Genomic DNA, 57,229 nt, shown 5'->3' with positions numbered 1-57,229 from the left:
GCACCTCTCTTCGTTCTTCAGCGGCAAGACGGCCGAAGACTTGTCCCTGGTCGAAGAAGGCTTCTTCGAACGGAGCGGCATTACCCTGCACCTTGGCGATAAGGCCGCACACATCGACCGCGCCGCCAAAACGGTCACTTCCGCGAAAGGCGTCGTCATTGCCTACGATAAGCTGGTCCTGGCGACTGGCTCCTATCCGTTCGTGCCGCCGGTGCCGGGGCATGAGCGTCCTCATTGTTTCGTTTACCGCACGATCGAGGACCTGGAAGCGATCACCGCTTCCGCGCAGGACGGCAAGGTCGGGGTAGTGATCGGCGGCGGCCTGTTAGGGCTTGAGGCGGCCAAGGCGCTGACCGACCTGGGTCTCGAAACGCATGTGGTCGAATTCGCGCCGCGGCTGATGGCGGTGCAGCTGGACGAGGCCGGCGGCGCGATGCTGCGGCAAAAGATCGAGGCGCTCGGCGTGGCCGTGCACATCGGCAAGAACACCAGCGTGATCAAGGAGGGAGACCACTGCCGGCATAAGATGTGTTTTGCGGACGGCACCGAGCTCGAAACCGACCTGATCCTGTTTTCGGCCGGCATCCGCCCGCGCGACGAACTGGCGCGCGCCTCGGGGCTGGAGATGGGGCCGCGCGGCGGCATCGTGATCGACAATCAGTGCAAGACCTCCGATCCCGACATTTACGCGATCGGCGAATGCGCGCTCTGGAACGGGATGATCTACGGCCTGGTCGCGCCCGGCTATGCGATGGCAAGGACAGTCGTCGCCGACCTGACCGCCGGCGAAGGCAGCTTTACCGGCGCCGACATGAGCACCAAACTGAAGCTGATGGGCGTCGACGTGGCCAGCATCGGCGATGCCCATGCGAAGACGCCGGGCGCGATGGTTTATACCTATCAAAACGGCGCCGCCGAAGTTTATAAACGCTTGGTCGTCAGCCGGGACAAGAAAAAATTGCTCGGCGCGGTGCTGGTCGGCGATGCGTCCGGCTACGGCACCCTGCTGCAATATTGCCTGAACGGGATCGATCTGCCCGAAAATCCGGACGCACTGATTCTGCCGAGCCGCTCCGACGAATCGGTCGGCCTGGGGCCGGACGCATTGCCGATGTCCGCGACGATCTGCTCCTGCTATAACGTGACCAAAGGCGACATCTGCAAAGTGATCGACGGCGGCTGCACCACGATCGCCGGCCTGAAAGCCGAAACGAAAGCCTCGACCGGCTGCGGCGGCTGCGCGGCGCTGTTGAAGTCGGTGTTGAATTCCGAGCTTTCGAAACACGGCTACGAAGTCAATACCGACCTCTGCGAGCACTTTCCCTATACCCGCCAGGATCTGTACAACCTGGTCATGGTCAAGCAGATCCGGACTTTCGACGAACTGCTCGAAAAATACGGCAAGGGCCGGGGCTGCGACATCTGCAAGCCGGCGGTCGGGTCGATCCTGGCCTCTTACTGGAACGACTACATCCTGAAAAATGAGCATGTCGGCCTCCAGGACACCAATGACACCTTCCTCGCGAACATGCAAAAGGACGGCACCTATTCGGTCGTGCCGCGCATCACCGGCGGCGAGGTCAAGCCGGACATGTTGATCGCGCTCGGCGAAGTCGCGAAAAAATACCAGCTCTACACCAAGATCACCGGCGGCCAGCGCGTCGATCTGTTCGGCGCGCGCGTCGATCAATTGCCGCCGATCTGGAAGGACCTGATCGACGCCGGTTTCGAATCCGGCCATGCCTACGGCAAGTCGCTGCGCACGGTCAAATCCTGTGTCGGCAGTACTTGGTGCCGTTACGGGATCGACGACAGCGTCGGCCTCGCGATCGAGCTCGAAAACCGCTACAAAGGTCTGCGTTCGCCGCACAAACTGAAGTTCGCGGTGTCCGGCTGCACCCGTGAATGCGCCGAAGCGCAAGGCAAGGACGTCGGCGTGATCGCGACCGAAACCGGCTGGAATCTGTACGTTTGCGGCAACGGCGGCATGAAGCCGCGCCATGCCGACCTGTTCGCGACCGGGCTGGACAAGGAAACCCTAATCCAACTGATCGACCGCTTCCTGATTTTTTACGTGCGCACCGCCGACCGCCTGCAGCGGACCTCGGTCTGGATGGAAAACATGGAGGGCGGCCTCGACTATCTGAAGTCGGTGATCATCGACGACCGGCTCGGCATTTGCGAACAGCTCGAACAGCAGATGAAGCACGTGATCGACACTTACCAATGCGAATGGAAAACCACGATCAACGACGAAACGCGCCTGAAACGCTTCCGCCATTTCATCAACAGCGATGCGCAGGACGACAATGTGCTGTTCGTGGAAGAGCGCGGCCAGTTCCGGCCGGCGCTCGCGGACGAACGCAGGCATTTCAAATTGAGGGTTGAAACCGAAACAGAAACCGTAACGGGAGAGGTGGAATGACCGATTGGATCGATATATGCGGCGCGGACGATCTGCAGCCCGACTCGGGCATCTGCGCAAGGGTGGAAGGACGGCAGGTGGCGATTTTTTACCTGCCGAAAGAAAAGACGCTGTTTGCTGTCGGCAACTACGATCCGATCGGCCGGGCGAATGTGCTGTCGCGCGGAATGATCGGCGATCTCGGCGGCCAGCCGGTGGTCGCCTCGCCCTTGTATAAACAGCATTTCAACCTGGAGACCGGTGTTTGCGTGGAAGACGCGGCGGTATCGGTGCCCGTTTATCCGGTCCGGATCGAAAACGGCCGGGTCGAAGTCGGCGTCGGAGGCTAAGGCATGAATTATCAATATTATATTACCGACGTCTTTACCCGCGAGGTTTTCAACGGTGCGCAAATTGCGGTGTTCCCGCACGCGGACGGGCTCGACGACCGGACGATGCAGAAAATCGCGAACGAGCTGAATCTGTGGGAAACCGCATTCGTGTTCCATCCCGGCGGCGACCTGCGCCGATTGAGGATGTTTTCGCCGAAGGCCGAGGTCGACTTCGCCGGCCATCCGATCATTGCGGCCGCCTACGTGCTGGGCCTGTGCGGCGACATCAGGCTGGACGCACCGGTCACGCCGGTCGTGTTCGAACAGAATGCGGGGCCGGTCGAGGTGAACATTACGGCCGAAAACGGTAAGCCGGCGTTCGTGCAGTTTACGAACAAGGTCTCTTCGATTGTCGACCGCTTTGCGCCGAACGACGAGGAACTGGCGTCCGTGCTGTCGATTCCGCAGGCCGATCTCGACCACATCAAATATTCGGCGCGATTGGTCGCCTGCGGGATGCCGTACCTGATCGTGCCGGTCTGGAAGTACGAAACGGTGCGCAAGGCGCGCTTCGATTACGCGGCCTGGAGCCGGTCCGCGGCGCCCCAGACCGCGGCGCAGGAAATCCTGCTGTTCGCGCCGAAAACGCCGTATTCCGATTCGGATTTCAACCTGCGCCTGCTCGGGCCGCATATCGGCCACGACGACGACCCGCCGGTCGGCGCGGCGGTGCCGGCCTTCGCCTCCTATCTGTGCTCGTTCGAACATACGCGCAAGGGCACCCACACTTTCGCGGTGGACCGCGGCGACGCGGGCTCGCGCCGCAGCCTACTGAACATCGAAATGGATCACAAGAGCAAGGCGCAATTGACCCTCCGGGTCGGCGGCAGCGCGGTAATTTTTGCCCAAGGCTCCATATTCCTGCCGGATTGAATATGATGTAGGGCGGAACGCGCCAGCGGTTCCGCCGGAGGATGGTCTGATTGGTGCCCTCCCTCACCTCGATCACTATACGATACGGTTATGCACGATGGGTTTCGCTTCGCTCTACCCATCCTACACAGGATTGATTGTATTTGAAGTGCGCAACGACGAACCCCAATACGCTTTCCGAACAGCGGAAACGGACCGGAGAAGAACCTTTACGGCGCGGGAAAACCGTTTCACTCCGAGTCTGCCATATCCAGCGCGACTTTCGCGGCTTCGCTGATGTCTTCGTTTTTATCGTTGCTCAATTCCTTGATTTTTTGAGCCAAGGCCGGGTCGTCGATCTCGGCGACCGATTCCAGCGCCAGAACGACGATTTCGGGATGATCGTTCTGCAGGGCCGTCAACAGCATCTGCTGGCGTTCTTTTTCGTCTTCCCAATTGCCGATCTGGCTGACCGCCTGCTCCCGCACGGCGTTTTCCGGATCGTTCAGCGCATAAAGAATCGCTTCCTTGGCCTTAGGGTCGGGGTATTCGCCCAGGATCATCAGGGCCGATTCCCGGTCCTGCTCGTCCTCGGAGGAATAAAAGTCGTTCAGGGCCTCTTCCATGGTTTCCAAGTCTTCCAAGTCTTCAGGGTCTTTGCTATCCGTTTCGAGCGGAGGCGGATTCATCGCTTCCAGGGCTTTTTGTTGCAGCAGCTGTTTTATCTGGTCCGGGGTTTGGGATGAGTTGGCATCGTTCTGGATTTCTTTGGGCGGTTCGGATGATGCCTCGTTACCGATTAACGAGGCGAATATGTCGTTTGCCAAGGCGGAAAGGCGCTCGTGGTTAAGCGCCGCCATGGCCGTAATCAGTGTGCAAACGGAGATTAAAAAGTAGCCGGTTTTAGAAAATTTCACGTTCTGGAGCCGATTGAAAAAATTGAGAGAATAGTTATTTCGTTAGGCGATTGAAGCCTACAATCCCGTGAATTATAATGCAACCGCTTGTAAAATAAGAATACAAATACAAGCCAATGGTTCAGTTTAGCGCTGTATTTGAGAGAATACGCGCGGATCGAACTGAATCTGTTGCCACAATAAACAATGAGCGAGGATGTTATGGAATTGAAAAAAATGGTATCCGGGGCGTTTTTGGCTCTGGCTTCGACGGCAGTCTTGGCCGGCCCGCCCAAGGATTGCCCGGTGAGCTATGAACAACTGAAAACGGCTTTGGACGCAGCTCAGGCCGCAAGCAACGGCGGGTTGGGTTTCGATATGTGGGGCACGGTCGTCAATAAGGACGGCAGAGTCTGCGCGGTAGCGAGAACCGGCGACAAACTGAACGACCAATGGCTGGCCAGCCGGGTGATATCGGCTCAGAAGGCTTATACGGCTGCAACATTGAGCAACAACAAGGGATCGAGCCAGAGTACCGTGGGCGCCTTCGGTTTTTCGACGGCGAGCTTATACGGAACCGTTCTGGAAGGCGGGCCTTTGTACGGCTTACAGCACAGTAATCCCGTGGATGCCCAAACCGCTTACGCCGGCAACAGCAGCAAGTTCGGCACTAAGAGCGATCCTTTGGTAGGACGTAGAATCGGCGGCATCAATGTTTTCGGCGGCGGCTTGCTGCTCGTCGATGCGAACGATCAGGTCGTCGGCGCCGTCGGCGTCAGCGGCGACACTTCGTGCGCCGACCACAACATTGCGAGACGCGTCAGGAATCATTTCGCGGTAAACCATATCGCCCAGGGGCCGACAAACGAATGGGATATCGATTATGCGGGTACCGTCAACGGAGCCGGCCCTTATCCCGACTGTGCGGGTAGCGGCGGATCCAAGACTTTTTACGAGGCTACTATCGTCGGTCTGACGCAACGTTTCCAGCCGTAACTTGAGAATGCCTCTACGGGCTTATTCGCTGGAATATACCCGTATGGCAATACCGTTGGGTTGCCGTTCGGCAACCCAACAGCCGGCTCGGCCTATCCTGTTTGATTAAGCGCCGACCTGCGCAATCCAGTCGTTCAGGTTGTAGTAATTGGTAATCCGGGCGACCTTGTTGTCGCGAATTTCGAAGAAGGCGCCGGCCGGCAGGCGGTATTTTTGGCCGTTTGCGGGAGGCAGGCCTTCATCGGTTTGCAGGTATTCGCCGAGCACCACGAATTCGGCCGCGGCGCGTTTGCCGTCTTCGGTCGCCATGATCACCATATCGGCCAGTTGCTCCTTGTAATTGCGGTTCATACCGCCCATGAACTGCCCGAACGCATCCTTGCCGATTTCGCGTTTGCCCTGGTTGATGTCGTGAATCACGTCGTCGGTCAACAGGTTCAAAAAAGTATCCATATCGCCGGCGTTGAAGGCGTCATAATAGTTTTGAATCAGCTCGATGCTCTCTTGGTTCATAAAGATTCTCTGGTGAAAAAAAGGAAAGCTTGCTATTTTATCGCGAATCGGCCGTCGTACCTTATAAATTTGACGGTTTCCGGACGGCGGGGCAAAGGGTTATTTCGACGGAGATTCAGGATGTGCGGACGCTTCAACATGCTGGCGACGCCCGAACAATTGGCCGAAGCGTTCGGTCTGGCCGAAGTGCCGGGCTATAAAACCAGTTACAACATCGCGCCCGGCCAAAAGATCCTCGGGATCGTGCAGACGGAGCCGAACGATTTCAGGGCGGTCGGCCTCGACTGGGGGCTGGTGCCTTCGTGGGCGAGGGACAGTAAAATCGGCCATTCGTTGATCAACGCCCGAGCCGAAACGCTCGGCGATAAACCGTCGTTCAAGGCCGCTTACCGGAAACGGCGCTGCCTGATTCCGGCAACCGGATTTTACGAGTGGCAGAAGCGCGAGGGCGGCAAACAGGCGTATCATGTCTGCCGCGAAGACCGCGGCGTGTTCGCCTTTGCCGGGGTATGGGAGCACTGGGCGCAGGGTGCGGAAAGACTGTATTCCTGCGCCATCATCACGGCCCCGGCAAATGCGCTGATGGAACCGATCCATGATCGTATGCCGGTGATTATCGGCGCGGAACATTACCGAATCTGGCTGGATCCCCGGCAGACGCGGCAAAGTCTGGATGCGCTGCTGGCGGCTCCCGATTATGAAGGAATGGCGCGGTATCCGGTCAGCGACCGGGTCAACAATCCGCGCCATGACGACCGCTATTGCCTGGCCTGAAGCCGGGTAAGGCGTTTTACGGCGGGCAGGACGACGCCGGCCGCGAGGGACGTCGTTTGAGAGGTTAGCATGCATCACGACCATCGAATCGGAATCCTGGCGGGCATTACCCTGGTGGCTGTCATCGCGGTTTTCAATTTCGCACCGATCCCCCAAGATTCCGCCTATCACCGGTTTGCCGACCAGCGTACGATGGCCGGCCTGCCGAATTTCCGGAATGTGATCTCGAATTTTCCGTTTCTGGTCGTCGGCCTGACCGGCATGCGCCGGGTGCTCGGCGAACCGCCGACAGGCGGCTTGGCCGAGCTGCGTTGGATGTATTTCGCTTTTTTTGCCGGGGTTTTTCTGACCGGTATCGGCTCGTCATATTACCATCTGCATCCGGATAACCGGACACTGGTTTGGGACCGGCTGCCGATCACGATCGGCTTCATGGCGCTGTTCGGCTCGATCGTCGGCGAATATGTCTCGATCCGGGCGGCGCGCACGCTCTTCGTGCCGTTATTATTCGTCGGGCTGGCATCGGTGCTTTACTGGCATGTCACCGAACTGAACGGTCAGGGAGATTTGCGTCCCTACGTGCTGGTGCAGCTTCTGCCGATGATGCTGATACCGGTCATCCTCTGGCTCTTCAAGTCGGAATTGCAGGGAGACGCTTTCTACTGGGGGATGATTGCGGCTTATGCGCTGGCGAAAGCGGCGGAATTTTTCGATGCGGGGCTTTACGAATTACTGGGCGGAGTCAGCGGCCATACGCTGAAACATTTGATCGCGGCCGCCGCGCCCTTTATTTTTTACCGGGCGCTGCGGCACAGGGAACGGATTATTCGAGCGGCTTGAAGAAGCTTTTCGGCGCGCCGCAGATCGGGCATTCCCAATCGTCCGGGATGTCTTCCCAGCGGGTGCCGGGCGCGATGCCGCTGTCCGGGTCGCCTTTGGCTTCGTCGTAAATGTGCTCGCATTCCATGCAGTGGTATTTCTTGTAATCTGTCATGTTTTTGCCTGCTTATCTGTCGTTGGAATTTATTATCCGGATCAAGCCAGTCTGATCAGTCTGCCTTCGGCGGCGGACTGCATCGCGGCTTCGAGAATCCGGCAGTTGTTCTTCGCGTCCTCCAGCGATAGCGCAGGTGCTTTGCCGGCGAGTACGCAAGCGCTGAAATGTTCGATTTCCAGACGGAAGTGATTGGCCGGCGGCAGTCTTTCCTCGCATTGGCGGCCGTCTTCTGTCCACCAGGAAATGACCGGGACGTCGCCGGGCAGTTGCCAGACCGTATGGCATTTGATGCCGCCTTTGGTGCCGATCACTTCGTATTCGGAGCGGCGCGCGCGTTCGAAGCTGAAGTCGAACTGCGCGAAGCGGCCGCGGCCGAAGTCGATCACGCCGCTGCTCGAAATATCGGCGCCGCTGCCGACATAGCTCGACAGGGCCGATACCGAAACCGGCGCATCCTCGAAAAACATCCGCGCCGAATGCACCGCATAACAGCCGATGTCCCACAGCGCGCCGCCGCCGCGTTCGACCGGCTGTTCGAGCCGGTACCTCCGCGCGGGGCGCATCATGAACGAATAAGTCGCGCGTACCGAGCGGACTTCGCCGAACAGGCCCGAATCGAGCAATTCCCGCACCCGGACATGCTGCGGATGGAACCGGTACATGAACCCTTCCATCACGTTGACCTGGTAACGCTGCGCGGCGGTTTCGATCGCCAGGATGTCGTCGACCGATAAGGCCATCGGTTTCTCGCAGAGCACGTGCTTGCCGCGCTCGATCGCGCGCAGGGTCCATAAGGCATGCTCGTGATTGGCCAGCGGCAGGTACACCGCATCGACGCCATCGTCGTTCAGCAGGGTTTCGGGATCGTCATAGAGGCGCACCTCGGTCTGGTCCGGGGCGTATTTGACCAGGGTTTTCGCTGCGGCTCCGGGTCTGCGGCTGGCGATCGCGACGAGCTCGGCGTTTTCCGCTTCGACGATCGCGGGCAAAAGGCGCTCGTTCACGCGCGCCGCACCGAGGATTCCCCAGCGTAAGAGGGTCTTATTGGTCATCGTTGCTCTCTGAATTGTTGTTATTAGCGATTTTTTTAAGCGGGTTCGAACCGTTTCCCCGAAAAAGGCGGGAAGCGAGGAGGAAGGGGCATTTGGCCCCTTCCTTGGGCAACAGGCCGCAGTCGGCCCGAAGTGCTTATTCGAGGTTCGCGTGCCGGTACCGCATCACTTCTTCGGCGATGCCTTTTTCATGGATCAGGTGCGATACCAGCGCTTCCAGGAAGGACAGCGTCGACAGTTCGAAGACGGTGCCCATCGGCATCCCGACCACTTTGCTGTATTGGTCCGGCCTGCCGATCAAAATGACTTCGTCGGCCATGTCGCCGATCGTCGAACCGCTCTTCGCCGTGATCAGGCAGATTTGGGCGCCGACTTCGCGGGCTTTTTTCGTAAACGCGATCAACTGCTCGGTTTCGCCGGAGCCGGAGATCACGACCAGGAGGTCGCCTTTCTTGATGCTGGGGGTCACGATTTCGCCGACGACGCTGACATCGTAGCCGCTGTGCATCAGCCGCATCGCGAAGAAACGGCCGACCAGGCCCGAACGTCCGGCGCCGGAGATATAGACCCGTTTGGCGTTGTCGAGCATGTGGGTCAGTTTGACCGGCAAATCGTCGCCGGTCGCTTCCAGAATCGAATGGATTTTATTGATGATCAGCGTCTGGTGCGGAGTGCCGATGATGTTGGCATCGGTGCTGCTGTCCGGTGCCGGGGCTTTGCCGTCGACGAGGTCGCGGATTTCTTTCGCGGCGGTTGCAGGACAAGGCGCGCCGTAGATGGCTGCGCCGACCACGATGATGTCCGCGCCGGCCTTGACCACCTGGTCAATGGTGGCAGGCTTGATGCCGCCCGCGACCGAAATTCTGACGTCCAGGCCCAGATCCGCGATCGCCTGCAGGTCGGCGAAAGGCGTCTGGCCGGCGGCTTGCGCGTCAAGGCCGGTGTGTACGCCGATGATTTGCGCGCCGAGTTCCGCCGCGGCGCGCGCGCAGGCGACTTTGTCTTCCACGTTGATCAGGTCGATCTGCGCTTCGCCGCCGTGCGCCTGCGCCGCCTTGATCACGCCGCTGATCGTCGGCAGTCCCGATACGCCGAGCACGGTGCAGATGTCTGCGCCGGCCGCATAGAAAGGCGCCGCTTCGTATTCGCCGGCGTCCATCGTCTTCAGGTCGACCAGAATCAGTTTATCGGGGAATTTTTCCCGCAATGTTTTGACCAGTTCGATGCCGTTGTGTTTGATGCAAGGGGTACCGATCTCGAAGATATCGACGTAAGGCGCCGTTTTCTCGGCGAGACTGACGGTTTGGTCGAAATCCAGGGAATCCAGTGCCAATTGTATTAATGGTTTTGCCATTGTGCGCTCCAACTACTTAATAGTTATTGTTATGTATCAGCGGGAAACTCTAAATCAGGAAGGGACGCGATGTCAATTGCGTATTGGCGGCGGCAGTAAGAGGTACAAGCCGCTGTAGGGTACGCTGTGCGTACCATGAGGATTGAAAAGGTACGCTCTCGGCAATTGCTCCTGCATTGCTCTCGATCGCTTGTTCCCGACGCGATCTACCTCCCCCATCCCTGGGGTCGTACCTCCTGCATCCCTGCAGTCGAGCGTACCCTACAGATGAAAAGAGAAGCGTTCCGAGGGGACTGTCCGATCAATGACGGAAGAAGGACTTTGCCGGCGCCAAGGGATCGGCAGGCGGGAGGAGTTCCCGTTCTTTTGTCGAAGAAGCCTTGGCCGCCGGCTTAATTGAAAATCGTTTCGAACGAATAACCGTTCGTATGCAGAATTTCTTTCAGCCGCTTCAAGCCGTCCATCTGAATCTGCCGCACCCGCTCGCGGGTTACGTTCAATTCGAGCGCGACCTGTTCGAGCGTTTCGGATTCGTAACCGCAAAGCCCATAGCGGCGGCAGATCACTTCACGCTGTTTTTCTGGCAATTGAAAGACCCAGCCGGAAATGCTTTGCCGGATGCCGTCTTCCTGAATCTGGTCGGCGGCCGATGGGCTCTCGTCGTCGGAAATCGTTTCGACCATCGGTTTGTCGATATCCTTGCTGCACGGCACGTCGATTGAGGTGACCCGCTCGTTCAGTTTGAGCATTTTTTCGACCTTGTAGACCGGTTTGTCCATGAATTGCGCGATTTCTTCGGCGCTCGGATCGTGGTCGAGCGACTGCTGCAGATGGCGCTGGGCCTTCAGATAAGAATTCATCTCCTTGACGATATGGATCGGCAGGCGGATCGTTCGGGTCTGGTTCATGATGGCGCGCTCGATCGTTTGCCGTATCCACCAGGTTGCGTAAGTCGAAAAGCGGAAGCCGCGGTCCGGATCGAATTTCTCGACGGCGCGGATCAGCCCCAGATTGCCTTCTTCGATCAGGTCTAGGAGCGGCAGTCCGCGGTTCAGGTAGCGGCGGGAAATTTTAACGACCAGGCGCAGATTGCTTTCGATCATCACCTTGCGGGATTCGGAATCTCCCCGCAGTGCCCGGCCGCCGTAATATTTTTCCTGTTCGGCCGACAGCAGTTTCGAACGGCCGAGATCGTTCAAATAGACCCGCGTCGCATCGAAACCGTCATCGCGGACTTTCAGGGCCTGGACTTCATTTTCGACATCCAGGTCGCCGAGAGAACCCTCTATATCCTCGAACTCTTTCTCGAAAAAAAGCCCCTCGTCGTCGTCTCCAAAATGCAGGCCGATTTCCTCATCAGCGGGCTCTATTATTTCTTCTTTCATCTTATTCCCCCCTGACTTTTCGCTTGGGTGCTCAACGGCATCTTTATAACTTCGGTAATAATGTCAACGGATTGACCGATTTGCCTTGTTTGCGGATTTCAAAATGCAGCATGGCCTTGCGGGAAGCGCCGACACCTACTGTAGCGATCTCCTGGCCTTTTTTGACGGCGTCTCCCTCTTTGGCCAACAAGGCATTGTTATTCGCGTAAGCGGTCAAATATTGGTCGTTATGCTTTATGATAAGCAGATTACCATATCCGATCAATCCTTGACCGCTATAGACCACTTTTCCGCGCTCGGCGGCCCTGACCGCCTGGTCTTTTTTGCCGGCGATCTTGATGCCCTTTTTGCCGGTCTGGGCGTAATTCTTCAAAAGCTTGCCCGCTAACGGCCAATCGAAGTGTAATTGGGCATTGTCTTTTTCCGTACCGGTGGAGACGGCGGTACTTTTTTTAGCCGCGGGCTTTTGGCGGGCCGGCTTGGCGGGTTCGGATTCCGGCTTTTTCTTTTCGGGAACCGGCTGCGCCGAAGCCATCATGACCGGCTTGATCTTGTTTTCGTTCTTTGCCGTCCGGACGGCGCTGCGGGGACGGGCGACCGGGGCGGGCGCCTGCGGCTGCGCCGAATGGGGTTTTGTCTGTGCCGGGGCCGCATAGCGGTTGGCGGGAACGGGAGGAAGCGTTTGCTGGAGGGGCGCCGGAGTCGCAGGTCCTGCCGCGACGGAAAGCGCGGAAGGTTTCTGCGGAAGCACTTCATTCAAATTCTGATAGCCGGACCATACCGGCGCCAGATCCGTGCGTTCGGTGCAGCCGAACATCAGGGCAGTCAGAATCGTGGTCAGCATCACTGCAACAGTCCGGGAAATGGGGTGCATCGGTATTTATCTTTTCAGCAGCGTTTTCTTGGCCAGGTTGATCTTCGCGGCCAGATAATCGGAGCCGCCCCGGTCCGGGTGGATTTTCTGCATCAGCCGGCGATGCGCTTCGATGATTTCCTGGTCGGAAGCGCCCATTTTCAGCCCCAGCACTTCGTAAGCTTCCGCGGCGGTCATTTTACCGGAAGCCGGGCGATCGTGCCGCTCCTGCCGGGGACCGGCCTGTCCCTGTTTCGCGCGTTGCCACGCGACCCAGATTTGATGCAGATAAGGCGCATTGCGCAGCAGGGACGGCAATAACCGGAGCAAAAACGCCGCCGCGAGCCCGAGCAGGGCAAACAGTCCGCCGAGCCAGCCGGCTTTTGCCATGTAAATCAGCGCCGCCAGACCGCCGGCGATCAGTGCGTAACGAAGCACACGCGCCTTCACGTCGGCGGGGGCTGTCCGCAATTTGCGCAGTGCAAGAAAAACCAGCCAAATCAGCAGTAAAACGAACGCAATGCGAATCAATGTCGGCTCCGGGGAAAACTCGGGTTCTGCCTTAAAATCTCAACGGCGCGGGACGGCGGGAGAGAATAACGGCCGTGCCGCCGTTATCGTAGTGCCGGGCTTAATAATGCCTTAGAATATCGCGATTATCGATTCTAATTCAATGATTCAATCCCCATGCAGAATGCACGAAAGCCGATCCTCGGTTTTGCCGCCGCCAGCGGCACCGGCAAGACCACGCTCCTGACGCAACTGATTCCGCTGCTGAAACAGCAGGGCCTCCGGGTCGGTTTGATCAAGCACAGCCATCACAGCTTCGATATCGACCATCCCGGCAAGGACAGTTACCGGCTGCGCATGGCCGGCGCCTCTCCGGTCATGCTGGTTTCCCGATACCGCTATGCGATCATCAACGAGTTCGAAACGCCCGGCGAGCCGAGCCTGGGTGAGCAGCTCAAGGTGTTGGACCAGTCGGGCCTGGACCTGATCCTGGTCGAGGGCTTCAAGGCTGAAAAATTCCCCAAAATCGAACTGCACCGGCCGTCGCTGCAAAGGCCGCTCTTGTTTCCACAGGATCCGGACATCATCGCGATTGCGAGCGACGCGCCGGTCGAGGCGCCGGACCGGCTGGTCAGGCTGGACCTGAACCGGCCCGACCTGATCGCGCGCTACCTTCTGGACCACTACCGGGAATTCAGATAATGGCCGATCCGTGCAGCCTCGAACCGATGCTGTCCGCCGAGGCCGCGCTGGACAGGATCGTGTCCGCGGTACAGCCGGTTTCCGGCGCGGAAAGAGCGACGCTGAAACAGGCGCTGGGCCGGGTGGCGGCCGAACCGGTGCGCGCGCCGCTCCCTATTCCGCATTACCGGAACGCGGCAGTCGACGGCTATGCCTTCCGCAGCGCCGATCTCGACGGCCTGCGACCGGTCCGTCTGCGGGTGGCCGGTGCTTCCTGGGCCGGGAAGCCTTTTCAAGGCCGGCTGAACCGGGGCGAATGCATCCGGATTTTCACCGGCGCGGTTGTGCCGGATCAGGCTGATTCGGTCGTCATGCAGGAGTTCGCGGCGGCAGACGGCGACGCGATCGTGCTGCCGGCCGATGTGGAATTGCGCCGCTTCGTGCGCGAAATCGGCGAAGATCTTCGGCAGGGCGATCTGCTGTGCGGGGAGGGCAAAAGGCTGACCGCGGCCGACCTTGGCTTGCTGGCCTCGGCAGGCGTTTATGACATGGCGGTTAAAAGGCCGGTCAATATCGCTTTTTTTTCGACCGGGGATGAGCTGACCGGGATCGGCCAGGCCTTGTCGGCCGGCGGGATCTACGACAGCAATCGCTACCTGCTCGGCGGTTTGTTGACCGATCCCTGTTACCGTGCCGCCGATCTGGGGGTGATCGGCGATAACCGCGCGCAGTTGGAGGCCGCGCTGAGCCGGGCGGCCCCGGATCACGACGTGATCATTACGACCGGCGGCGCCTCGGTCGGCGAGGCCGATTTCATCGCCGAGGTTCTCGGACGGCTCGGCGAAATTCATCTCTGGAAGATTGCGATGAAGCCCGGAAAGCCTCTGGCTTTCGGCAAAATCGGCAAGGCGTTTTTCTTCGGCCTGCCCGGCAATCCGGTGGCGGTGGCCGTTACGTTTCGGCAGATGGTCGAGCCGGCGCTGAAGCGGCTGGCGGGGCAGGGGTCCGCCCATCCGCTGCGCATCCGGGCCATCTGTACGGTTCCTCTCAAAAAAGAGCCCGGCCGCCTCGAATTTCAACGCGGCGTTCTGACCCAAAATGCGCAGGGCGAATTCTTCGTTGCCGCAGGAGGCGACCAGGAATCGCACCTCTTGGGCGCGATGGCGCGGAGTAACTGTTACATCGTTCTACCGGCCGATTGCGGCGGCGTTCGGGCAAACGAAGCCGTCTGGGTGGAACCTTTCGGGGTATCGTTATGAAATCGAAAAGACGCGGCGGAAGTCTGGATCGTCTTATCCACAATTTCTGTGGATAACTTTGTGGAAAGACTCTCGATAACCGCTTGGGGACCCGATAGCGCCTGCCTTGCGGTTAAATTGTAAAAATTTTATACGAAACAGAATAGTTATTTGATATCAATAATTTATTAGGATTGATCGGGTTTTGCCAGAGTTTGGGCTGCGAAAATTTCCGCGTTCCGGACATTCGGAGCAATGTGCATAACATGAAGCGCGACACCCGTTAAATTCGATGGGAACCCTCTTGAAACACCTCTAACGGAAAGATGCATGTTTGTTTTCATTCTGCTCAGCCTTGCTCTCGGCTATTTCGTCCAGACTTCCAATCCGCTGCTCAGCCAGCTGGTATCGCCGTTGGCACTCTATCTCGGCATCGGCGGCGCCTTGCTGGCGGTCTCCGGCATGCTGTTCAGGAAGAGGCATTTTACGGTCTGGTACGACCTGTTTGCATCGAGTGTCTTGCTGGCCTGGTTCGCCTACTGGAAAACCCAATTCCAGGACGATTCGCCGATGTTCTTTTTCTTTCCGGTCTATTTCGCGGCGATGACGGCGTTTATCTCGCTCGCCTTTATCGGCCCCTGCGAGCGCCTCGATAATGAAACCGTCGGCTACATGCGCCGGCTTGTCGGGCACAAAGCCCTGCAGCCCTGGGCGATCATGTTGGGAACGCTCGGGAGCCTGGAATTGTTGGACCATTACCTGGTCTTTCCGATAGCGGTCACGTTATTGCTGCTGCGGTTTGCGCTGGACTGCTGCGTCGAGCGGAATAGCCGGAAGGGCGGCAAAAGCTGATCGATATTTTCCTGTTTCGGTAAGTAAAAAACCGCCCAGGCGATGGCCGAAAGGCGGTTTACCTCGGGCGGATCGGCAGGACGCGATATGCCTTCCCTGGCGTTTGGGCCGCTTAGGATTTGGTCGATAATAACTTCCCCTCTCGTTCCCTTGCCGAGGGCTTACCGTGATACCCCCTTTGCCAGCTTGGGTTAAATCCTAAAAGGCACAAACCGCCGTAGGGTACGCTGTGCGTACCTTTTCATCCCCAATAGTACGCACAGCGTACCCTACAACTGGCATTCGGGCCGCTTAGGTTAGTGGATATGCACTTCCCGCGACTTGTACGTATCGCTTCTTTGCAGCTCGTAATCCTCCATCTTGATCCCATCTTCGTTGAGCTGGATCAGCGTGCCTTCGTCTTCGATGTGGTAGCGGCGCGTTTTCGTTCCTCCCTTGGTCGGCGTCAAAACCACGGTGCGGGTTTCTTCATTCCAGTCATATTTGCCTCTTTCAAAATACTCCCGTGAGGATTGTTTAGCCGGCTGAATTACGATCAGATAGTTGTTCTTCTGCTGTAAGGACAGCGTCGTTTTGACCCCGTCGCAATCGCTGCAGGGAAGATAGCCGTAAAAAACGCCGTGAAACTCCTGGCTCTTGTCGGCAGGGTTCTGATGTGCCGAGTGATCCATTCCCGGATGAAGGCTTTTCGACCGTGCCCTGGCGAAGCCTTCTTGCGCTTCGAGATCGGATGCCGCCATTGCCGGCATCGCGGCAAGCAGGCTGCTGAAAAGGAACAAGGCCAGATTGTGCTGTAATGGTTTTGTTAATGCTTGCATGATGACTTTCCACAAAAGTAACGCGGGTTGTGCGGATGAACGGAGCGGGAAATTTACCAGATTTACCGAAAAAGAGCTCCTCTAATTTCTAACTTACTACCGTTCGCCGCAATGCGCAATGCCTTGGCGGACCCATCCCCGGCCGCCGCGCCGTACGTGCGGGAGCGCACCGACCTTTTGCAGCGGAAGGGCTTATATAGACGGCATCGGATGATCGTGTCACGCGCTCATTTCCCTTGATACCCGTTTCCGGAGGAGTTCCAACATGCGTAATTTGATAGCGGGATTTATTCTGATCGTGATCCTGCCCGCGGTCGGCGCGGCCCAGGCGCCTAGCGGGGTTGAACGTCCGCGGAACGTGCTGGAGCCTTCTCCTGAAACGGTGCCTGCCGGCTCCGATTCTCCTTCCGCTTCGGAAGGAAAGGCTACCGGTTCCGCCGGCTCGCAAGGCGAGGCATACGCCATCTGTTTGCGCGCGACTCGGCGCTTCGACGAACAGGAGAAAGTCAAAGGCAACGAGAAAACCGAGATCACGCCGCTGTCGACGGCGTGCCAGGAAGAGCTGAAACCGGCCGCGTATTGGCTGTGCATGGATAAAAAAGCGGTCGAACAAGTCGATTTCAACAGTGCGGACTGGCAGTGCGAAAGGCAGACCGGGATATTGGAATAATGCCCTGCTTTGGCCTTTATTGTCCGGTTTTTGCGGAAGAAGGGACGAGCCGGCGAAAGGAGACGCCGGTTTGACAAGTCGAGTTTTGCCATTACGAAGAAACCGTCTCGAAGCGTTTTTCTGATCGTGGATCGCGGTGAGGGATCGGTTCGGCTGTGCCGCAACAGACCCGAAGTCTCTGTAGTATTCTGGCCTGTAAGGCTGTCGGCCTGGATAAATGGAAAGGTCCGGAGTGTAATGGCGATGACTAAAGCGCCGTTGTTGGACGGCTCTAAAAAGGGCATCATCGACTAGGAAAAAGAGGAAAACAAATTCTCCTAGATCTTTAAATTGAACGGAGGGAAATTATGAATACGGAAGCATCTACCCCGGCTACTCTCTACCTGCTCAACAGCATCCTGCTGCTGACCGCGCTGAACGGATGTCCCGCCTGGGCCGCTAAGCTTAGGGTCAATACGTTAAGCGACACCCTCAAGGCTGCGGACGGTCTTTGCACGCTACGCGAGGCGATTGCCAACGCCAATGAGGACATCGACACCACTCTCGGTGATTGCGCGGCCGGCTCCGAGGTCGATACTATCACCTTCAGAGTCAGCGGCACGATCATGCTGGCCAGCACTCTTGATATTACTACCGGATCCTCGATTATTCTCAACGGAGACGGGCGGAACATCATCGTCAGCGGCGGCGGTACCGTACGGGTGATGCGTGTGAACGGCGGGGCCCAGCTCCACCTCAAAAGACTTACCATTACCAAAGGCTTTAGCTTCTCCTCCAACGACTATGTGGGCGGTGACGGCATCCTCAATTACGGCACCCTCACCGTCAGCAACAGCACCTTCACCGGCAATGGCCATGGCCCTTCAAGCCCGAGCATAGGCGCTGGCATTTATAACGCGGGTATCCTCACCGTCAGCAACAGCACCTTCTCCGACAACTTCGCGGCAGTTGGTGGCGGCATCGCCAACGAGGGCACCCTCACTGTCAGCAACAGCACCTTCTCCGGCAACGACTCAATCTTCAGTGGCGGCGGCATCCGCAACATTGCCGGCACCGCCACCGTTACCGGCAGCACCTTCTCCGGCAATAGTACTGACAGCACGGGCGGCGGGGTCGCCAATAACGATACCTTCACCATCGGAAACAGCACCTTCTCCGGCAACCGCGCGGCCGACGGCGCCGGCATCTCAAACTTTGGCACCCTCACCGTTATTCATAGCACCTTATCCTTCAACTTGGGAGGGCCATATGTCGGTGGCATCAGAAACTTCTCGGGCACTCTCAACCTGGCCAATACGATCGTTGCTAACAACGATCGTGTTGATTGCGAAAACGCTGGTACTCTAAATATATCCGGTGTTAGTCTGATAGGAGACGGTTCCTGCGACGCGAGTTCTGATCCGGCGCATTTCATTATTGGCAGTCCGGATCTCGGACCACTGGCCGACAACGGCGGCCCTACCCAGACCCATGCCCTATCGGCCGGCAGCCTCGCCATCGATCAGGCGGATAACACGATCTGCGCCGCTGCCCCGGTCAATAATTTAGATCAGCGCAATCAGTTTCGCCCGGTGGACGGGGATGGCGATGGCACTGCGGTCTGCGACATCGGCGCCTATGAGTTTGTCCCTCCTTATCCTTTCTCCGGCTTCATTCCCCCGCTGGTCAACCCGCCTATGGCGAATACCGTCAAGGCAGGGAGAGCGGTCCCGATCAAATTAAGCCTTGGCGGCGATTACGGGTTGAACATCGTTTCCGCGCTATACCCTAAATCGCAGCCAGTTGCCTGTGAGAGCGGCGCCCCCCTGGGTGACCTCGAGAAAACGATGACCCAAGGTAAAAACGGCCTGCGCTACAACCCGATCACGAATGCCTACATTTATGTATGGAAGACTAAAAGGGCGTGGGCAGGCACTTGCCGGAAATTCATCATGAAACTCATCGACAACACCGAACATGTCGCTTTGTTCAGCTTCAGGTAGACGGGCGGCATCAGATGCACATGCTTTATAACTTGGCAGGCGATGGAGAAGCGGCCTGTCACCCTGATTGTCCGCTTTCATTTTACATAAATGCCATCCATGTAAATTTTTGAAAGACAGGTAATGGCCGATTGCATCCACGTCATTCCAAAAGCCGATATCGACCGCAAAAGTAGTTTTATCGGAATAGAAGACTGGGTTGATTTGGATTTCATATTCTTCAGGTTTTAAGGTCGAAGTGTAGAACGAACTAAGCTTGGTTCAAAGAACCTCAACAGGCGGGTATTTTTCTTGTATTCCCGATGGAGTGGCGCTCCGGACTTTCATGCACTACAAATGCCCTAACCCAAGAACGCTGACCGCGATCAGGCCGCCGCCGATCCACCGCTTGAAAAGCCTGTCGTTGCGCATGATCGCGTCATGCGCTTTGAGGCCCAGCAGATGCCCGATGGCGGCTACCGGCAGCAGCGTCAGCGCTTCGGTCAAATGCAGATCCACGGACAGGGCCACAAACGTAGTCATCTTGATGCCGACCAGAATAAACCATAAGACGAACAACGTGTCGCGCAATTGGCGTTTGCCGACGTTATTCATGAAAACGGCCACCATTAACGGCGCCCCGGACAGGGATATCCCTGCAACATAGCCTCCCAAAACGAGCAGCCCTCTGTCCGCCCAGGGATGGCGGCTTTCGATGCCCCGGTTGAAGAGCCAAATGAAACCGTAAAACAAGGTAATCGAATAAACGAAGATGTTCAGCCATAACACCGGCAGGTTGACCAGCCCGAAAACGCCGACGATGGCGGGCGGAATGATGTAAAGCGAAGAGCGCAGCAGATAGCGCCAGTCGACGTTATGCAGGCGGTTCAGCAGCGTCAGGCCGGAAAAAAACAGCAGATGCGCCCCGATGATAGGCAGCCAGAACAGCGGCGTATCGCGGATGAACAGCATCAGCGGCAAGCCCAGCGCGGCGCCGCCGAAACCCAGCCCTGTCCGGACGAAGCCGGTCCAGACGAAAACCAGCGCAATGCACAAAGTCTGGTAAAGAGAAAAATCGGTCAACATGTTTTTATTGAGTCAGCATTCGGAGTATTGGAGGCTGTAGGGCGCAATAATACATACCGCAGCTAATAAAACTTCGTCATACGCCTTTGCAGACCATCTCTACCTGGATTTGTAATCGATAGACGTGTTTTTCATCGCTGCGGTATCTATAACATTCTACGCTGGCTGTGTTGCCTCCGGACGAAGAGGTCGCCGAGGGCTGTCGGATCGGGCAGGAAGACGGATTTTCTTAAAATGGAATCCTGCCGGTCAACATGTCCCACCACATTCGCCAGTCGCACAGAAAGCTAAACCAGGGATACCTGAAGGTGGCAGGCCGGTTGTGCTCGAAGAAAAAATGTCCGGTCCAGGCCAGGGCATAGCCTTGCACCAGCACAACCGCCGCCAGCCACACCGCCGGCGCCGCGAAAGCGGCGACCAGCAGCGCCAAGGCGATCGAGGTACCGGCGAAATGCAGCCGGCGCGAGACGCGGTTGGCGTGCTCGCTGAGGTAGAATGGATAAAACTCGTTGAGCGTGCGGTAATGCGGGATCTCATTCACGGCAATCGTCTCGGTTAAGCGCGGATTCCTTTTTCAACCTGAGTTCGGGATAATAAAAAGCTAGGCGAACGCCCCCTTTTTTTCGCGTAAGATTCTGTTTCCATAAACAAATCTGACCATGATCGGAAGGCGCTCATGAACAGTTTAACCGAATTGCATTGCCTGATCGACGATTTTTGTCGTGTTTTCGAGCCTGTGTGGGAACGACACTTGCCAGAGCGGATGCCGCCAGGCGAAAATCAGACCTACGAGGTTTTTAAAACCTTTTAGTTGTAGGGCGTTTTCGCGATAGCAAAACGCCAACCGCCTTTAAAGCGCGGCGGATTGCCTAGCGGCGAATCCGCCCTAGTCGCGCACCAAACTTGCTTTGATAAATACTAAACAACCACCGGCTAAAAGCCGGTGGGTTTGGGCTACGGACTGAAAGTCCGGGATACGCGTCGGCTTAACGACGCGTCTACGGTTCAACTTTAAATTCGGTAGCTGGATCCGACTCAAAATGATGCTCTAGATATTCTTTGATCATCTCTTCGGTCATCTCTCCCACCGTGGCACAAAAATACCCCCGCGCCCAGAAATGCCGACCCCAGCCGCGTAGTCGGGCACGCGCTTTTTGTGCCCGACATTTCCAATGTCTTGAAAGGTGACAGGATTTCAGACCCGCGCAACATTCCGAAGCAGGATCGCCACATGATCGTCGGGCAACGATAAAGCGGTTGCCCGACCTACACGGCTGGTCAGGTACCGCCGGAGTTTCTGAATGTACTGACTTAAATCGAGAACCTGTCAACTGTCGAACTCGATAAAGTCTTCAACGGCACGCCGAAGCCAGTCATAGAAACTGGCAAATTGAGCGCGTTGTTCCCATCCGGGTGAGGCGAAGTCATGAATGACAAATACTTCGTCTTCTTTGCCGACGTCCCAGCATGCAATATCATCATTATCTTGCCGGCGAGCGAAAGGAACGAGCTGTCGTGCAGGATATCTTTCGGTAAGTCCAGCCATTGCTTCTCTCAGGGGCTGCCCCGCCAGAAAGTACCAGGGCTCAAGTTCTATTAACCTCAATTCAACGACCCGGTTGAACTGTCGCGGATAACGAAAACCATGAGGCCACTCTTTTTCCGTAAGTAATCCCAGAGTCTTCATTGCGAAGACCCCGTAAACGGTGAGCCGCTTGGATACGTGTTTCGGAATACGCCATTTTGCTGCTGGATACGTGCCTGAACCGCTTCCTCCCAAGCCGCGTAGGTCGGGCACAAAAAGCGCGTGCCCGACCTATGCGGCTCCACATACGCATCCATGGCCCGGACCGGGTTATCCGCGCCCACCCAGTCGTCCAGCCGTGGCGGTAGACGGAGAACTTCTTGGCGGTTTTGTCCTTCTTTGTACGGACGGGGCATCGGCGCTAACGGGGCGGTGGCGGGCTCCGTTATTTTAGCAAGGGCGAGGAATACTTTCACAGCCTCAAATATCCCGCCCGGCATCTGTATCTTACGGGTTCAGCCCCCGTAGGGTACGCTGTGCGTACCTTTCGACATCGAGGGTACGCACAGCGTACCCTACAGGGCTGGGCTTAACGGCAGGGCACCCTTCAGAAGGTGAGGACTTCCCTGCACACGGTATGAAAATGCTCTAGACGGTCGAGTTTGGGTATAATTCGGGTCACTTTTCCTCGCACTACCGGAGAGACGACCGATGAATCCGCCCGATTCGACCGGGGAGCCGCCCCAATTCGTCACGTTGCGCCAAGCCTCCGGCTATTGGCTCAAACTCGGGTTTATCAGTTTTGGAGGGCCGGCCGGGCAGATTGCGATCATGCCTACGATCTGGTCGAAAAGCAACGCTGGATTTCCGCGCGGCGTTATTTGCATGTCTTGAACTACTGCATGCTGCTGCCCGGTCCCCGAGGCGCAGCAGTTGGCGACTTATATCGGCTGGCTGATGCACCGGACCTTAGGCGGGGTGATCGCCGGCGTGCTGTACGGAATTAAACCGGCGGTGACCGCGATCGTGCTGTTCGCGGCTTACCGGATCGGGGCGCGGGCGCTGAAAAATGCGCAGCTTCGGGCGATCGCGGCGCTGGCGTTTCTGGCGATCTTCCTGCTCCATATGCCGATTCCGCTGATCGTCCTGAGTGCGGCGTTGCTCGGAGCGATCGGCGGCAAACGGGCTCCGCACTATTTTTACTTTTCTGCCGAGTTTTCTGTTTATTCTGGCCGGCGGTCCGCTGATCGAATCGACGCACGGCAATCTCAAATTTACCGCCCCGTTGACCGGCATCACCGCGGCGGTGGTCGGCGTGATCCTGAACCTTGCCGCGTTCTTCGCCTTTCATGTGTTCTGGCCGAACGGTTTCTCCGGACGTTTCGATTATGTCTCGGCGCTGATCGGCGCGGGGGCTGGTTTTTAACCTTGCCACTGCCGGGCCGGTCTGACGGATTCGGCGCCGCCGCTTAAGAGAGGGGACTGGTCTGGGGCAGCGAAAGTTGACCGTGCTGCCGGCGATTTTCCGGCTCCGCAACTTCCCAGCCGCCGCCCAGCGCCTTATACAATGCCACCCGTTGGCCGGCGAGCCGGGCCTGGCTTTCGATCAGAGCCTGACGCCGGGTCAGCAACGACCGTTCCGCGGTCAGCACGTCCAGAAAACCGGTCAATCCCTTCAAATAGCGTTCGCGGGCGAGGTCCAGCGCCAGTTTTTCGGCGGCTTCGGCTTGCCGCAGCTGCGCCTGGCGCCGCCGCTCCTGTTCGATCGAAGCCAGCGCATCCTCGACTTCCTTGAAAGCATTCAGGACGGCGGCTCGATAGGCGTATACCAATTCCTGATGACGGGCTTTCCTGCCTTCGATATTGGCCTGGATACTGCCCCAGTTGAAAATCGGAAACGCCAGAGTCGAAGCGGCCGACCACGATTTACCGAGCATCGTGAAATCGGTGATGTCGGTATTCTGGAGGCCGATGAAGGCTGCCAGATTGATGCGCGGATACTGGGCGGCGACCGCGGCGCCGATATCCGCATTGGCGGCTTTCAGCCTTCGTTCGGCGCTCAGGATGTCGGGCCGGCGGCGCAGCAGTTCCGAGGGCAGTTCGGCGGAAGCCGGCTCGGCCGGCTGCGGAATCGGCGCGGGCCGCTGCAGGCGTTGGGTCAGTTCGCCCGGCGTTCTGTCCAGGAGCACGCTCAGCGCGTGCAGGGCCAGTTTGATCTGGTTTTCGTAAACAGGTTGCTCCGCCGCGGTCGCCTCGACCTGCGCGTGGGCCTGCGCCACGTCCAGATAGGAGGCGAGGCCGGCTTTTTGACGTTCCCGGGTCAGATGCAGGGTGTCCTGCTGGGTAGCCAGATTATCGCGAATCACCGCCAGCAGCTGCTGATTGGCGCGCAGCATCACGTATTGACCGGCCACTTCGCCGAGCAGGCTGACCGTCAGGGCGCGGCGGTTTTCGATTTCGGCTTCGATAGTCGCTTCCGCTGCCTCGACGGTCCGGCGAATGCCTCCGAACAGGTCGAGCTCCCATTGCGCGTCGAAGCCCGCCTGGAAGATATCGATCAGATTGTTGCCGATCCCGAACGCGCCGCCGGCGCCGGATGCCGTGCCGCCGACCGCGGTTGTCGTTCCGGCTGAAGAAGTGAAGCTGTTCAGGCGGCGGGAAGCGCTGCCGTGCGCGGAAAGCGTCGGCAGGCCGGCGGCAACGGCCTGCGTCCTTTGGGTGCGGGCGATCCGGATGCGCTGGAATGCCTGTTTCAGATCCGGATTGGTCGCGGCCGCTTCATCGATCAACCGGTTCAAAACCGGGTCGCCGAACGTTTTCCACCAGGCCCGATCGCTTTGCGGCGTATCCGGGGAAGAGGAGCTTTCGCTCCATTGGGCGGGCGCGGGCATTCGGGGGCGGACATAATCCGGGCCGACCGTGCAGCCGGCCATCGTTCCGGCGAAAATCAGCAAGAGCGCTTTGTTCATGCCGGCGGCGTGGGGGGAGGAGAGGTGCGGATCGGTGTGGTTTCGCGGCCGACATCGGGCGCCTCGATGAAAACGTCCATCTGCTGCCCGACAAAGACCGGCATTTTATTGCGATCGAAGCTGTACAGCACTTGTAAAACCCGGGTATCGACGCGTTCGGTACTGTCGCCGGTCAGCGATCTTTTGGGCACGACGAAGGGTTCCACCCAGGCCAGCGCCAGATCGGTCCGAAACCGGCGGTTGCCGCGCAAATAGGCGACCGCTTTGCTTTCCCGGCGGAAGCGCCAGGCATCGTTTTCATCGATATCGACGCGGACATGCAGGTCTTCCAGATTGCCGACCAGCATCAGCGGGGTGGCAAGCGGACCCGCCTGGGCGAATTCTCCCGGCCGCACGTTCACTTGCAGCACTTCGGCATCGATCGGGGCTTCGACCTGCAATAAATCCAGCGTGGTCCGGCTTTCTTTGACCACCGCTTCGGCCTGCAGTACCTGCGCCTCGGCGCTGTCGAGCCTGCGTTGTGCAATCAGCGTGGCGTTCCGGCGCCGGTCGAGTTCTTCGGTGCTGATCGCGCGGCGGTCTTCGATGCTTTCGGCCAGGCGCTGCAGTACTGCGGCATCTCTGACGCCGGCTTTCGCTTCGCCGACCGCGGCCTTCGCCCGCGCCAGATCGGCTTCCCGCACGCTCAGGTCGGCCAGTGCCGCACGGTCGTCGATTGAAAACAGAATATCGCCGCGTTTGACCCGGTCGCCGACTTTGACGTTGACCGACTTGACGATACCTGCCAGGTGGGTGCCGATCGCAATATTCTCGCTTTTCGCCTCGATGATGCCGGCGCCGGCGATGAACGAGGCATAAGGCGAGGTGGCCGGTTCGGTCGCGGCCTGGGCGATCGGCGTCGGCTTGTTGCTGGTGAACACCTCGAATACGCCGAACAGAAAGCCGGCGGTAGCCAGCACGGGTAGAGTATATTTGGGTAGCATCCTTAATTCCGTGAAGAGTTAAACTCGGCGTTGCTCATCATCAGTCCGGGATTGCTGCACTTTGACGATTTTTCCGTCGTCCATTTGCGCGATCCGGTCCGCAAAATCGAAAATGCGGGCGTCGTGGGTCACGATCACCAGCACCCTGGAACTGTCGACCGCGACCGACTTCAGCAGTTCGAGCACATGCCGCCCCGTTTCGTGGTCCAGCGCGCTGGTCGGCTCGTCGCAGACGATCAGCCGCGGGTCATGGACCAGCGCGCGCGCAATCGCCACGCGCTGCTGCTGGCCGCCGGACAGTTGGGAAGGCAGGGCGTCCACGCGATTTCCGAGGCCGACCTGTTCCAGGACGCCGTTCGCCTTGCGTACCGCCTCGTGGCGGTCCATGCCGTTGATGATCAGCGGAATCGAGACATTTTCGGCCGCGCTCAGCGTCGGCAGCAAATTATAAGCCTGAAAGACGAAGCCGATATTTTCAGCACGAAACTTCAGTTTCTCCCGGCTGCTCAATTTCAGCAGGTCCTGGCCGAATACGCTGCACAGGCCCGAATCCTGGTCCAGAATCCCGGCGATGACCGAGATCAAGGTCGTCTTGCCGCAGCCGGACGGCCCGACCAGCATCATCAGTTCGCCGACGCGGACTTCGAGGTCGATGCCCTGCAGGGCGGTGATTTTTTGCGAGCCGGCAGCATAGGTTTTGACGACATTTCGGCACAATACGGCCAATCCATTGCCATTCATGCTCATCCTTTGAACACGACCGCCGGTTCCAGCTTGATCACTTTGCGGATACTCAGCAAGGCGGCGAACATGCAGATCAAAGTTATGCCCGCGCCGCTGAACATGAGCAATTGCCAGGGAAACTTGAATGCCAGAATCGTATTGCGCATCGTAAAGCCGAACAGGGCGGTCAGGCCGACGCCCAGCCCATAGCCGATGCTGCCGACCAGCAGCGCCTGCAGCAGAATCATCCTGAGCAGCACGCCGTTGCTCGCGCCCATCGCTTTCAGCACGCCGAACTGCCGGAGGTTTTCCAGCGTGAAGTTATAAAAGGTCTGGCCCGCGATCGCCGCGCCGACGATGAAGCCGAGCGCGACCGAAATGCCGAAGTTGATCGGGATCCCGGTGTTTTTCATGAAATAATCGTAGGTGAGCGTCTGGAACTCCTTTTGGGTATAGGCGGCCAGGCCGGTCGATTCGCGGATGCGGCGGGTGAGTTCGCCGATGTTCTGGCCGGGTTTGGCCTTGACCAGCACGAACGACAGCAGTTTGCGCTCTCGCGGCGCATACTGCAGCGCGCGGTTGTAGGTCGTATAGAGGACCGGCTGGGACTGGAAAGTGCGCGTCGTTTTGGCGATCCCGACCACGATCGCGCGCCGGTCGTTCAGTTCGAGCGTGTCGCCGATCGCCAGCGGCACGGGTTTTCCGTCTTGCGCCGGCGCCTTGGCCAGTTTGGTGGTCGCGCCCTCAATGTCGACGATGATGCCGTCGCTGCGGCGCAGGTCTTCCAGTCTTCCTGCCAGCATCTCCGGCGGACCGCCGATCAGGGTAGCATCGTCCAGGCCGATCATATTGCAAGTTTGAAACGTGCCGTCGTAAAGGCGCGCCTTGATCAGCCCCTTGTACAAAGGCACCGCCCAGGCGACGCCGGACACGCCGCGCACCCGGTACAGTTCGGTGTCCTGCATCGGCTTGATGTCGTCGATGAACTGCACCTTCGGGTCCATCACCCAGATGTCGGGCAGGCCGACGTCCGATATGAAGCTGTACGACCGTGTCATCAGGCCGAGAAAAATGGCGGGCTGCTGGGTCATGATCAGCGAGGCGAAGGTCAGGCCCATCACGATGCCGAGATACTTTCCGCGGTCGCCCATCAGCATGGTTAGCGCAATGTAATTCATTTTTTTAGGGGCGGGAATTCGAAGGGTTCGGTCATGGCCTGATCCGTGTAGTTTAGCTCTTCATTGACGAGCGGTTTTTTAATCAGGATAAATGCTTTAGTAGAGAGGATGATTTAATGCTAAGTTCAGCTCTTGTAGGGCGGATTCGCCGCCAGGCAATCCGCCATTGCTTTGAGGCCTGCTGGCGTTTTGCTATCGCGAAAACGCCCTACAATGCTGCTCTTCATAACGCTTGACGTGGATAACAGCTTTTGTAGGGCGGATTCGCCGCCAGGCAATCCGCCATCGCTTCGATGCCTAGTGGCGTTTTGCTATCGCGAAAACGCCCTACAGTGCTGCTCTTTATAACGCTTGATGTGGATAACAGCTTTTGTAGGGCGGATTCGCCGCCAGGCAATCCGCCATTGCTTTGAGGCCTGGTGGCGTTTTGCTATCGCAAAAACGCCCTACAGCGCTGCCCTTCATAACGTTTGATGTGGATAACAGCTTTTGTAGGACGTTTTCGCCGCCAGGCAATCCGCCATTGCTTTGAGGCCTGCTGGCGTTTTGCTATCGCGAAAACGCCCTACAACGCTGCTCTTCATAACGCTTGACGTGGATAACAGTATCTACGGCCCTTAATCCTGGTGTCGGCAAGCATCGGCCGGCAGTTTGGCGAAAACGGGGTGATTGGCGAGCCGGTAGCATTCGGGGTAAAACACGCCGCCCAGGTACAGGCCGTGAGGCGGGGCGGTGATGCCGGCGAGCGCGCGCTTTTTGACCGCCAGCAGTTTCCGAATCCAGTCGGCCGGCTGTTTGCCCGCGCCGACCGCGATCAGGCTGCCGGCGATATTGCGGACCATGTGGTGCAGGAACGCGTTGGCGGCGATATCCATGATCACTTTATCGCCTTCGCGGGTCACGTCGACGAAATGGACCTGCCGGAACGGGCTTTTGGACTGGCAGCCCTGCGCCCGGAACGAGGAAAAGTCGTGGTGGCCGATCAGGCATTGGGCGGCCCGGTGCATCCGGTCCGCATCGAGCGGCGTATAGCACCAGGTCGTTTGCGTGGGCAGAAGGGCCGATTTGACCGGCCGGTTCAGGATGATGTAGCGGTAAAAGCGCGCGATCGCGCTGTAGCGCGCGTGAAAGTCGCCGACCGCGGGCTTGGCCCAGAGGATGCGTACGTCGTCGGGCAAGTGGGTATTGCCGCCCATCACCCAGGAGTAGGGCGCCCGCTCGGCTTTCGTGTCGAAATGCACGACCTGTTCGAGCGCATGCACGCCGGCGTCGGTGCGTCCGGCGCAGATCACAGTGACGGGATGATTCGCGACTTTTGCCAGCGCCCGTTCGAGTGCGGCCTGGATGCTGCGCCGTTCGGCCTGGAATTGCCAGCCGGAAAAGGCGCTGCCGTCGTATTCGATGCCGAGGACGATGCGGGTCATAGGGCGGACGTCAAGGCATAGGGTACGCTGCGCGTACCGAATCCGGTAGTATCGGTTCGGGCCTTGGGAGAAAAGGTACGCGCAGCGTACCCTACGCGGATTGCCGGAAAGGCCATTCTAATCTTCATGAATGTAAATCCTGACGCCGGCTTCGAGGTGGTCGAACAATTCCAGCACATCGGCGTTGAACATCCGGATGCAGCCGTGCGATGCGGGCGGGCTCTGCATCCCTTCGTCCGGCGTGCCGTGGATGTAAATGTAGCGCCAGGTGCTGTCGACATTGCCATAGCGGTTAAAGCCAGGTTCCAGACCGCCGAGCCACAGGATTCGGGTCAGGATCCAGTCACGCTCCGGATACAGGCGGCCGAGTTCCGGGTTGTAGATTTCGCCGGTCGGGCGGCGGCTCTTGAAGACGGTGAAGACCGGCTGGCCCCCGCCGATTTTTGCGCGCACCCGATGCCAGCCGCGCGGCGTGCATTCGCTGCCTTGCCGTTCGCCGGGGCCGTTTTTCGCGGTCGAAACCGGATAGGTTTTGACGGTTTGCCCGTTTTCGATCAATGCCAGACGCTGGTTGGCGATTGAAACGTCGAGGTAGGTGTCGGCCATGATTCGACAGCCTTTATTTGACGAACAGCGCCATCGATTCGACATGCCCGGTCTGCGGGAACATGTCCATCACCCCGGCTTTGGCCAGCTTGTAGCCGAGCTCGTTGACCAGGATGCCCGCATCGCGCGCCAGGGTGGAAGGATTGCAGGAGACGTAGACGATCCGCTCCGGTTGCCATTTCTTGAAATATTTCAGCACTTCCGACGCGCCGGCCCGCGACGGGTCGAGCATGATCTTGTTGTATTTACGATTGAACCAGGGCTGGTCAGAGACATCCTTGCTGAGGTCAGCCGCGTAGAATTCGACATTCTCGATCTTGTTGTGCCTGGCGTTCTCTTTCGCATGGTCCACCAGCGGCTGGTCGCCTTCGACGCCGACCACGCGGCCGGCGTAACGCGCCATCGGCAGCGTAAAGTTGCCGAGGCCGCAGAATAGGTCCAGCACCGTATCGTATTCGTTCAGTTCCAGCGTTTCGAGCACCCGGTTGATCATCTGCCGGTTGATCTCGTAGTTGACCTGGGTGAACATCGCCGGCCGGAATTTGAATTCGATCGCCTGCTCGGGCAGGGCGTAGGTCGGAATCACTTCCGGCTCGCCGTCCAGCGGCACGATCGAATCGGGGCCTTTCGGCTGCAGGCAGATCGACACGCCGTGTTCGTGCGCGAAGACGCGCATCTTTTCTTTGTCGGTCTCGGTCGGCGGTTCCATTACACGCACGGCGAGCACGCATTGCTCGTCGCCGATCGCGACTTCGATCTGCGGAATTTTTTCGCGGATGCTGAGGCCCGAGATCAGCTCGGACAGATCGATCAGTTTCTCGCCGACAACCGGGTGCATCACCCGGCAGCTGTCGATTTCGGCCAGGTAAGGATGGCGGCGTTCGCGGAAGCCGACCAGCGTCCGGCTTTTCTTCGCGACATATTTGACGCCCATGCGCGCCTTGCGCCGGTAGCCCCAGTGCGGGCCGGTCAACGGCGGCCAGAGTTCGGGGGCGGCGACCTTGCCGATGCGTTTGAACTGCTCTTTCAGCAAATCCTCTTTGATGTGGATCTGTTCGGCCGCTTCGACATGCTGAAAGCTGCAGCCGCCGCAGACCCCGTAATGCGGGCAGAGCGCCTCGCTGCGCGCCCGATTGCGGGTGATCAGATTCACGACCCTGCCTTCGGCGAAATCGCGGCGCATTTCGGTGTAGACGAATTCGACTTCCTCGCCGGGCAGGGCCTCGTCGATGAACACGGCCTTGCCGTCCACATGCGAAACGCCGCGCCCGTCATGGGCGAGCGATTCGATCGTGGTTCTAACCGGCGTTTCCGGCAGGGTTTTCTTTCTCGCTCTGTTTCCCGCCATCTGTTATTTCTGTTTCCAGCTTCCGTTCGAGGACTGAACCCACCAGCCGGACTGGGCGTTGCCGATCCAGCGCGCGGCGAAGGTCGCCTTGATCTGGTCCAGCCATTCGGGATGGCCGTTCGCGTTCGCGATTGCTTGGTACAGGCGCTGCCGGTCCTGGTTTTCGGCCGCGACCAGTTTGGTGACCTGATTGCGGTCTTTTAACGGGATATTGGCGCCTTCCCGGACCGTCAAAGAGCCGTCCGCCTTGATGCCGATGTAGCCGGCCGCATAGTTCGGCTGCAGCGAGGCGAAGCGCTTTTCCATCGACGCGCGCAGCTTCCGGATGTCGGGGCTGTCGATCGAAAGATCGGCCTCGGCCGCCTTGGCGGAAGTTATGACTGTGCCGATGGCCCTGTCGATCCAGCGGAAGAGAGCCGCGTGTTCGTCATCTTGGCCGGATCTCGATTGCGGCTTCGGCGGCACCGCGTTCTGAATGTCCTGGATGATTTCATCGGCCGCTTTTTCGGCGGCCGCGGCCGGAAAATAAATGTTGATCGTGACGCAGGCGGAAAGCAGCAGCGCGCTCAGAAGGGAAAGTTTTCTCATCGATTTCACCTGAATTATTTGATAATGACTTCGTCCGATGCGGTGATGCGTTGCAGGCGCTCCATCAACACGGTCCAGTCAACCCGTGGATTATACCCGATCACGTCGATTCTCGGCAGGCCGCCGCCCTTGATGATCCGGTAGCCGTCGTTTTCGGCGGCCTCGATGCCCATCATCTGGCAGACGCCGGCGTGCAGGTAGCAGCCGAGGCCGATCTTGTCGTAGCCGAAGGTATCGAAAAAGCGCAGGAAACTGCGCGACAGCAGGTCGGCCGCGCCGCCTCCGCCGATGTTCGCGATATTCCGGACCGCTTTCTGGCTGATCCGGTGCGTTGAGTCGTCGTCTTCCGGCGTGCCGAACCAGGCATAAAAGCCGACCGGCCGCCAGTTTTCGAGCTGCAGATTCTTGACGAATCCGGACAATCTGCCGGTTATCCCGCCGAACTCGAATTTGCGGGTGATCCGGTCGAGGTCCAGGCGGTCCAGTTCGATCTCGGCGGAGAGCCTCGGGAAGTCGCTGAACAGTCCGGAAGAAGCCAGATTGGCGATTCTGATGTTGCCGTCGAAGACTTTGACGTTCAGTTCGCCTTTCAGTTTCAGCGTCTTGTCCCGGTATTCGACGCCGGGTATCCTGCCGCTGACCGTGCCCGACAGCGGCGTCCAATGCAAGGCGCCGGTCAGTTGTTCGAGCGAGATATCGTTCAGGCGCCCTTCGAAATAGACGTCGGGTTCCTGTTCGGGGCGGCTTTGCAAAGTGAACCGGTTCAGCGCGATGGTGCCGCCGAGAAAGGGCAGGCGGGTTTTTTTCAGCAGTTCGATCCGGTCGGCGCGCGCCGAGAAGGGCAGCCGGGCAGGACCGATCGGAAGCGAATACAGCGACAGTTTTTGCCAGCTCAGCGCCGACGGGACGGCCGCGTCGGGAGCTTTCGACCAGTAAATCGAGCCTGCTCCGCCTTCGGCGGCGACCCGGCCGCTTTCGTCGTGTACCGCAAGCCTGGCGAAGTTTAACGCCAGATGCGTCAGGGCTTGTTCGGCCAAGGTCAGTTCCGCTTTCGCCCGGCCTTCCAGCGAGAGGCTCTCGAAAGCGGTCTGTTCGGCGAAAGGTTTCAGATAGACCGCCGAGAAGCGCGCCAAATCCTCCGATTGTACGGTTAAGGCGGCACGGGCCAGTTTCACCGGGGCGCCGGTTTCGATCGAGGCGTTGCCGCTTACGGCCGCGGTTCCGGTATGTTCGAAAACGAACGAGGCGATGTCGACGCATCGCCGGGCGGGGTCCCAACTTCCTTGTCCGGTGAATTTGATCGCTTCCTTGCCTGCTTCGAGATAGACGGGTTCCAGGTACAGCGCGCCGCCGGTGAGCTGCGGGGAGATTTGCCAGTGCCAGCGCTCTCCTTCGTGGCTGGCATGGATTTTCGCGTTTGCGGACAGTGCTTCGGTCGCGGCTTTGCCGTCCGGGGTTTGCAGGGAAAGGTCATGAAGCCGGACGCTCAGGGCGATGTCGCCGATTTTGCCTTTGATTCCGGAGGCCAGAAGCTCGAAATCCAACTCGCCGTTTTTGATCTCGACCGGGCTGAAGCCGAACAGCTTCCGCAGCAGCTCACCGTCGAGTTTTTCGCCGGCCAGCCTGACCTGCCAACGCATCGCCCGTTCGGTCATTTCGGCGTTAAGGATGCCGCCGGATAGCCGGAGGCCGGTCACGGCCGCGCTACTCGATTTCTCGCCGAGCCGGAACGAAAACGCAGCCTTCGGTGAACGCCAGCGCTTCGAGCCGATCCTGGCGCGGCCCTGTTCGCAGACGGTTTGACGGTCGTTCCATTTGAACGCGGTGCAGCGGATGTCGGCCAGTTGCAGGTCGTCGAACGGTTTCGGCAGGGCCAGCTTTCCGATCGTTAGGGCCAACTGCTGGCGAGAGTTCGGGATGCCTTCGAGGGCAAGTCGGACGTTTTCGAGTTTCCAGCCCTGTGCGCTCAGCGAGCCGATGTCCAGCGCGACCTCCTCGATCGCTGCGGCGGGGAAGGCGAATGGCAGCAGACCGGAGAGCAGGAGTAACTTGCTACGGTCAAGTTTGCGGAAATGAGGCATCGAACGTAGGGTAGGTAACGGCACGCTTGGGAACAGTCCCGATGTATTTTTGTAGGTCTGGAAAACTCCCTCTCCCGTGGGAGAGGTCCTTGGAGAGGGAAAAAATCGATGAGAGATTTCCTCATACTGCCTTCTCGTGGCATAGCTATCTACACAACTTCCCGTCTTGTCAAGCATCGAGGTCGCAGGATGAGCAGAGCGTAGCGAAACCCATCGCCGGAGACTCCGATGTGGGACCGGATCTGATTAGGTTCGGAGCTCAGACCGTCGAGGCGCTCGTTCGCAAGCGGACGAGGGCTTGATGGGTTTCGCTGGCGCTCTACCCATCCTACGCCAGGCACGTTCAACACCGGGTGGAGGTGCCTGTGCCCGGAGGCAGAGGTACTTATTCAGAACTCCTTTCAATATAACCAATTCTCAAACGCCAACGGCAGTTTATTCAAAAGATCCCGCCTTTCCCGCCAATTGGGCATGAGTTTGTCCATGTGCGCCCGAAAACGTTCGTTGTGATTGCGTTCGAGCAAGTGAACCAGTTCATGAACCAGAATATACTCCACGCACTCGGGCGGTTTTTTGGCTAACTCCAGATTCAACCAGATGCGTTTAGCCCGCGTATTACAGCTACCCCATTTGGTTTTCATCTTCTTAATGTTCCAATCGGCCGCTTCGACACCGATGCGGCATTGCCAATCGGTGACGAGTTTTTCAATATGGGCTTTGAGTTGAGTTCGATAAAATTCCGTCAGCACAAGGGCTCTGTTTTCAACCGAGGTGCCCGGATTAACGAACAGGTGAATTCTGCCGCCCGCTACCTTGACCTCATGGCGGCCGGCCCGTTCCGTGACATTCAAACGGTAACGCTTGCCCCGGAAGTAATGACACTCGCCGCTGACCAAAGCCCGTTCGGATTGTCTGGGTTGACTGGCAAACTCGCGCTGTTGCTTTCTAATCCAAGGGATACGGCTCACCACGGCCATGCGAATCGCCGTATCGGTCATGTGTTCCGGCGCGGACACCCGCACGCGGCCATCGGGCGGCAATACGCTGATATGCAGGTTCTTAATCGCCTTGCGATTCAGTTGCAGCGATAACTCGCCAATCCGGATCAACGGCATCAGTGATAGTCCTTCTGTGCCTTGGCCAGTTCCATCACTTTCTGAACATCCACGTCGTAACCGGCGGTTTCCTGCCGTACTGCATTGGCGATTTCCCGCTCCTTGAAGCGGTCGCCCACCCAGTCGGCTTTTTTTGTATAACGAATGGCGTTGTCGATTTTGGTCGTCAGCATCTCGTCGTTGCCAAAGTTGTCGTAAAAAGCGCGCTTGGCTTTTGTATCCATCGAAGCCGGATAATTTGAGCTCGTTTGTTCGGGACGAATCATTTTTCGGGATAACTCACGAATGCGCTCAAGGTATTCCTGATACTCGATCGCCTTTTGCCGGCGCAACGCGATCAATTCATCCAGCAATACCGACATGTGCTCGTAATACTTGGGATTGACCGGATTTTCATCGACGATGGTTCTGCGCACGTTGTTTTCGATGGTTTCCGACATCGCTTCCTGATTGCCGCGGAGGCTTTCGGGCAGGGATTCGGCCGCATCAACGCCTTTCTCGACGATCAGTTCGATAAGCCCGAGTGCCTCGAAGTCCATCAGTGGTTCGCTGTCGTCGGCGCGGATATACATGTCCAACAAATGGCGCATGGCGGGCTCGAAACGTTTCATATCCAGCAAGTCGCCGCTGGCCAGTTTCACTTCGTCGCGTACTTTTTCATAATGCGCGACTTCCGAGCGAACTTTCTCGGTTTCCGTACTGGAAAATCCCGCTTCCGGCATCTCGTTGGCGATATTGGCGAAGGCGCGCAATAATTTGGCGACATTTTGGTACAACGTCAGACGCAGCGCTTCTTTCTCGCTGAGTGCATCCCGGTTCGACCCCGATTCGCCGCAGAAATAATGGATGTAATCTTGGGTATTGCGCGGCGCCTTGACCGGCTCGCACAGCGCCCGAACCATTTCCAGCGCATTTTCCAAATCCAGTCGAGCTTGTTCCAGCCGGTCTTTCAACAAACCCGCCACGTCTTCCTTGTCGTAGCCTTCGAACGCGCCTTGGGTATAGTCGGTAATCGCCTTGTCCAGTGAACGAAACAAATCCTTGTAATCGATGATGTAACCGTATTCCTTGTCATCGCCGTCCAGCCGGTTCACCCGACAAATGGCCTGAAACAGATTGTGATCGGCCATTTGCTTGTCGATGTACAAGTAGGTCGCCGACGGTGCGTCGAATCCGGTCAACAGTTTATCGACCACGATCAACAAGCGCATTTGTCCGGGTTCGTCGATAAAGCGCTTTTTGACGTCCTTCTCGAACGCTTCGACCCGCTTGGCCGCTTCGTCTTCCGGCTGTTCGAAGTAATCCGCCAGCATTTTCCGGTAAATGTCGTATTTGAACAGTTTTTCGGTCAGCCCCTCGCCGGTTTCCTCGCCTTTGATCGCAGCAGAGGTAGGCTGGAAACTGGTCACAATCGCCACCTTGCCGGCCAAATCCGACTGGCTGAACATTTCATAAGCCTTGCAAGCCTGGTAGACGCTGGCGCAAACCAACATGGCGTTGCCGTAGCCGTCCATCAGTCGGGGTTTGGTGTCCATATCCAGCAAAATGTCGTTGACGATCTGTTGCAAGCGCGACTTGCTGGACAGCACCTTCTGCAGAGTGCCCCATTTCTGTTTGAGCTGGGTTTTGGCGATATTCGACAAACCGCGCGTTTTGGCCTCGAACCACTCGTCGATTTTCTTCTGCGAGGTAATGTGCTGATCGATGTCGCGCGCCTCGTAACGCAAATCCAACACCACGCCATCGGCCACGGCTTCATCGAATTTATAAGTGTGAATGTAGGGGCCGAACACCTCCACCGACTTCTTCTTGTCCTTTTTCATCAGCGGCGTGCCGGTAAAGCCGATAAACATTGCCGCAGGCAGAATCGCTTTCATCGCCTCATGCAGCTTGCCGGATTGAGTGCGATGACACTCGTCTACAAACACGAACAAATCGCCTTTGGCGTTGAAATCCTTGGGCAACGCCTGTTTCAACTCCTCGATAAAAGCATCTGCGGCGGTATCGTTTTCGCTGTCGGATTGCCGGCCGAATTTATGAACCAGCGAACAAATCAGCCAGGGAGTGGCCTGATTCAGCGTAGCGATCAGATCCGCGCCGCTTTTGCTCCGGTAAATTTCTTCTTCGACGCCGGTAAAGACTTTTTCGATCTGTTCGTCCAGCTCGGTGCGGTCGGTCACGATCAATACCCGGCTATCCCGGGCGTTCTCCCGAATCCACTTGGCCAGCCACACCATGGTCAGGCTTTTGCCGGAACCTTGCGTGTGCCAGATGATGCCGCCTTCGCGGCGGGCAACGTGTTGCCTGGCGGCTTCGATGCCGAAAAACTGGTTATGGCGGCAAGTTTTTTTCACGCCGGCATCGAACACGATGAAATCGTGAATGATCTGCAAGAAACGCGATTTGTTGCAGATGCGGCTGAGATGAAAATCCAGCTTGTGTAGGTTGGGCTGAATGCAATGAAGCCCAACGGTTTGATTTTGCTGGGCTTCGCTTTGCTCAATCCAATCTACATTATTTTCCTTCCATTCCAGATAATACTTTTCCGGCGTTTCGATCGTGCCGTAACGCAAGCCCTGGGTATCGTTACCGGCCATGACCAGTTGCATCGTGGTGAAGAAATTGCGGATGAAATCCTTCTTCTGGTTATCCAGATTCTGCCGGATGCCTTCGGAAACCGATACCGAAGAGCGCTTCAATTCGATCACGCCCAACGCGATGCCATTGACATACAACACGATATCCGGGCGCTTTTTACTTTCGCCCTTGATGGATACCTCTTCGGCAAGCGCAAAATCGTTGGCTTCCGGGTGCTTCCAATCGATCAGCCAGACGGTTTGGTTCTGCTCGCCCGCGCCTTCCTTGTCTTTGACACCGTAGCGCAGCAGGCGATACACCTCTTTGTTGGCGTAATAAAGTTTCTTGCCTTCGCCTAGCGCTGCGGCCGCATCCAGTTGGCGAATGGCGCGAGCGATCAACGCCTCACCGACGCCGCGTTTTTTCAGCCAAGCCGTGAGCAAATCGACTTCGATGTTTTTGTTGTCTTCGCGATCGTGCCGGTTCCCCAAATAACGGTAGCCCAGCTGATGCTGAAAAAATTCGACGATGCGGTTTTGCGTGGCGCGTTCGCGCTGGCCGACCTGACTCAAAGTAAACTCCTTTTAGCTAACGGTACAAAGTGGTTTTCAGATAATCAGCCGTTGCCACGAATTCGGGCTCCTTACCGGTCAAAGCGCGGGTCAAAGGCACGATTTTGGTTCTGACGCCCATGCCCCGATAATCGACGTAACCGTAGTCGCGCAATACTTCCATGATGAGGGTATTGCGCGGCGAACGCTGCCCGGCTTTCATCTTTTCGATCGTCATCGAATTAGGGAGAGAGCCGGGACTGATTACTTCGAAACGGTCAACATAGGAACCGACTTCGATTTCGACGAAGCGCGTCCAGTCCCGGTGCGCCAAGGCGTTGATCAAGACTTCCCGGATGGCTTCCAGCGGATAAAACCACTGAGTCTCCCGGCGTAAACCGGCATCAATAGTTGACGATTGCTCGCTGATAAACGGCTGAATCGCCGACATGAAACGCTCGATAATGCCGCCATCGATCAAATGCTTGCCCGAAGGCGTCACATCCCACCGGCCAACCATGGGGCCATCTAAAATTTCATCCAACTGAGCCTGATATTCTTTTTCCGCGTTATCGAACGCGAACACCCGCAAACCTGCCTGTTTAAAGTACCGACGCGGCTGTTTGCCAAACAGCACCAAGCCGGCAATGGTACAACTCGCTACACCGCCCGCATCGGTTAAAAAACCCAGTCCCAATAAACGCTGTTGCCATTCCGATTCGGAATGCGGCATATCCGGATCGCGGATTATGTCTTTCAAATAATTGTTCAGCCGCGCTTCGTCCAGACATTGCATATCGGTGCGCGGCACCGGCATCAGTTCGGTATGCAACATGCCGCCCAGTTCGAACAGGCGCATCTGCTGTTCGCGCGTGGCCAGCCGCGAAGTGGAGCCGACACGGATATAAATCTCTTCCTTGCCGCGATCCTTGAGCACATAGGGTTTTGATATGCCTTGCGGAAAGCTGATTACCGCGACGGTTTTCCCTCCGTCCAGTTTAATTTCTTCGTAGAACGGCAAAATCAACGGATGAATTTTTTCTTGCATCACATTCATCAGCCATTCTTCCAGATTGGGCCGTTGAATTCCGCTGATGGCACCATCATCCTCAATGCCTAATAACACCTTGCCACCCTGAAAATTCGCCATCGCCACGATTTCCTTGGCCAGTTGCTCGGGTCGAATATCATCACGCTTGAACTCGATGCCCGAATTCTCGCCATTAACTACAATTTCCAGCAACTCCGTTTTTAACATTGTGCGGTCAGCAAAGTCGGATTAAAAAATAAAAGATAATTGTTTCTCGTGCTATGATTTCAAGCAGTTTAATTTTGCAAAGATTTAAGCAGACCATGAACATCAAACGTCCTAAAAATAAAGCCCCCACGGTCAGCAAATCCATGATCATTCGTTCAATCGCTAGCTCCACCGCCATCGAAACAGGGCAGCCGATAGCTGTTATTGAAGCCAAACTCAAGGTAGCCAGCAAAAAATACCGTCATTTAAAACTGGCCTCTTAATCGGCTTCAGTCTCATTAAAGGCGCGCTCGATCCAATTCATCATTGGCTGGTAATTGCAAGCTAATCCTTGCTGAATAGCCGTAAAATAATCCTCCCGGTTATTATCCCAAGACGTGTAATCCAAAGTGCCGTAACCTGCCTGTACAGCCATGATGTCGGCTAATAGACGCGCCAGCCTTCCGTTACCTTCGCGGAATGGATGCGCAAGAATAAGCTCAACATGGATGATAGCCATAGCCTGATCAGCTCGTCATCCGATAACGCCTGGCAAGGCGTCAGTCTGGACAGATAATCTCTATCCAGAAGATTCAAATATGGAATTTGCGTCGCCGCAGCAAATTGAAAGCCGTTTTTGCCCATGTTGACCGAACGTTCTTCGCCAGCCCAATCGTAGATTGGAAAAAGCCACTGACGGTGCCATGTCTTGAGATGCTCGACCGTTATGACACCTTCATACAACTGCTGAATCAATACCCGATCATACAATTGCTGCAATAACAACAACTCAACCTCATCCATCTCTTCTGGATCGGTAATACCCAGTTTATTCAGCAATACCCGATTATTGGAACCCGGTTGATAGGTGGTTTGCGAACCGCCGAGCGAGTATTTGTTCATATCAGCCGGATTCTCCCGGTGAGCAATTCCTGCATCATGCCTTGTTTGGTTTGACGGGTTTTGGCGAGGCGTTTTTGCAAGGTTTGGATTTCGGCCTCCATGTCGGAGAGGATGGTGGCGATGGCGGTTTGTTCTTCTTTGTTTTTCGGACTTGGTATTAGATATTTTTGAATTGCACTAAAAGGAACTCGTCTATGACCAGCACTTCCAACCATCTCAGACTCAAGTGTAATTCTAAAGTTGTTACGAGTAGTCCAGAAATAAATAAATCGTGCATCAGAATTTTCTTTAGCCCTAAAAACATGGAACTCTGTGCTTCCATATCCTACTTCGGTAGGTAATGAATCAGTATGACAGCCTTTACCATTTTCAAAACATGGTGTTATTTTCGCGACTAGAACATCACCCTTTTCAAAGTAAGTAAAACCACTCTTAATATCACTAAATTTAATCAATGAGGTGTTAGATAGCTGAGCATTTTCTGTCACATCTTGCATTCCTACGAAAGAAACAGTATCAGATGCTTTGAGTATTTTTCTCGTGAGAGTATCCTCAAATAAATTACCGAAGTGTATACAGTCCCAATCCTCCGGAATTTCCCCCAGCTCACTTTGCATATAACCCTTCCGCGTACCATCTTCACGCAGGGCAAATTGGGGCAGGCGGGTGCGGCCGGTAAGGAGTTGCTGCATGGCGGCGGTTTTGATGGCCTGCTTTTTGGCGATCAGTTTTTCCAGTGAGTGAATCAGCGCATCGACATTGGACAGGACATTGGCGATGGCGGTTTGTTCTAACTTTGATGGAATTGCAGTTTTTATCTTCCGCACTGCATCAAGATTCATTCCTGCTTTCGCGCCTTGATCAGCAGCTCCTTTAAATAGTTTTTGAACATTCTCGGAAGATAAAAAGTAAGCTACATATTTTGAATCTATTTCGTTTTTATCAAAACGAACAAGTGCAACGTGCTGATTAATAAAAGCAGGCTTTTCCAACCGAACGTCCACATAACTGCAAATACCAATATCTGCGGTAATGGATATAAGAATATCGCCATTCTCAAGTGAAGTTCTTTTACCTTCCGACGATTGATGGGGCAATAAAACAAACTTTGTCTCAATCAAATCTAAATAGATAGACTCACGCGACATGTTGGTAATCCTAACGAAAATATTTCCATGTGAGGCATAAAATGAAGCCCAGCCTCGTGAACCACTTGTTACAAACGGATTAAAATCTCCTATCGCACAGCAATCCCAATCCTCCGGAATCACCCCCACTTCTGTCTGTTTATACCCTGGCGGATACAAGCCCCCAACCGGCACGGCTTGCCTGACCTCATCCGCCAAATACTTGACATTCGCCTCGGCGACTCGATTCTTGCTTGTCATGGCGCTTCCAAAATCAGTAAATCCGTAGGGTGGATAAGCGCTAGCGCATCCACCGATTTTCCAATAGGGCAAGGTTTTGCTGTTTGGTGGATGCGCTGGCGCTTATCCACCCTACGTTTCTTGCATTTGCATGTGGGTTGGGTCATTCGATCTCCATGTCGTCTATATCGTTTGGTGGTTGGCTGCCCCAATCCGCATCGTACCAACCTTTTTTCACTGCGCCGGCGAACGACGACCACGGCCAATGTCCGGGGTGTTGCACCAATCCGTGTTTGACTGGATTGTACTGAATATAGTCCATGTGCCGCCGCCAATCGTCTTCGTCGCGCAGGGCGTGTTCCCAAAATCGGCGCTGCCACACACCAAACGTTCTTGGCGAGCGTTGGTGGTGGTGTCGATTTGGCGGGAAACCATTTTTTTAATCTCCCGCCAGCGGGATGAATAATCCGCATCATTTTCCGGCAGCCGCCAAATGCAATGCAGGTGGTCGGGGAGCACGACCATGGCGTCGATTTGAAACGGCCGCGTCTGCTTGACTTTGCGCAAGGCATCCCGGAGCATTTGAACGCGCGCGTCGTCGATAAAAACCCGCCTGCGCCGCCAAGTGAAGACGGTAAAGAAATAACAGCCACCAGTGATACGCAAGCGTTGATAGTTGCTCATGAGTTATTGGGTTGGTGGATGCGCTGACGCTTATCCACCCTACATACTTTTATTAAGGGCTGTAGATTGTTGGTTAAATTCATCGAATTGACCCCGTCCGCGAATGGGTGCGAAGCCTTTTGGCGGTCTAGTCGCTTCATTCTTTACTCTCTATTTTCAACTCTCCACTGAGCCGAATTCCCATGGCTTCCAAGTGTCGATAAACCCGCTCGCTCAAGGCCGCGACCGCTGTTTCAATGCCCGGCAGCGGCTCGCTGTAGCGCTCTTCCAGTTCTTTAACGCGATTGGCCAGTTGTTGGGTGACGCGCTCGATTTCGGCTTGAATACGAGCTTGTAAAGTAGCCTGCCATTTATCCTGAACGATCAGCGTTTTAATGGCGTCTTCGTTCAACTGGGCGTATTGCTTGAATACTTTTAAATCCAGCGATTCCTGATGTTCCTTCAGGGATTTTTTGGCTTCGGCTTCGGTGTCGAACAGGCTTTGCGCCTGTTGCAGTACGGCGATTTCTTCCGTCTCGCTGGCGACTTTTAATCGGGTTTTGACGCCGGCGGCGGTGACTTTGTCCTTGTCGTTCAGCGCCTCGCTCAGCAAACCGTCATCGCCGCTGTGTTCTTCGAAGTAGCTTTCCAGTGCCTGGGTCGCGGCATCCAGATCGGTTTGAATTCGGTCGATGACGGCTTGCTCTGATTGGAAGTAACGCGCCATGATCAACGCCGGCGGGATCAGTTCGGCTTTGTATTTGCGTTTGTTGATGACGAGGCCGGGCGCTTCCTTGAGCTTTTCGCCCTTGTTGGCAATCAGTTCACGCAGGGTTTTACCGGCTAGCCAGCCGTCTTGAACCAATACGTAAACATCGTCTTGCATGACCTCCGCCCAATAATCCATCAGGATTTGGTAGACATTATAGTTGTTCAGCAACGGCGTAGCGGCATAGGCTTGTAACAAGTCTTCACTGATGCTTTGGATGATGGCTTTGGGATGCTGGCCGATGGTTATCTTCTTCAACGCCGCGCGTTCGCACCATGCGACAAAAGGTTTAAGGCTTTGCCGGGCAAAGGTTTTGAATTCTTCATGCTGCAAAATCGTGGTTTTGACGTGCGCGGCGGCAATCAAAGCCCGGCAATATCCGGGGCGGTCTTCGGCAAACAACGTGTCGCGCAAGCTGGGGAACACTTGCCAATACGCTTGCAGCGCGTCGATGTCGCGCTTGGGGATGCCGCCTTGCAGGTGGGCGCTCAAATCGTGCAGGTCTTCCGGCTCGCTGCTGTCGATATAGCGCGGGATATTCAGGTTGTAATCGTTGGAGGCGATTTCACTCAAAGCCACCCTGCGGCTGTAGCGCGGCAAGGCCAGTTGCTTGGTAAACACGTCGACGATCTTGTGAATGTCCTGGGCGCGTAAGCGGTTTTTGTTGCCGTCTTTGATAAAGCCTTTGCTGGCGTCGATCATGAAAATGCCGTTGTGGTGCACGGCGTTTTCCTTGTCGATGACGATGATGCAGGCTGGGATGCCAGTGCCGTAAAACAGGTTGACGGGCAGGCCGATGATGCCTTTGATATAGCCTTGCTTGATCAGGTTTTCGCGGATGCGCGCTTCGGCGTTGCCGCGAAACAGCACGCCATGCGGCAGAATCACCGCGCCTTTGCCGGTGCTTTTCAGGCTTTTGAGAATGTGCAGCAAAAAGGTGTAATCGCCGTTTTTCTCCGGTGGAATGCCCCAGACGAAGCGGTCGAACTCGTCTTCTTGCGGATTAATGCCGCTGGTCCAGTTTTTGTTGGAGAACGGCGGATTAGCGACCGCGAAGTCAAAGGTTTTCAGTTTGCCGTTGCCGTCTTTCCATTGCGGATCGGCGATGGTGTTGCCCTTCCAGATTTTGGCGGTAGCGTTGTTGTGCAGAATCATGTTCATGCGCGCCAACGCGCTGGTGGCGTTGTCCATTTCCTGGCCGAAAATGGTCAGGCCGCGCGGGGCTTCGTCGCTGGCTTTCAGCAATAACGAGCCGGAACCGCAGGTCGGGTCGTAAACGGTGGCGTCTTGCGGCGTGCTCGGGTTAATGCCGATGACTTTGGCGAGAATGCGCGACACTTCCGCCGGGGTGTAAAACTGTCCCTTGGATTTGCCGGATTCGGTGGCGAAATGGCGCATCAGATATTCGTAAGCATCACCCAGCAGGTCGTCGCCGTCGGCGCGATTGGCGGACAAGTCCATCCCTTCGAACAGTCCGATCAGCTTGGACAGGCGGTCGATCATTTCTTTGCCCTTGCCGAGCTTGTCTTCATCGTTGAAGTCGGCGACGTCGATCACGCCTTTCAGGTCGTTCTCTTCGGCCAGCGCGCTGATGATTTTGTTGATTTTTTCGCCGATTTCCTTATCACCCTTCAAAGCCACCATGTCGTCGAAGCCGGCGCCTTGCGGTACCACGATCATGCCGTAAGGATCGCCTTTGTATTTGTCGGATACGTATTTCATGAACAGCAGGGTCAGCACGTAGTCTTTGTACTGGCCGGCGTCCATGCCGCCGCGCAGTTCGTCGCAACTGGCCCAGAGGGAAGAATAGAGTTCGGTTTTTTTAATGGCCATTTAGAGGGGGGCTTCCTTTGGTGTCGTATTCCGTTAGGGTAGGTCGGTAATTCGTGCCTGCGGTTTTCAATCGTTGCGTCAGGTTACGCAGCTTGCTAACTCGGCGTCAAGCTCTGGCGAAGGCCGGCGTCTTCGCCGAATTCTTTAGAACCGTAGGCCGGGCTGAGCAAGGCGAAGCCCGACAATAATCTGTTAGCCATGTTGGGCTTCCTGACGTCAGCCCAACCTACCGAGTTTCAACACTCGGCAAATCCCGCCCTGCAGGAATGACGTTGCAGCCTTAATTCAACGGAATTGTAATACGGGGTAATCAGTCCGGAAACACGCCGGTCGATAAATAGCGGTCTCCCCGGTCGCAGACGATCACGACGATCACCGCGTTCTCGACTTCCTGCGCCAGTTGCAGCGCGGCATACACCGCGCCGCCGGAGGAGATGCCCGCGAAGATGCCTTCGCGCGCCGCCAATGCGCGGGTCGTTTCTTCGGCCGCGTGCTGGTCGACCCGGATGATCCGGTCGACGCGGCCCGGATCGTAGATTTTAGGCAGGTATTCTTGCGGCCAGCGGCGGATGCCGGGGATTTTGGATTCGCCTTCCGGCTGAACTCCGACGATTTCTATCGCCGAATTTTTTTCTTTCAGGAATTGCGAGGTGCCCATGATGGTGCCGGTGGTGCCCATCGAGCTGACGAAATGGGTAATCGTGCCCTGGGTATCGCGCCAGATTTCGGGGCCGGTGCCTTCGTAGTGCGCGCGCGGATTGTCGGGGTTCGAGAACTGGTCGAGAATGCGTCCCTCGCCGTTCGCTTCCATCCGCCGGGCCAGGTCGATCGCGGCTTCCATGCTGCCGGCGGCCGGCGTCAGGATGATTTCGGCGCCGTAGGCCTTCATCGAGGCGCGGCGCTCGGCGCTCATGTTGTCGGGCATGATCAGGGTGATTCTGTAGCCTTTGATCGCGGCCGCCATCGCCAGCGCGATGCCGGTATTGCCGCTGGTCGCTTCGATCAGCCGGTCGCCGGGCTTGATTTCGCCCCGGGCTTCGGCATGTTGGATCATGCTCAGCGCCGGCCGGTCTTTCACCGAACCGGCCGGATTATTGCCTTCCAGCTTGGCCAGGATCGTATTGCTGTTCGGTCCGGGCAGACGCTGCAGGCGGACCAGGGGCGTGTTGCCGACGAAGGATTCGATGGTGGGAAACTTCATGTGCGATCGGGATAATTTCACAAAATTGGTGGAATTATCCCATAAAACGGGGGAAATGGGCGGCCGGAATTCAACGCGCGCAAAGGTTTGGGTTAAAAATAACTTCCGCTTATTGTTCCCACGCTCTGCTGGGAACACATTGAAAGACGCTCTGCGTCCCGAACCGCAGGAGCGGTTCAGTCTGCATTCCCACGCAGAGCGTGGGAACGATGAAACATCCCAGACCTGCCAGGTTTTGAAAACCTGGCAGGTCTGGGGTAAGGGAGGCATATATGATCGGAAAGCGCCGGAAACTCGGTGCCGGAACGGGACGGATGTCGTCCGCCCCGGCTTGGGTTTAGCGGTTGTTCTGCAAGGCCGCGATTCGCTCTTCCAGCGGCGGATGGCTCATGAACAGGCGCGTCAGGCTGCCGTCGCCGTTGATCCCGAAGGCGGCCATCTGGCCCGGCAGCGTCGCGGTTTCCTGAGTGCGCTGCAGCGCGCGCAGCGCACCGATCATTTTCTGGCGCCCGGCCAGTCGCGCGCCGCCCGCATCGGCTCGGAATTCGCGGCGGCGCGAGAACCACATCACCAGTATCGAAGCCAGGATGCCCAGCGCGATCTGCGCGGCGATCTGCACGATGTAGTAGGCCGGGCCGTAGCCGCGTTCGGTTTTGAACACCGCCCGGTCCACCACATAACCGATCAGGGTCGCGAAGAAATAGACGAAGGTGTTCACGACGCCCTGCATTAGCGCCATCGTGACCATGTCGCCGTTCGAGACGTGGCTGATTTCATGGCCGAGCACCGCTTCGACCTCGTCGGCGCTCATCGATTCCAATAGGCCGGTGCTGACCGCGACCAGCGCGCTGTTCTTGTTCCAGCCGGTCGCGAACGCATTCGCTTCAGGCTGCCGGAACATCCCGACTTCGGGCATGCCGATATTGGCTTGCCGGGCCAGACGCGCGACCGTGTCGACCAGCCAGCGTTCGGTTTGATTCTGCGGCTGTTCGATCACGTACACGCCCATCGCGTTTTTTGCGGACCATTTCGACATCAGCAGCGAAATGAACGAGCCGGTCATTCCGATCACGGCGGACATCACCAGCAACGCATTCAGATTCAGGTTGACGCCTTGCGCATCGAGGACGCCGCTCAAGCCCAGCACGTTGAAAACGATACTGATCACCACCAGTATCGCGACATTGGTCGCTAAAAACAGGAAAATTCGCATCATGGTGTTTGCCTTTTATGAAGGGGTTGGTATATCGACAAAATAGGGACTGAATAAGTGAAATCAATACGGGTCAGAGTGATAATATACAAGAAAAGTTTAAAGGAGGGTGTTATGAAGCATTTGAAATCCATCTTGGTTTCGGCCCTGCTGTTCGGCTTGGGATTCTCCGCCTGTGCGCAGCAAACGGCTCCCGAAGACGTGATTGCCAAATTGAATGTGCCGCAGGGTTTTTCGATCTCGCTGTTCGCGCGGAATTTGCCGAACGTGCGCAGCCTGGCGTTCGGTGACGACGGTGTCGTGTTCGCGGGCACCGGCCGGGAAGGAAAGGTGTATGCGCTGCAGGACAAGGATCGGGACGGCGCCGCCGAAACGCTTTACGTACTTGCGGACGGTTTGACGATGCCGAACGGAGTCGCCTATAAAGACGGCGCGCTGTATGTGGCCGAAATCAGCCGCATTTTGCGTTACGACAATGTCCTGCAAAATCTGGCCAGCCCGCCGAAGCCGTCGGTCGTGTACGACAAGCTGCCGACCGACAGGCACCACGGCTGGAAATACCTGCGCATCGGTCCCGACGGCAAGCTGTATACCGCGGTCGGCGCGCCTTGCAATATCTGCAATCCGGAACGGCCGGTGTATGCGTCGCTGGTCCGGGTCGACACGGACGGCAACAATTTCGAAATCCTGGGCCGCGGCATCCGCAATACGGTCGGCTTCGACTGGCAACCCGGAACCGAGGGCCTATTTTTCAGCGATAACGGACGCGATTATCTGGGCGACGACCTGCCGCCCGACGAACTGAACCGCTGGTCCAGAATCGGCGAGCATTTCGGCTATCCCTTCTGCCACGGCGACGCGATCGCCGATCCGGAATACGGCAAAGGTAAGCAGTGCTCGGACTATACGCCGCCGGTCTGGAAGTTCAACGCGCACGTTGCCGCTTTGGGCATTCGGTTCTACCGCGGCGAGCAGTTTCCGGAACATTACCGGAACCAGCTGTTCGTGGCCCAGCACGGCTCCTGGAACCGTTCGGTGCCGGACGGTTACCGGGTTGTACTGGTGACTTTCAGGGATAATAAACCGGTTGACCAGGAAGTCTTCATCGACGGCTGGCTGACCAAGGAAGAAAAGGTGCTCGGCCGACCGGTCGACGTGCTGACCCTGCCCGACGGCAGCTTGCTGATCAGCGACGATCAGCTGGGCGTAATCTACAAAGTGCAATATAAACGAGGCAAATGAGCAAAACCTTTGAAATCATCAGCCAGGAAATCGGCTACTCGGGATTTTTCCGTCTGGAAAAATACCGGCTCCGGCATACCTTGTTCGCCGGCGGCTGGAGCGGCGAGATCGAGCGTGAATTGTTCGGCCGCGGCCAGTGCGTGGCGGTTTTGCTGTACGATCCGGAACGGGATGCCGTCGTTTTGATCGAGCAGTTTCGGATCGGCGCGATCGGCAATCCCGAGCGGGCGTGGCTGCTCGAAATCGTCGCCGGTGCGGTCGAGGACGGAGAGACTGCCGAAGACGTGGCCTACCGGGAAGCGAAAGAAGAAGCCGGCTGCGCGGTCGAGGAGCTGATCAGGGTCATGCGGTTTTATACGACTCCCGGCGGTTATTCGGAAATGATCACGCTGTTTTGCGGCAAGGTCGACAGCCGGGACGTCGGCGGCATTCACGGGCTGGATCATGAGGGCGAAGACATCCTGGTGCGCGCCGTGCCTTTCGCCGAAGCCTACGGGATGCTTGAAAGCGGCGAAATCGAGTCCGCTATTCCGATTCTGGCGCTGCAGTGGCTGGCATTGAACCGGGAAAAGCTGAGGTCGGAGTGGCGGCGCTAACTGCCCGGCCCGGGCGCCTCCAGAACGCGGATTGGGCGGCGCTAAACGGAATTTGATCGTAAAAAATTTTTGGTTTATATTCCAGCGAAATCGCTATGTGGTTAAGCGCACGGAAATTCGCGATCGATGAACAAGATCGGGATATTGTCTTCTTATCGCCCGTATGGATAACCTCGTACGGAGCTTATGCGGTAAAGCGAGGGCAGTCCTTCGGGCGTTTTTAGGCCATCCGTCTCGTTACAGTCAGTTTCTTCGCCCCGTTTATTCCGGGGCCTTCTTCATTTCTTTGGGCGCAAGGCCCGAAAGGCCTGGGGCGGCGCTATTGGCTCTATTGCCGTCCGAAATCGAACCGCCTGGGCTAAAGGCGGCGATATCGTTCGACTGGCGGCCGTGCCGCCGGATGGATTGGGCCGTTTTCAGTCTTCTCGCTAGCGGCGGCCCGAGGGAAGCCCTTCCTTGAAGGCTTGAGTTATACGAACAGTTTGAATAATAATCATTGCGGCGCCGCTTGAGAAACTCGGAAATGACCGAGCCGATGGCCGTTGCAATCGTTTCATCGTTTGGGGGAGAGAAAGGATCATGAAACTCGAATTGAAGTCCCGGCTGCTCGGGCTGCTGCAAATCCACTTTTTTGTTGCAGTGGCCCTTGGCGTCATTCCTCCGGCTTTTGCGGCGCCGGATAATCAGGGAAAAGCCTTCGTATTGGGCTTTATGGAAAATTATGACGGCGGAGGCAGCGTCAGCTTTTACCTGACCGCCGCCAAAGCCACGACGGTGACCGTGCAGGGTGCCGGGTTCGGGCCGGCGGACTTTTCGGTAGACCCGGGAACGATAACGCCGGTCAGCTTGCCGGTAACGGTCCGCGCCACGGGAAGCGGCAGAATCGAAGACAAGGGGCTGCTTTTGTCGGCGCCCGATGAGTTCGTCGTTTATGGATTGAACCAGAAAGTATTTACGACCGATGCTTATCTGGGTTTGCCGATCGACAGTTCGGGCACCGAATACATCGTGCCTTCGATGGCGAACGCGAAGAAGTCTTTACCTGGCGAGTTGCTCATCATCGCGTACGAAGACGGGACAGAGGTCACGATCACGCCGAAAGCAAAGACGCTCGAAGGGCCCGATGTAAAATCGATCAAGGCCGGCAAGTCCGCCCGTTTCACCCTGAACCGGCTGCAGAGCATTCAGTTTAAGGCCAAAGGCGGTACTGCCGCCGATTTGACCGGTTCGGCGGTCATCTCGTCCAAACCGGTATCGGTATTCGGCGGCCATCAATGTGGTGTCGTGCCGGCCCGGGCGTTGGCTTGCGACCATTTGGTGGAACAAATTCCGCCGATCGATACCTGGGGGACGTCGTTTTTGACCACACCCTTGGCTACCCGGACCGGTGGCGATATTTTCCGGATCCTGGCGGCCAAGAACGGGACCAAAGTCGACATTGACGGAAAAACCGTCGCCAAGCTGAAACGAGGAAAATTCAAACAAGTCGATCTGGCGTCCGGTTCGTTTCACCAAATTACCACCAGCGGACCGGCGCTGGTGGTTCAGTATTCCAAAGGGACCACGGCCGATCGCGTGGTATCCGATCCTTTCATGATGATCATTCCTCCGACCGAGCAGTTCGGCGCCGACTACCTGATCAGCACGCCGCCCGAAGATCCGGTTCGCTTCGAAAACTATATCAATATCGTCGCGCCGACGGACAAATTGGGAGGCTTGCGCCTGGATGGAAACGCGATTTCCGGGCCGTTTACCGCGATAGGGGCGACGGGATTTTCCGGCGCGCAAATCAAGGTCGATATCGGCGTGCATCAAATAAGCCATGATCCTCAGAATGTGCCTTTCGGCGTCTATTCCTATGGTTTTGCGGCCTCCGATTCGTATGGCTATTCGGGTGGGGCCAGATTGGCGAAAATCGCGGATGAGTGCAGCCCGACCGAAACGGTGCCGGCCGACGGCATTGACAACGATTGCGACCGAAGGATTGACGAAGAGCTGTTTAACGGGATCGATGACGATGGCGACGGCAAGATCGATGAAGATTTGGCGAGAGTCAGGCCGCCGATTGCCGATACCGGAGGAACGTATACGGTTAATGAAGGCAGTTCGGTTGCTCTTAACGGCGCCAATTCCGAGCATGATCCTTATGGCGATACGCTGACTTTCGAATGGGATCTGGACAATGACGGAAGCTTCGAAACATCCGGCGCAACGCCCAGCTTCCAGGGTATCGATGGTCCTTCTGTTCAGACGGTAGTCCTGCGTGTAACAGGCCAAGGAGGGGTGAACCAGGTTTCTACGACCATCACCGTCGACAACGTGGCGCCGGCGGTCGATGCCGGCGCCGATGCGGCCATCGATGAAGGCGCGGCGTTTAGCCAAGCGGGCACGTTTATCGATCCCGGCACGGACAGCTGGACCGCCACCGTCGACTACGGCGACGGGACGAGCGGCGAACTGGCGCTGAACGGCAAGACCTTCGGCCTGGAGCATACCTACCACGCCAACGGCGCCTATACGGTGACTGTGACGGTGACCGATGACGATGGCGGCAGCGGCAGCGATACCGTCCAGGTCACCGTCAACAACGTGGCGCCGGCGGTCAATGCCGGCGCCGATGCGGTCATCGATGAAGGCGCGGCGTTCAGCCAGACGGGCTCATTCGTCGATCCCGGCCCCGGCCCCTGGTCGGCGACCGTCGACTACGGCGACGGGACGAGCGGTGAGCTGGCGCTGAACGGCAAGACCTTCAGCCTGGAGCACCTCTACCGCGACAACGGCAACTATACGGTGACCGTGACGGTGACCGATGAGAAGGGGGCGGCGGGCAGCGATACCGTTCAGGTCACCGTCAACAACGTGGCGCCGGTGGTCGATGCCGGCGCCGATACGACCATCGGTGAAGGCGCGGCGTTCAGCCAGACGGGCTCATTCGTCGATCCCGGCCCCGGCCCCTGGTCGGCAACCATCGACTACGGCGACGGGACGAGCGGCGAACTGGCGCTGAACGGCAAGCATTTTTCGCTCAACCATGTCTACGGCGATAACGGCGTCTATACGGTGGCCGTGGCGGTGACCGATGAGAAGGGGGCGGTGGGCAGCGACACCGTTCAGGTCACCGTCAACAACGTGGCGCCGGTGGTCGATGCCGGCGTCGATGCGGCCATCGATGAAGGCGCGACACTCAGACAGACGGGCTCATTTGTTGACTCCGGCCCCGGCCCCTGGTCGGCGACCGTCAATTACGGCGACGGGACCGGCGTTCAGCCGTTGACTTTGGCTGGCAAGAATTTTTCGCTCAACCATGTCTACGGCAATAACGGCGCTTATACGGTGACCGTGACGGTGACCGATGAGATGGGGGCGATGGGCAGCGACACCGTCCGGGTCATCGTCAACAACGTGGCGCCGGAGGTCTATGCCGGCGCCGATGCGACCATCGATGAAGGCGCGGCGTTCAGCCAGACGGGCTCATTCGTCGATTCCGGTACCGGCCCCTGGTCGGCGATCGTCAATTACGGCGACGAGACCGGCATTCATTCGTTGACTCTGGCCGGTAAGAATTTTTCGCTCAACCATGTCTACGGCGATAACGGCGTCTATACGGTGACCGTGATGGTAACCGATGAGAAGGGGGCGGTGGGCAGCGATACCGCCCGGGTCACCGTCAACAACGTGGCGCCTACGATTACGGATGCTTCATGGAATGACAGTTGCGAGGGCGATGTGGTTGTAACTTACTCCGATCCGGCAAACGCTCTTGATGAGTCGTACGTTCTTACCATTAACTGGTCGATCTATATCTGTCCGGACGGGAATTGTTCTATGGAGAATTATCAGCAAGTCGTCAGTGATTATTCCAGCGGCGCCCCTGTCTTTCTTGATTACAATCCGGGAACCAGTATCTTTATTGAGTATTCTAGGCCAACAAGCCTTACCGTAACCGATAAAGACGGTGGCGGCGGTACGACGACGGCTACGTTGCCTAATCTTTGCGCTGGTTAGCCGAAGCGCTGGGCTATAGCGGGACGGGGTTTATAACCCATATCCTTTACACAAATGTCGTCATACCCGCCGGGAAGCGGGTATCCAGAGCCAGGGATGGCAAGCGTAATACATCCCTGTAGCCTGGATTCCGGCGATCCCTGCCGGAATGACGAACTTGTGTATAAGGGCATGGTTTATAACCCCGTTCCCCACGTTTGAAGACCTGCCGCCCGCATGAAATCCTCGTCTGGGCTCGCGCGATTCCAAACGTTACGGACGGGATCAATGTTCTGTTCGGTATCTGTATCTTACGGGTTGTGGTACGCTCGACAGCGGGGATGCAGGAGGTACGACCTCAGGGATGGGGGAGGCAGATCGCGTCGGGAATACGCAATCGAGAGCAATGCAGGAGCAATTGCCGACGACTGCAGGGATGCAGGAGGCACGACCCCAGGGATGGGGGAGGTAGATCGCGTCGGGAACACGCGATCGAGAGCAATGCAGGAGCAGTTGCCGGGTGCGTACCTTGCGACATTGATGGTACGCACAGCGTACCCTACGGAGCTGGACTTATATGCAGGGGATAAAATCCATCATGCCGAAGCGGTTTAAAACTCGGCGCGCACGCCCGCATTGATCGAATGCTCCGAAATATGGTCTCGCCCGACCATGGTCTCATAGAATAAAAAAGCGGAGGCGCCGTGCGTAAACGTTGCGGATAAGCCCGCGCCCAGATTTCCGAAATTACGGTCGGCGCCGTCGCTGAGATTGACGAAAGCAGTCTGGGTTGGAATATTGGCGAAGCTCCAGTTCACCGGCCTGCTGCCGTCGTGGAATTCGTGCACCCATTCCGCTCTCGCGGTCGGCATCAATACGCCGAATGAAGTGCTGATCGCATAAGAAAGTTGACCTCCCAAAGCGGTTTGCAGGGAAACGGCATTTTGCTTGCCGATCGATGTCACGGCGCCGAAGCCGGTCGAACCCGGGTTGCTCGTATTTTCCTGATAGCCGTCGATCTGGACGTTTTGATAACTGACCCGGCCATAGGGGCCATAGGTCAAGCCTTGCTGATGAAAATCGTAGCCGCCGGTGACATTGAAGGAATAATCGTTGCCGCGGGTATTGCCGAGAGCCGTTTGATTGAAGCCGGGCAGTTGGATGTTCCGGCGGGTGTCATATTCGTTCCAGCCGCCCGAAAATATGGTGTCGAGATAGAAGTCGTCGTTGTAATAGGTGCTGTAGAGCGAAAAACTGTAACCGTCCAGGTTCAGGTTTCCCCTGGATGCATCGAAATCGGATTTGATCGCGTTATAGCCGAAGGTGCCGCCCAGCACGAAATTATCGGTAAAGCGGTAATCGATCCCTGCCGTTACGCCCTGGCTGTCGTACTCGAACCCTAACTCCCGGTCGGTGCCGTCCTTATCGCCGACGCCGAAGTTGCCGTTAACGAATATGCCCAGTCTGTCGAACGGGCTGTCCTTGTCTCCACTGGCGCCGCCGCCGTTTGACTGGCGGGAAAATCCGGATAAGGAAGCGGGTAAAAGCGAGTCTGTCGACTGCTGATTGAGGCCGTTGACATCGATCCCGCTGCCGAGGCCACGGCGCAACAGTATCAGCCGGTTTTTTACGTTCCGGAATTGCTGATTGGCGATTGAAATTGCCAGCGTCGTTTGCGCAAGCGCCTGGTATGGCGTCAATTGGTCACCGGCATTCTGGTACCTACAGGTCGATACAAGATCCTCTTGCGCCGAGGTAAGCGACAATTCGCTTTGAACGAGCTCGCTGAACACCGTGGCACAGGGATCGGGGGCGGCATGGGCTTTGGCGGCTACAAGCGCTAATCCCGTCGTCAGAACTCCGTAACCGATATGTCGAATTAATTTTGGCATAGCCGCATCCCCGTATAAATCTGTTGAAAATTCATGATTTCGCTCAAGACTTCAGTTAAGACGCCCAACTTCTGTTTGGGTGATTGTTTAGAAGGAGTCTGGCTGCGATTAAATCGCTAAGTGTTTTTCTTGTCAAGAACAATGTCTCTAAGAATCAAAGCAATATTAATGATTGTTGGTAAAATGATTAAAGAGTTGCTTGATCCGTTTAGCGAATCCCGGTTTCTAGCATCCCGCGAGGACGATCGTGGTATTATCCCGCGCTCCCCGGGCCAGGCAGAGTTCCAATAATTCGGGGGTAGTGGATTAAATCTGTAATTAAGCATGAATATCCAAGCCAAACTCGACTTTATTAATCAGTAACCCGATGACCGTATCATGCATTATTTCCAGCTTAGAAAAACAAATCGTTTTCCGAGTGAGCCGCTTAATCCAGGTTCTGAAATTTAAATTTTTGCGTTCAATCTTTTGCGCGTTGCGCTTCCCCCTTCATGCTGGTCGCTGTCAAGATGACGCTCATAAGCGCCCCAATCTCAGTGTAATAACGACTGACACCTAAGAAGCTGTCTGGCAAAACATTAAACGCATTTTGCAAGTGTTATTTTAAGCATGGCGATGCGAATCATGTTTTCGGAAGTGGCAGTGAGAATTTCGACCTCTTTGGAGAGGCGACGAAAATTGCCAAGCCATGAAAAAGTGCGTTCAACAGCCCAACGTTTCGGCAGAACCGCCCAGCCATCTTTGATTTTCTTGGAGATGTGTTAAAGGCTTGTGCAATGTTTCCGTGCAAAATGTTACCGCAGTGCCGCCATAGCCGGCATCGGCCGGAAAAGCTTGCAATGAAGGCCATTTATCAACCGTTCTCTGCTACCTCGCAGGCGCTTTTTGTGTCACTGAGATTCGCGGCATGGACCATGACAAACAATTAAGTTACCCAAGAGATCCACGACAATATGTCGCTTGTGCCCTTTGACCTTTTTGCCGCCGTCAATCCCGCGCTCTTCACTGGCGTAGACGGTCTTTACGCTTTGCGCATCCATAATGCCATAGCTCGGTGCGGCGGCACGACCTGCCTGTTCACGGCGATAGGCGACCAATCGATCCGAACAGGCCTCCCAAACGCCACGTTTGTTCCATTTGCTGAAATGATCATAAACCGTTTGCCACGGCGGAAAACCGTTGGGCATCATTCGCCACTCTATTCCGCCTTTGACAATATACAGAATCGCGTTGATTACCGTTCTGATGGCATGTTTGCGTCAACTCCCTCGACGACTCCGCGGCTGAAAATCTGGTTCTATTAATGCCCATTCCGCATCCGTGAGGTCACTTTTGTATCCCATTTGCTATATCACAATAAAAAAATCTTGATTTTACAATATCTTGTTTTGCCAGACAGCTTCTTGGGATTTTTTCTTTGAATTAGAGTCGGAACTCGATTAACATAATCCGGCGCTTTACTGTCCCAATATGCTGAACAGACTATTTATGGCTGACTTGGATGAGTTACTCGAAGAAATTTCACCGGATAGTCCTTGCGGGGATTACTTGGAGTATGACTCCGCTTATCTGGAGTTAGCCAAAGATATCCAGGGTAAACCGGAAGATCCGATCACCGGCGAAAAGGCACAGCCACCAAACTGGCGGGACATTCAAAAATCGGCGCTGGCGATCCTGAAACGGAGTAAGGATCTGCAGGTCGCCGTCTACCTGACGCGAGCGTTGATTCCGCTTGAAGGGATCCCGGGTTTTCGGGACGGCCTGTCGTTATTGCTGGGTTTGCTGGAAAAATACTGGGTCGAAATTCATCCTGTCCTGGATCCGGACGATAATCTCGATCCCACCATGCGGATCAACATTCTTGAGGAATTGAATAACTTTGATTCCGTGCTCAGGCCTTTGAGTTTGGCGCCGCTAGCCGATTCGAAAGCGGTTGGTCGCTATAGTTTACGCGATATTCAGATTTCGACCGATAAGATCAGTTTACCCGAGGGAGAAACAAGAACCGACCTGGGTGTGATCAAAGCCGCCTTTCAGGAACTGCCTCCTGAAAGCATTGCGTTCATGTATCAAGCCATCGTCGAAAGTGTGGATCTGGTTCGGCGACTCCAGGACTTTGTCAACATTCAGGTGGGAATCGGTAATGGAGCCGACTTATCGTCCTTGGCTTCTCTCTTGAAAGAGATGCAGTCAGCCCATAACCAGTATGCGCCAATGGCCGCGCAGGAAACAGCGGAACTGTCCGGTGAAGAAGAACCTGCCGGCGATCAAGCTTCGCAGCAAGCTAATTTGCCCCGTAAACAAAACGTTGGAGTCGGAGAGATCAATTCGCGCCAGGATGTGTTAAAAGCCCTTGATCTAATCTGCAAATATTATA

At 56.7% G+C, this 57,229-nt stretch carries 53 protein-coding genes and 2 pseudogenes (2 of these 55 only partly in view); 18 read left to right on the top strand and 37 right to left on the bottom strand.

What is annotated here, in order from left to right:
• The 3 genes in view from nirB to CC94_RS0102665 are tightly spaced (at most 3 nt apart) and all read left to right on the top strand, a layout consistent with a single transcriptional unit that may run on beyond the window.
• A protein-coding gene (gene nirB, locus CC94_RS0102675; protein WP_031429703.1) for a nitrite reductase large subunit NirB crosses the window boundary here: on the top strand, nt 1–2,425 show its 3' portion. Its footprint begins 143 nt before the window's first position; 2,425 of the gene's 2,568 nt are visible here — the last part of the coding sequence; its start codon lies beyond the left edge, outside the window; its stop codon occupies nt 2,423–2,425.
• Complete coding sequence (nirD, locus tag CC94_RS0102670) at nt 2,422–2,754, top strand: nitrite reductase small subunit NirD (protein WP_005373717.1); 333 nt, start codon at nt 2,422–2,424, stop codon at nt 2,752–2,754. Before nirB ends, nirD begins: the two co-directional genes overlap by 4 nt.
• A gap of 3 nt (nt 2,755–2,757) precedes the next feature.
• Entirely contained in the window at nt 2,758–3,669 is a 912-nt protein-coding gene (locus CC94_RS0102665) for a PhzF family phenazine biosynthesis protein (protein ID WP_031429701.1), read from the top strand.
• A 230-nt stretch (nt 3,670–3,899) separates the two neighbouring features.
• Here CC94_RS0102665 and CC94_RS0102660 read toward each other — a convergent pair whose 3' ends face one another.
• Nucleotides 3,900–4,508, bottom strand: a complete 609-nt coding sequence (locus tag CC94_RS0102660; protein ID WP_005373714.1) for a HEAT repeat domain-containing protein — start codon at nt 4,506–4,508, stop codon at nt 3,900–3,902.
• Nucleotides 4,509–4,751: 243 nt separating this feature from the next.
• Here CC94_RS0102660 and CC94_RS0102655 point away from each other — a divergent pair, with 243 nt between their 5' ends.
• On the top strand, nt 4,752–5,540 hold the full coding sequence (locus CC94_RS0102655; protein ID WP_245619691.1) for a GlcG/HbpS family heme-binding protein: 789 nt from the start codon (nt 4,752–4,754) through the stop codon (nt 5,538–5,540).
• A 105-nt stretch (nt 5,541–5,645) separates the two neighbouring features.
• Here the strand turns inward: CC94_RS0102655 and CC94_RS0102650 are convergent, their stop codons facing one another.
• Nucleotides 5,646–6,053, bottom strand: coding sequence for a ketosteroid isomerase-related protein (locus tag CC94_RS0102650; RefSeq protein WP_005373711.1), 408 nt, complete (start codon nt 6,051–6,053; stop codon nt 5,646–5,648).
• 120 nt (nt 6,054–6,173) lie between these two features.
• On the opposite strand from CC94_RS0102650, the gene CC94_RS0102645 reads away from it, so the two are divergent.
• Both CC94_RS0102645 and CC94_RS0102640 read left to right on the top strand, forming a co-directional pair.
• Complete coding sequence (locus CC94_RS0102645; RefSeq protein ID WP_005373709.1) at nt 6,174–6,827, top strand: SOS response-associated peptidase; 654 nt, start codon at nt 6,174–6,176, stop codon at nt 6,825–6,827.
• Nucleotides 6,828–6,896: 69 nt separating this feature from the next.
• The gene (locus CC94_RS0102640; RefSeq protein ID WP_031429698.1) at nt 6,897–7,667 is read left to right on the top strand and encodes a DUF6962 family protein; all 771 of its coding nucleotides are present in this window, start codon (nt 6,897–6,899) and stop codon (nt 7,665–7,667) included.
• On the opposite strand, the gene CC94_RS0102635 is transcribed toward CC94_RS0102640, so the two are convergent.
• The 6 genes from CC94_RS0102635 to CC94_RS0102610 form a co-directional block, all read right to left on the bottom strand.
• Complete coding sequence (locus CC94_RS0102635) at nt 7,651–7,821, bottom strand: rubredoxin (protein ID WP_005373704.1); 171 nt, start codon at nt 7,819–7,821, stop codon at nt 7,651–7,653. The two genes, CC94_RS0102640 and CC94_RS0102635, sit on opposite strands and share 17 nt — an antisense overlap.
• 41 nt (nt 7,822–7,862) lie before the next feature.
• Entirely contained in the window at nt 7,863–8,876 is a 1,014-nt protein-coding gene (locus CC94_RS0102630) for a Gfo/Idh/MocA family protein (protein WP_005373702.1), read from the bottom strand.
• Nucleotides 8,877–9,012: 136 nt separating this feature from the next.
• Entirely contained in the window at nt 9,013–10,230 is a 1,218-nt protein-coding gene (hxlAB, locus tag CC94_RS0102625; RefSeq protein WP_031429696.1) for a bifunctional 3-hexulose-6-phosphate synthase/6-phospho-3-hexuloisomerase, read from the bottom strand.
• 392 nt (nt 10,231–10,622) lie between these two features.
• On the bottom strand, nt 10,623–11,615 hold the full coding sequence (rpoS, locus tag CC94_RS0102620; protein WP_005373698.1) for an RNA polymerase sigma factor RpoS: 993 nt from the start codon (nt 11,613–11,615) through the stop codon (nt 10,623–10,625).
• A gap of 43 nt (nt 11,616–11,658) precedes the next feature.
• Nucleotides 11,659–12,489, bottom strand: coding sequence for a peptidoglycan DD-metalloendopeptidase family protein (locus CC94_RS0102615; protein ID WP_245549396.1), 831 nt, complete (start codon nt 12,487–12,489; stop codon nt 11,659–11,661).
• Nucleotides 12,490–12,495: 6 nt separating this feature from the next.
• Nucleotides 12,496–12,999: a DnaJ domain-containing protein gene (locus CC94_RS0102610; RefSeq protein ID WP_005373695.1), complete on the bottom strand. Its 504-nt coding sequence runs from the start codon at nt 12,997–12,999 to the stop codon at nt 12,496–12,498.
• A gap of 156 nt (nt 13,000–13,155) precedes the next feature.
• Here CC94_RS0102610 and mobB point away from each other — a divergent pair, with 156 nt between their 5' ends.
• From mobB to CC94_RS0102595, 3 genes are all read left to right on the top strand, one after another.
• Entirely contained in the window at nt 13,156–13,680 is a 525-nt protein-coding gene (gene mobB, locus CC94_RS0102605; RefSeq protein ID WP_005373693.1) for a molybdopterin-guanine dinucleotide biosynthesis protein B, read from the top strand.
• Nucleotides 13,680–14,918: a molybdopterin molybdotransferase MoeA gene (moeA, locus tag CC94_RS0102600; RefSeq protein WP_005373690.1), complete on the top strand. Its 1,239-nt coding sequence runs from the start codon at nt 13,680–13,682 to the stop codon at nt 14,916–14,918. Before mobB ends, moeA begins: the two co-directional genes overlap by 1 nt.
• 309 nt (nt 14,919–15,227) lie before the next feature.
• On the top strand, nt 15,228–15,749 hold the full coding sequence (locus CC94_RS0102595) for a hypothetical protein (RefSeq protein WP_005373687.1): 522 nt from the start codon (nt 15,228–15,230) through the stop codon (nt 15,747–15,749).
• Between the two features lie 296 nt (nt 15,750–16,045).
• On the opposite strand, the gene CC94_RS0102590 is transcribed toward CC94_RS0102595, so the two are convergent.
• Nucleotides 16,046–16,567: a copper resistance protein NlpE gene (locus tag CC94_RS0102590; RefSeq protein WP_005373684.1), complete on the bottom strand. Its 522-nt coding sequence runs from the start codon at nt 16,565–16,567 to the stop codon at nt 16,046–16,048.
• 265 nt (nt 16,568–16,832) lie between these two features.
• Here CC94_RS0102590 and CC94_RS0102585 point away from each other — a divergent pair, with 265 nt between their 5' ends.
• Together CC94_RS0102585 and CC94_RS0102580 are read left to right on the top strand one after the other, a co-directional pair.
• Nucleotides 16,833–17,237 (top strand): hypothetical protein, encoded by a 405-nt coding sequence (locus CC94_RS0102585; protein WP_031429693.1) that lies wholly within the window; start codon nt 16,833–16,835, stop codon nt 17,235–17,237.
• A 347-nt stretch (nt 17,238–17,584) separates the two neighbouring features.
• A complete protein-coding gene (locus tag CC94_RS0102580; protein ID WP_051911359.1) occupies nt 17,585–19,219 on the top strand; it encodes a PxKF domain-containing protein in 1,635 nt (544 codons plus the stop codon).
• A gap of 330 nt (nt 19,220–19,549) precedes the next feature.
• On the opposite strand, the gene CC94_RS0102575 is transcribed toward CC94_RS0102580, so the two are convergent.
• The 4 genes from CC94_RS0102575 to CC94_RS0102560 form a co-directional block, all read right to left on the bottom strand.
• Nucleotides 19,550–20,284: a sulfite exporter TauE/SafE family protein gene (locus CC94_RS0102575; RefSeq protein WP_031429691.1), complete on the bottom strand. Its 735-nt coding sequence runs from the start codon at nt 20,282–20,284 to the stop codon at nt 19,550–19,552.
• Nucleotides 20,285–20,513: 229 nt separating this feature from the next.
• Entirely contained in the window at nt 20,514–20,825 is a 312-nt protein-coding gene (locus CC94_RS0102570; RefSeq protein WP_031429690.1) for an Mpo1-like protein, read from the bottom strand.
• 457 nt (nt 20,826–21,282) lie between these two features.
• A complete protein-coding gene (locus tag CC94_RS25425; protein ID WP_084675281.1) occupies nt 21,283–21,615 on the bottom strand; it encodes a transposase in 333 nt (110 codons plus the stop codon).
• A complete protein-coding gene (locus tag CC94_RS0102560) occupies nt 21,612–21,971 on the bottom strand; it encodes a hypothetical protein (protein WP_031429689.1) in 360 nt (119 codons plus the stop codon). The genes CC94_RS25425 and CC94_RS0102560 overlap by 4 nt, the downstream gene beginning before the upstream one ends.
• A gap of 549 nt (nt 21,972–22,520) precedes the next feature.
• On the opposite strand from CC94_RS0102560, the gene CC94_RS25420 reads away from it, so the two are divergent.
• Entirely contained in the window at nt 22,521–22,703 is a 183-nt protein-coding gene (locus CC94_RS25420; RefSeq protein ID WP_051911357.1) for a hypothetical protein, read from the top strand.
• A 75-nt stretch (nt 22,704–22,778) separates the two neighbouring features.
• Here CC94_RS25420 and CC94_RS25415 read toward each other — a convergent pair whose 3' ends face one another.
• Nucleotides 22,779–22,934, bottom strand: coding sequence for a hypothetical protein (locus CC94_RS25415; RefSeq protein ID WP_425411943.1), 156 nt, complete (start codon nt 22,932–22,934; stop codon nt 22,779–22,781).
• 25 nt (nt 22,935–22,959) lie between these two features.
• On the opposite strand from CC94_RS25415, the gene CC94_RS25410 reads away from it, so the two are divergent.
• Nucleotides 22,960–23,235 carry a chromate transporter gene (locus CC94_RS25410; protein WP_040578361.1) on the top strand — a complete coding sequence of 92 codons (276 nt, stop codon included), beginning with the start codon at nt 22,960–22,962 and terminating at the stop codon, nt 23,233–23,235.
• Between the two features lie 43 nt (nt 23,236–23,278).
• Here the strand turns inward: CC94_RS25410 and CC94_RS0102545 are convergent, their stop codons facing one another.
• The 12 genes from CC94_RS0102545 to CC94_RS0102485 all read right to left on the bottom strand — a co-directional run bounded on the left by CC94_RS0102545 (nt 23,279) and on the right by CC94_RS0102485 (nt 39,210).
• Nucleotides 23,279–24,778 carry an efflux transporter outer membrane subunit gene (locus CC94_RS0102545; protein ID WP_031429686.1) on the bottom strand — a complete coding sequence of 500 codons (1,500 nt, stop codon included), beginning with the start codon at nt 24,776–24,778 and terminating at the stop codon, nt 23,279–23,281.
• Entirely contained in the window at nt 24,775–25,761 is a 987-nt protein-coding gene (locus tag CC94_RS0102540; protein WP_031429685.1) for an efflux RND transporter periplasmic adaptor subunit, read from the bottom strand. The genes CC94_RS0102545 and CC94_RS0102540 overlap by 4 nt, the downstream gene beginning before the upstream one ends.
• 18 nt (nt 25,762–25,779) lie before the next feature.
• Nucleotides 25,780–26,502 carry an ABC transporter ATP-binding protein gene (locus tag CC94_RS0102535; RefSeq protein ID WP_031429684.1) on the bottom strand — a complete coding sequence of 241 codons (723 nt, stop codon included), beginning with the start codon at nt 26,500–26,502 and terminating at the stop codon, nt 25,780–25,782.
• Between the two features lie 2 nt (nt 26,503–26,504).
• Nucleotides 26,505–27,662, bottom strand: a complete 1,158-nt coding sequence (locus CC94_RS0102530; protein ID WP_031429682.1) for an ABC transporter permease — start codon at nt 27,660–27,662, stop codon at nt 26,505–26,507.
• Nucleotides 27,663–28,279: 617 nt separating this feature from the next.
• Nucleotides 28,280–29,086, bottom strand: coding sequence for a tRNA pseudouridine(38-40) synthase TruA (gene truA / locus CC94_RS0102525; protein ID WP_031429681.1), 807 nt, complete (start codon nt 29,084–29,086; stop codon nt 28,280–28,282).
• A gap of 117 nt (nt 29,087–29,203) precedes the next feature.
• Nucleotides 29,204–29,692, bottom strand: coding sequence for a L,D-transpeptidase (locus CC94_RS0102520; protein WP_031429680.1), 489 nt, complete (start codon nt 29,690–29,692; stop codon nt 29,204–29,206).
• A gap of 13 nt (nt 29,693–29,705) precedes the next feature.
• Nucleotides 29,706–31,040, bottom strand: coding sequence for a 23S rRNA (uracil(1939)-C(5))-methyltransferase RlmD (gene rlmD / locus CC94_RS0102515; protein WP_005373659.1), 1,335 nt, complete (start codon nt 31,038–31,040; stop codon nt 29,706–29,708).
• Between the two features lie 3 nt (nt 31,041–31,043).
• Entirely contained in the window at nt 31,044–31,628 is a 585-nt protein-coding gene (locus tag CC94_RS0102510; RefSeq protein ID WP_005373658.1) for a YdbL family probable chaperone protein, read from the bottom strand.
• A gap of 14 nt (nt 31,629–31,642) precedes the next feature.
• Entirely contained in the window at nt 31,643–33,709 is a 2,067-nt protein-coding gene (locus CC94_RS0102505; RefSeq protein WP_005373656.1) for an AsmA family protein, read from the bottom strand.
• 401 nt (nt 33,710–34,110) lie between these two features.
• Nucleotides 34,111–34,824, bottom strand: coding sequence for a M48 family metallopeptidase (locus CC94_RS0102495; RefSeq protein ID WP_031429677.1), 714 nt, complete (start codon nt 34,822–34,824; stop codon nt 34,111–34,113).
• Entirely contained in the window at nt 34,824–37,973 is a 3,150-nt protein-coding gene (locus CC94_RS0102490) for a type I restriction endonuclease subunit R (RefSeq protein ID WP_031429676.1), read from the bottom strand. Before CC94_RS0102490 ends, CC94_RS0102495 begins: the two co-directional genes overlap by 1 nt.
• Before the next feature lie 16 nt (nt 37,974–37,989).
• Nucleotides 37,990–39,210 (bottom strand): RNA-binding domain-containing protein, encoded by a 1,221-nt coding sequence (locus CC94_RS0102485; RefSeq protein WP_031429675.1) that lies wholly within the window; start codon nt 39,208–39,210, stop codon nt 37,990–37,992.
• Between the two features lie 95 nt (nt 39,211–39,305).
• On the opposite strand from CC94_RS0102485, the gene CC94_RS24035 reads away from it, so the two are divergent.
• On the top strand, nt 39,306–39,473 hold the full coding sequence (locus CC94_RS24035) for a hypothetical protein (protein ID WP_169740941.1): 168 nt from the start codon (nt 39,306–39,308) through the stop codon (nt 39,471–39,473).
• Here the strand turns inward: CC94_RS24035 and CC94_RS24210 are convergent.
• The 7 genes and pseudogenes from CC94_RS24210 to htpX form a co-directional block, all read right to left on the bottom strand.
• A complete protein-coding gene (locus CC94_RS24210; RefSeq protein WP_213069399.1) occupies nt 39,470–39,709 on the bottom strand; it encodes a Fic family protein in 240 nt (79 codons plus the stop codon). The genes CC94_RS24035 and CC94_RS24210 overlap by 4 nt on opposite strands.
• On the bottom strand, nt 39,634–40,092 hold the full coding sequence (locus CC94_RS21155; RefSeq protein WP_213069398.1) for a hypothetical protein: 459 nt from the start codon (nt 40,090–40,092) through the stop codon (nt 39,634–39,636). The genes CC94_RS24210 and CC94_RS21155 overlap by 76 nt, the downstream gene beginning before the upstream one ends.
• Nucleotides 40,089–41,480 carry a restriction endonuclease subunit S gene (locus CC94_RS0102470; RefSeq protein ID WP_005373643.1) on the bottom strand — a complete coding sequence of 464 codons (1,392 nt, stop codon included), beginning with the start codon at nt 41,478–41,480 and terminating at the stop codon, nt 40,089–40,091. Before CC94_RS0102470 ends, CC94_RS21155 begins: the two co-directional genes overlap by 4 nt.
• A gap of 142 nt (nt 41,481–41,622) precedes the next feature.
• A pseudogene (locus CC94_RS21150) lies at nt 41,623–42,143 on the bottom strand (REP-associated tyrosine transposase).
• A 136-nt stretch (nt 42,144–42,279) separates the two neighbouring features.
• Nucleotides 42,280–44,724, bottom strand: a complete 2,445-nt coding sequence (locus tag CC94_RS0102460) for a type I restriction-modification system subunit M (RefSeq protein ID WP_031429672.1) — start codon at nt 44,722–44,724, stop codon at nt 42,280–42,282.
• A gap of 310 nt (nt 44,725–45,034) precedes the next feature.
• A complete protein-coding gene (cysM, locus tag CC94_RS0102455; RefSeq protein WP_005373636.1) occupies nt 45,035–45,925 on the bottom strand; it encodes a cysteine synthase CysM in 891 nt (296 codons plus the stop codon).
• Nucleotides 45,926–46,262: 337 nt separating this feature from the next.
• A complete protein-coding gene (gene htpX / locus CC94_RS0102450; protein ID WP_031429670.1) occupies nt 46,263–47,141 on the bottom strand; it encodes a protease HtpX in 879 nt (292 codons plus the stop codon).
• Nucleotides 47,142–47,252: 111 nt separating this feature from the next.
• Here htpX and CC94_RS0102445 point away from each other — a divergent pair, with 111 nt between their 5' ends.
• The 3 genes from CC94_RS0102445 to CC94_RS22135 all read left to right on the top strand — a co-directional run bounded on the left by CC94_RS0102445 (nt 47,253) and on the right by CC94_RS22135 (nt 52,981).
• Nucleotides 47,253–48,380 (top strand): PQQ-dependent sugar dehydrogenase, encoded by a 1,128-nt coding sequence (locus CC94_RS0102445; protein WP_005373632.1) that lies wholly within the window; start codon nt 47,253–47,255, stop codon nt 48,378–48,380.
• Nucleotides 48,377–48,976: an NUDIX domain-containing protein gene (locus tag CC94_RS0102440; RefSeq protein ID WP_005373631.1), complete on the top strand. Its 600-nt coding sequence runs from the start codon at nt 48,377–48,379 to the stop codon at nt 48,974–48,976. The genes CC94_RS0102445 and CC94_RS0102440 overlap by 4 nt, the downstream gene beginning before the upstream one ends.
• A 579-nt stretch (nt 48,977–49,555) precedes the next feature.
• Nucleotides 49,556–52,981, top strand: coding sequence for a PKD domain-containing protein (locus CC94_RS22135; RefSeq protein ID WP_051911355.1), 3,426 nt, complete (start codon nt 49,556–49,558; stop codon nt 52,979–52,981).
• 590 nt (nt 52,982–53,571) lie between these two features.
• Here the strand turns inward: CC94_RS22135 and CC94_RS0102425 are convergent.
• The 4 genes and pseudogenes from CC94_RS0102425 to CC94_RS24505 all read right to left on the bottom strand — a co-directional run bounded on the left by CC94_RS0102425 (nt 53,572) and on the right by CC94_RS24505 (nt 56,099).
• The gene (locus CC94_RS0102425; RefSeq protein ID WP_005373627.1) at nt 53,572–54,852 is read right to left on the bottom strand and encodes an autotransporter outer membrane beta-barrel domain-containing protein; all 1,281 of its coding nucleotides are present in this window, start codon (nt 54,850–54,852) and stop codon (nt 53,572–53,574) included.
• Between the two features lie 318 nt (nt 54,853–55,170).
• Nucleotides 55,171–55,326: pseudogene (locus tag CC94_RS22775) on the bottom strand (IS1 family transposase); the annotation flags it as partial.
• Nucleotides 55,327–55,430: 104 nt separating this feature from the next.
• Nucleotides 55,431–55,577 (bottom strand): transposase, encoded by a 147-nt coding sequence (locus CC94_RS24510; protein WP_245549542.1) that lies wholly within the window; start codon nt 55,575–55,577, stop codon nt 55,431–55,433.
• A gap of 165 nt (nt 55,578–55,742) precedes the next feature.
• Nucleotides 55,743–56,099 (bottom strand): transposase, encoded by a 357-nt coding sequence (locus tag CC94_RS24505; RefSeq protein ID WP_281174030.1) that lies wholly within the window; start codon nt 56,097–56,099, stop codon nt 55,743–55,745.
• Nucleotides 56,100–56,340: 241 nt separating this feature from the next.
• Here CC94_RS24505 and tssA point away from each other — a divergent pair, with 241 nt between their 5' ends.
• Nucleotides 56,341–57,229, top strand: the 5' portion of a protein-coding gene (gene tssA / locus CC94_RS0102415) for a type VI secretion system protein TssA (RefSeq protein ID WP_005373625.1). It continues 149 nt past the right edge of the window; 889 of the gene's 1,038 nt are visible here — the first part of the coding sequence; it begins with the start codon at nt 56,341–56,343; its stop codon lies off the right edge, out of view.

This window comes from Methylomicrobium agile (genome assembly GCF_000733855.1).
GTDB lineage: Bacteria > Pseudomonadota > Gammaproteobacteria > Methylococcales > Methylomonadaceae > Methylomicrobium > Methylomicrobium agile.
Note: the sequence above shows the minus strand (reverse complement) of the source record. Positions and strands in the feature narration are given on the sequence as shown.

Excerpts from the sequence above, each read along its gene's own strand:
- nirD (WP_005373717.1), top strand. The coding sequence starts at position 2,422 with ATGACCGATTGGATCGATATATGCGGCGCGGACGATCTGCAGCCCGAC.
- CC94_RS0102665 (WP_031429701.1), top strand. The coding sequence starts at position 2,758 with ATGAATTATCAATATTATATTACCGACGTCTTTACCCGCGAGGTTTTC.
- CC94_RS0102660 (WP_005373714.1), bottom strand. The coding sequence starts at position 4,508 with ATGGCGGCGCTTAACCACGAGCGCCTTTCCGCCTTGGCAAACGACATA.
- CC94_RS0102655 (WP_245619691.1), top strand. The coding sequence starts at position 4,752 with ATGAGCGAGGATGTTATGGAATTGAAAAAAATGGTATCCGGGGCGTTT.
- CC94_RS0102650 (WP_005373711.1), bottom strand. The coding sequence starts at position 6,053 with ATGAACCAAGAGAGCATCGAGCTGATTCAAAACTATTATGACGCCTTC.
- CC94_RS0102645 (WP_005373709.1), top strand. The coding sequence starts at position 6,174 with ATGTGCGGACGCTTCAACATGCTGGCGACGCCCGAACAATTGGCCGAA.
- CC94_RS0102640 (WP_031429698.1), top strand. The coding sequence starts at position 6,897 with ATGCATCACGACCATCGAATCGGAATCCTGGCGGGCATTACCCTGGTG.
- CC94_RS0102635 (WP_005373704.1), bottom strand. The coding sequence starts at position 7,821 with ATGACAGATTACAAGAAATACCACTGCATGGAATGCGAGCACATTTAC.
- CC94_RS0102630 (WP_005373702.1), bottom strand. The coding sequence starts at position 8,876 with ATGACCAATAAGACCCTCTTACGCTGGGGAATCCTCGGTGCGGCGCGC.
- hxlAB (WP_031429696.1), bottom strand. The coding sequence starts at position 10,230 with ATGGCAAAACCATTAATACAATTGGCACTGGATTCCCTGGATTTCGAC.
- rpoS (WP_005373698.1), bottom strand. The coding sequence starts at position 11,615 with ATGAAAGAAGAAATAATAGAGCCCGCTGATGAGGAAATCGGCCTGCAT.
- CC94_RS0102615 (WP_245549396.1), bottom strand. The coding sequence starts at position 12,489 with ATGCACCCCATTTCCCGGACTGTTGCAGTGATGCTGACCACGATTCTG.
- mobB (WP_005373693.1), top strand. The coding sequence starts at position 13,156 with ATGCAGAATGCACGAAAGCCGATCCTCGGTTTTGCCGCCGCCAGCGGC.
- moeA (WP_005373690.1), top strand. The coding sequence starts at position 13,680 with ATGGCCGATCCGTGCAGCCTCGAACCGATGCTGTCCGCCGAGGCCGCG.
- CC94_RS0102595 (WP_005373687.1), top strand. The coding sequence starts at position 15,228 with ATGTTTGTTTTCATTCTGCTCAGCCTTGCTCTCGGCTATTTCGTCCAG.
- CC94_RS0102590 (WP_005373684.1), bottom strand. The coding sequence starts at position 16,567 with ATGCAAGCATTAACAAAACCATTACAGCACAATCTGGCCTTGTTCCTT.
- CC94_RS0102585 (WP_031429693.1), top strand. The coding sequence starts at position 16,833 with ATGCGTAATTTGATAGCGGGATTTATTCTGATCGTGATCCTGCCCGCG.
- CC94_RS0102580 (WP_051911359.1), top strand. The coding sequence starts at position 17,585 with ATGAATACGGAAGCATCTACCCCGGCTACTCTCTACCTGCTCAACAGC.
- CC94_RS0102575 (WP_031429691.1), bottom strand. The coding sequence starts at position 20,284 with ATGTTGACCGATTTTTCTCTTTACCAGACTTTGTGCATTGCGCTGGTT.
- CC94_RS0102560 (WP_031429689.1), bottom strand. The coding sequence starts at position 21,971 with ATGAAGACTCTGGGATTACTTACGGAAAAAGAGTGGCCTCATGGTTTT.
- CC94_RS25420 (WP_051911357.1), top strand. The coding sequence starts at position 22,521 with ATGAATCCGCCCGATTCGACCGGGGAGCCGCCCCAATTCGTCACGTTG.
- CC94_RS25415 (WP_425411943.1), bottom strand. The coding sequence starts at position 22,934 with ATGGAGCAGGAAGATCGCCAGAAACGCCAGCGCCGCGATCGCCCGAAG.
- CC94_RS0102545 (WP_031429686.1), bottom strand. The coding sequence starts at position 24,778 with ATGAACAAAGCGCTCTTGCTGATTTTCGCCGGAACGATGGCCGGCTGC.
- CC94_RS0102540 (WP_031429685.1), bottom strand. The coding sequence starts at position 25,761 with ATGCTACCCAAATATACTCTACCCGTGCTGGCTACCGCCGGCTTTCTG.
- CC94_RS0102535 (WP_031429684.1), bottom strand. The coding sequence starts at position 26,502 with ATGAATGGCAATGGATTGGCCGTATTGTGCCGAAATGTCGTCAAAACC.
- CC94_RS0102530 (WP_031429682.1), bottom strand. The coding sequence starts at position 27,662 with ATGAATTACATTGCGCTAACCATGCTGATGGGCGACCGCGGAAAGTAT.
- truA (WP_031429681.1), bottom strand. The coding sequence starts at position 29,086 with ATGACCCGCATCGTCCTCGGCATCGAATACGACGGCAGCGCCTTTTCC.
- CC94_RS0102520 (WP_031429680.1), bottom strand. The coding sequence starts at position 29,692 with ATGGCCGACACCTACCTCGACGTTTCAATCGCCAACCAGCGTCTGGCA.
- rlmD (WP_005373659.1), bottom strand. The coding sequence starts at position 31,040 with ATGGCGGGAAACAGAGCGAGAAAGAAAACCCTGCCGGAAACGCCGGTT.
- CC94_RS0102510 (WP_005373658.1), bottom strand. The coding sequence starts at position 31,628 with ATGAGAAAACTTTCCCTTCTGAGCGCGCTGCTGCTTTCCGCCTGCGTC.
- CC94_RS0102505 (WP_005373656.1), bottom strand. The coding sequence starts at position 33,709 with ATGCCTCATTTCCGCAAACTTGACCGTAGCAAGTTACTCCTGCTCTCC.
- CC94_RS0102495 (WP_031429677.1), bottom strand. The coding sequence starts at position 34,824 with ATGCCGTTGATCCGGATTGGCGAGTTATCGCTGCAACTGAATCGCAAG.
- CC94_RS0102485 (WP_031429675.1), bottom strand. The coding sequence starts at position 39,210 with ATGTTAAAAACGGAGTTGCTGGAAATTGTAGTTAATGGCGAGAATTCG.
- CC94_RS24035 (WP_169740941.1), top strand. The coding sequence starts at position 39,306 with ATGAACATCAAACGTCCTAAAAATAAAGCCCCCACGGTCAGCAAATCC.
- CC94_RS24210 (WP_213069399.1), bottom strand. The coding sequence starts at position 39,709 with ATGGCTATCATCCATGTTGAGCTTATTCTTGCGCATCCATTCCGCGAA.
- CC94_RS21155 (WP_213069398.1), bottom strand. The coding sequence starts at position 40,092 with ATGAACAAATACTCGCTCGGCGGTTCGCAAACCACCTATCAACCGGGT.
- CC94_RS0102470 (WP_005373643.1), bottom strand. The coding sequence starts at position 41,480 with ATGACAAGCAAGAATCGAGTCGCCGAGGCGAATGTCAAGTATTTGGCG.
- CC94_RS0102460 (WP_031429672.1), bottom strand. The coding sequence starts at position 44,724 with ATGGCCATTAAAAAAACCGAACTCTATTCTTCCCTCTGGGCCAGTTGC.
- cysM (WP_005373636.1), bottom strand. The coding sequence starts at position 45,925 with ATGAAGTTTCCCACCATCGAATCCTTCGTCGGCAACACGCCCCTGGTC.
- htpX (WP_031429670.1), bottom strand. The coding sequence starts at position 47,141 with ATGATGCGAATTTTCCTGTTTTTAGCGACCAATGTCGCGATACTGGTG.
- CC94_RS0102445 (WP_005373632.1), top strand. The coding sequence starts at position 47,253 with ATGAAGCATTTGAAATCCATCTTGGTTTCGGCCCTGCTGTTCGGCTTG.
- CC94_RS0102440 (WP_005373631.1), top strand. The coding sequence starts at position 48,377 with ATGAGCAAAACCTTTGAAATCATCAGCCAGGAAATCGGCTACTCGGGA.
- CC94_RS22135 (WP_051911355.1), top strand. The coding sequence starts at position 49,556 with ATGAAACTCGAATTGAAGTCCCGGCTGCTCGGGCTGCTGCAAATCCAC.
- CC94_RS0102425 (WP_005373627.1), bottom strand. The coding sequence starts at position 54,852 with ATGCCAAAATTAATTCGACATATCGGTTACGGAGTTCTGACGACGGGA.